The organism is Emticicia fontis (assembly GCF_054779675.1).
Window position 1 is genome coordinate 1 of sequence record NZ_BAAGXU010000011.1, and the last position, 57,671, is coordinate 57,671.

At 36.8% G+C, this 57,671-nt stretch carries 44 protein-coding genes and 1 other RNA gene; 23 read left to right on the plus strand and 22 right to left on the minus strand.

The genetic code is table 11. The features are described 5' to 3' along the window. Positions 1–236 precede the first annotated feature (236 nt). On the plus strand, positions 237–1,523 hold the full coding sequence (locus tag ACYVFA_RS06500) for a C1 family peptidase (RefSeq protein ID WP_460471000.1): 1,287 nt from the start codon (positions 237–239) through the stop codon (positions 1,521–1,523). Positions 1,524–1,582: 59 nt separating this feature from the next. Here the strand turns inward: ACYVFA_RS06500 and ACYVFA_RS06505 are convergent, their stop codons facing one another. After that, the gene (locus tag ACYVFA_RS06505; RefSeq protein ID WP_460471001.1) at positions 1,583–2,539 is read right to left on the minus strand and encodes an NAD(P)-dependent oxidoreductase; all 957 of its coding nucleotides are present in this window, start codon (positions 2,537–2,539) and stop codon (positions 1,583–1,585) included. Between the two features lie 167 nt (positions 2,540–2,706). Between ACYVFA_RS06505 and pdxA the strand changes: the two genes are divergently transcribed. Continuing rightward, entirely contained in the window at positions 2,707–3,783 is a 1,077-nt protein-coding gene (gene pdxA / locus ACYVFA_RS06510) for a PdxA family dehydrogenase (RefSeq protein ID WP_460471002.1), read from the plus strand. Positions 3,784–3,830: 47 nt separating this feature from the next. On the opposite strand, the gene ACYVFA_RS06515 is transcribed toward pdxA, so the two are convergent. Next, on the minus strand, positions 3,831–4,667 hold the full coding sequence (locus ACYVFA_RS06515; protein WP_460471003.1) for a tyrosine-type recombinase/integrase: 837 nt from the start codon (positions 4,665–4,667) through the stop codon (positions 3,831–3,833). Positions 4,668–4,902: 235 nt separating this feature from the next. Between ACYVFA_RS06515 and ACYVFA_RS06520 the strand changes: the two genes are divergently transcribed. Both ACYVFA_RS06520 and ACYVFA_RS06525 read left to right on the plus strand, forming a co-directional pair. Then, positions 4,903–6,294 (plus strand): high affinity choline transporter 1, encoded by a 1,392-nt coding sequence (locus tag ACYVFA_RS06520; protein ID WP_460471004.1) that lies wholly within the window; start codon positions 4,903–4,905, stop codon positions 6,292–6,294. Further along, positions 6,272–6,694, plus strand: a complete 423-nt coding sequence (locus ACYVFA_RS06525; RefSeq protein WP_460471005.1) for a DUF1801 domain-containing protein — start codon at positions 6,272–6,274, stop codon at positions 6,692–6,694. The genes ACYVFA_RS06520 and ACYVFA_RS06525 overlap by 23 nt, the downstream gene beginning before the upstream one ends. Here ACYVFA_RS06525 and ACYVFA_RS06530 read toward each other — a convergent pair. Then, positions 6,689–7,912, minus strand: a complete 1,224-nt coding sequence (locus ACYVFA_RS06530; RefSeq protein WP_460471006.1) for a BaiN/RdsA family NAD(P)/FAD-dependent oxidoreductase — start codon at positions 7,910–7,912, stop codon at positions 6,689–6,691. The two genes, ACYVFA_RS06525 and ACYVFA_RS06530, sit on opposite strands and share 6 nt — an antisense overlap. Positions 7,913–8,075: 163 nt before the next feature. After that, a complete protein-coding gene (locus tag ACYVFA_RS06535; protein WP_460471007.1) occupies positions 8,076–8,576 on the minus strand; it encodes a hypothetical protein in 501 nt (166 codons plus the stop codon). 73 nt (positions 8,577–8,649) lie between these two features. Here ACYVFA_RS06535 and ACYVFA_RS06540 point away from each other — a divergent pair, with 73 nt between their 5' ends. Both ACYVFA_RS06540 and ssrA read left to right on the plus strand, forming a co-directional pair. After that, on the plus strand, positions 8,650–10,761 hold the full coding sequence (locus tag ACYVFA_RS06540) for a Tex family protein (protein ID WP_460471008.1): 2,112 nt from the start codon (positions 8,650–8,652) through the stop codon (positions 10,759–10,761). An 88-nt stretch (positions 10,762–10,849) separates the two neighbouring features. Continuing rightward, positions 10,850–11,224, plus strand: a transfer-messenger RNA (tmRNA) gene (gene ssrA / locus ACYVFA_RS06545). Positions 11,225–11,273: 49 nt separating this feature from the next. Here ssrA and ACYVFA_RS06550 read toward each other — a convergent pair. Continuing rightward, positions 11,274–11,693: an NUDIX hydrolase gene (locus ACYVFA_RS06550; RefSeq protein ID WP_460471009.1), complete on the minus strand. Its 420-nt coding sequence runs from the start codon at positions 11,691–11,693 to the stop codon at positions 11,274–11,276. A gap of 641 nt (positions 11,694–12,334) precedes the next feature. On the opposite strand from ACYVFA_RS06550, the gene ACYVFA_RS06555 reads away from it, so the two are divergent. Continuing rightward, positions 12,335–12,769: a DUF2059 domain-containing protein gene (locus ACYVFA_RS06555; RefSeq protein ID WP_460471010.1), complete on the plus strand. Its 435-nt coding sequence runs from the start codon at positions 12,335–12,337 to the stop codon at positions 12,767–12,769. A gap of 86 nt (positions 12,770–12,855) precedes the next feature. Here the strand turns inward: ACYVFA_RS06555 and ACYVFA_RS06560 are convergent, their stop codons facing one another. Further along, positions 12,856–13,854 (minus strand): amidohydrolase family protein, encoded by a 999-nt coding sequence (locus ACYVFA_RS06560; protein ID WP_460471011.1) that lies wholly within the window; start codon positions 13,852–13,854, stop codon positions 12,856–12,858. A 225-nt stretch (positions 13,855–14,079) separates the two neighbouring features. On the opposite strand from ACYVFA_RS06560, the gene ACYVFA_RS06565 reads away from it, so the two are divergent. The 9 genes from ACYVFA_RS06565 (at position 14,080) to ACYVFA_RS06605 (ending at position 25,600) form a co-directional block, all read left to right on the plus strand. Continuing rightward, positions 14,080–15,408 carry a DEAD/DEAH box helicase gene (locus ACYVFA_RS06565; RefSeq protein ID WP_460471012.1) on the plus strand — a complete coding sequence of 443 codons (1,329 nt, stop codon included), beginning with the start codon at positions 14,080–14,082 and terminating at the stop codon, positions 15,406–15,408. A gap of 114 nt (positions 15,409–15,522) precedes the next feature. Further along, a complete protein-coding gene (locus ACYVFA_RS06570) occupies positions 15,523–16,041 on the plus strand; it encodes a gluconate 2-dehydrogenase subunit 3 family protein (protein ID WP_460471013.1) in 519 nt (172 codons plus the stop codon). Between the two features lie 64 nt (positions 16,042–16,105). Beyond that, the gene (locus tag ACYVFA_RS06575) at positions 16,106–17,824 is read left to right on the plus strand and encodes a GMC family oxidoreductase (protein WP_460471014.1); all 1,719 of its coding nucleotides are present in this window, start codon (positions 16,106–16,108) and stop codon (positions 17,822–17,824) included. 169 nt (positions 17,825–17,993) lie between these two features. Beyond that, positions 17,994–18,383 (plus strand): DUF983 domain-containing protein, encoded by a 390-nt coding sequence (locus tag ACYVFA_RS06580; protein ID WP_460471015.1) that lies wholly within the window; start codon positions 17,994–17,996, stop codon positions 18,381–18,383. Positions 18,384–18,395: 12 nt separating this feature from the next. Next, positions 18,396–19,271 (plus strand): helix-turn-helix domain-containing protein, encoded by an 876-nt coding sequence (locus ACYVFA_RS06585; protein WP_460471016.1) that lies wholly within the window; start codon positions 18,396–18,398, stop codon positions 19,269–19,271. Between the two features lie 179 nt (positions 19,272–19,450). Further along, entirely contained in the window at positions 19,451–19,918 is a 468-nt protein-coding gene (locus ACYVFA_RS06590; protein WP_460471017.1) for a GbsR/MarR family transcriptional regulator, read from the plus strand. Positions 19,919–19,991: 73 nt separating this feature from the next. After that, a complete protein-coding gene (locus tag ACYVFA_RS06595) occupies positions 19,992–21,341 on the plus strand; it encodes a TolC family protein (RefSeq protein WP_460471018.1) in 1,350 nt (449 codons plus the stop codon). Positions 21,342–21,395: 54 nt separating this feature from the next. Continuing rightward, a complete protein-coding gene (locus ACYVFA_RS06600; RefSeq protein ID WP_460471019.1) occupies positions 21,396–22,457 on the plus strand; it encodes an efflux RND transporter periplasmic adaptor subunit in 1,062 nt (353 codons plus the stop codon). An 8-nt stretch (positions 22,458–22,465) separates the two neighbouring features. Next, a complete protein-coding gene (locus tag ACYVFA_RS06605) occupies positions 22,466–25,600 on the plus strand; it encodes an efflux RND transporter permease subunit (protein WP_460471020.1) in 3,135 nt (1,044 codons plus the stop codon). 67 nt (positions 25,601–25,667) lie between these two features. On the opposite strand, the gene ACYVFA_RS06610 is transcribed toward ACYVFA_RS06605, so the two are convergent. The 11 genes from ACYVFA_RS06610 to ACYVFA_RS06660 all read right to left on the minus strand — a co-directional run bounded on the left by ACYVFA_RS06610 (position 25,668) and on the right by ACYVFA_RS06660 (position 41,034). Beyond that, complete coding sequence (locus tag ACYVFA_RS06610) at positions 25,668–26,231, minus strand: hypothetical protein (RefSeq protein ID WP_460471021.1); 564 nt, start codon at positions 26,229–26,231, stop codon at positions 25,668–25,670. 19 nt (positions 26,232–26,250) lie between these two features. Next, the gene (locus ACYVFA_RS06615; protein WP_460471022.1) at positions 26,251–26,673 is read right to left on the minus strand and encodes a hypothetical protein; all 423 of its coding nucleotides are present in this window, start codon (positions 26,671–26,673) and stop codon (positions 26,251–26,253) included. A 28-nt stretch (positions 26,674–26,701) separates the two neighbouring features. Continuing rightward, positions 26,702–28,216, minus strand: a complete 1,515-nt coding sequence (locus ACYVFA_RS06620; protein ID WP_460471023.1) for a DUF1501 domain-containing protein — start codon at positions 28,214–28,216, stop codon at positions 26,702–26,704. Between the two features lies 1 nt (position 28,217). Then, entirely contained in the window at positions 28,218–31,424 is a 3,207-nt protein-coding gene (locus ACYVFA_RS06625; protein ID WP_460471024.1) for a DUF1553 domain-containing protein, read from the minus strand. A 211-nt stretch (positions 31,425–31,635) separates the two neighbouring features. Beyond that, complete coding sequence (locus tag ACYVFA_RS06630; RefSeq protein WP_460471025.1) at positions 31,636–32,073, minus strand: DUF6526 family protein; 438 nt, start codon at positions 32,071–32,073, stop codon at positions 31,636–31,638. A gap of 239 nt (positions 32,074–32,312) precedes the next feature. After that, the gene (locus tag ACYVFA_RS06635) at positions 32,313–33,362 is read right to left on the minus strand and encodes a glycoside hydrolase family 43 protein (protein ID WP_460471026.1); all 1,050 of its coding nucleotides are present in this window, start codon (positions 33,360–33,362) and stop codon (positions 32,313–32,315) included. A 55-nt stretch (positions 33,363–33,417) separates the two neighbouring features. Continuing rightward, complete coding sequence (locus ACYVFA_RS06640) at positions 33,418–34,221, minus strand: SDR family NAD(P)-dependent oxidoreductase (protein WP_460471027.1); 804 nt, start codon at positions 34,219–34,221, stop codon at positions 33,418–33,420. Next, positions 34,218–36,320, minus strand: a complete 2,103-nt coding sequence (locus ACYVFA_RS06645; protein ID WP_460471028.1) for an alpha-glucuronidase family glycosyl hydrolase — start codon at positions 36,318–36,320, stop codon at positions 34,218–34,220. The genes ACYVFA_RS06640 and ACYVFA_RS06645 overlap by 4 nt, the downstream gene beginning before the upstream one ends. Positions 36,321–36,362: 42 nt before the next feature. After that, complete coding sequence (locus tag ACYVFA_RS06650) at positions 36,363–37,922, minus strand: serine hydrolase domain-containing protein (RefSeq protein WP_460471029.1); 1,560 nt, start codon at positions 37,920–37,922, stop codon at positions 36,363–36,365. A gap of 32 nt (positions 37,923–37,954) precedes the next feature. Continuing rightward, the gene (gene uxuA, locus ACYVFA_RS06655) at positions 37,955–39,157 is read right to left on the minus strand and encodes a mannonate dehydratase (RefSeq protein ID WP_460471030.1); all 1,203 of its coding nucleotides are present in this window, start codon (positions 39,155–39,157) and stop codon (positions 37,955–37,957) included. Between the two features lie 35 nt (positions 39,158–39,192). Continuing rightward, positions 39,193–41,034, minus strand: coding sequence for a sialate O-acetylesterase family protein (locus ACYVFA_RS06660; protein ID WP_460471031.1), 1,842 nt, complete (start codon positions 41,032–41,034; stop codon positions 39,193–39,195). A 750-nt stretch (positions 41,035–41,784) separates the two neighbouring features. Between ACYVFA_RS06660 and ACYVFA_RS06665 the strand changes: the two genes are divergently transcribed. Next, positions 41,785–42,954, plus strand: a complete 1,170-nt coding sequence (locus tag ACYVFA_RS06665) for a LacI family DNA-binding transcriptional regulator (protein ID WP_460471032.1) — start codon at positions 41,785–41,787, stop codon at positions 42,952–42,954. Between the two features lie 9 nt (positions 42,955–42,963). Here the strand turns inward: ACYVFA_RS06665 and ACYVFA_RS06670 are convergent, their stop codons facing one another. From ACYVFA_RS06670 to ACYVFA_RS06680, 3 genes are all read right to left on the minus strand, one after another. Further along, positions 42,964–43,836: an AraC family transcriptional regulator gene (locus ACYVFA_RS06670; RefSeq protein ID WP_460471033.1), complete on the minus strand. Its 873-nt coding sequence runs from the start codon at positions 43,834–43,836 to the stop codon at positions 42,964–42,966. A 177-nt stretch (positions 43,837–44,013) separates the two neighbouring features. Beyond that, positions 44,014–44,835 (minus strand): aldo/keto reductase, encoded by an 822-nt coding sequence (locus ACYVFA_RS06675; protein WP_460471034.1) that lies wholly within the window; start codon positions 44,833–44,835, stop codon positions 44,014–44,016. Between the two features lie 2 nt (positions 44,836–44,837). Then, entirely contained in the window at positions 44,838–45,848 is a 1,011-nt protein-coding gene (locus ACYVFA_RS06680) for a phytanoyl-CoA dioxygenase family protein (protein WP_460471035.1), read from the minus strand. 174 nt (positions 45,849–46,022) lie between these two features. On the opposite strand from ACYVFA_RS06680, the gene ACYVFA_RS06685 reads away from it, so the two are divergent. The 6 genes from ACYVFA_RS06685 to ACYVFA_RS06710 all read left to right on the plus strand — a co-directional run bounded on the left by ACYVFA_RS06685 (position 46,023) and on the right by ACYVFA_RS06710 (position 55,827). Beyond that, on the plus strand, positions 46,023–46,877 hold the full coding sequence (locus tag ACYVFA_RS06685) for a helix-turn-helix transcriptional regulator (protein WP_460471036.1): 855 nt from the start codon (positions 46,023–46,025) through the stop codon (positions 46,875–46,877). Positions 46,878–46,945: 68 nt separating this feature from the next. Then, positions 46,946–49,948, plus strand: coding sequence for an ELWxxDGT repeat protein (locus tag ACYVFA_RS06690; RefSeq protein WP_460471037.1), 3,003 nt, complete (start codon positions 46,946–46,948; stop codon positions 49,946–49,948). Positions 49,949–50,026: 78 nt separating this feature from the next. Continuing rightward, positions 50,027–52,009, plus strand: coding sequence for a S9 family peptidase (locus ACYVFA_RS06695; protein WP_460471038.1), 1,983 nt, complete (start codon positions 50,027–50,029; stop codon positions 52,007–52,009). A 154-nt stretch (positions 52,010–52,163) separates the two neighbouring features. Next, on the plus strand, positions 52,164–53,705 hold the full coding sequence (locus ACYVFA_RS06700; RefSeq protein WP_460471039.1) for a sensor histidine kinase: 1,542 nt from the start codon (positions 52,164–52,166) through the stop codon (positions 53,703–53,705). A 1-nt stretch (position 53,706) separates the two neighbouring features. Then, entirely contained in the window at positions 53,707–54,414 is a 708-nt protein-coding gene (locus ACYVFA_RS06705) for a LytR/AlgR family response regulator transcription factor (protein ID WP_460471040.1), read from the plus strand. A gap of 60 nt (positions 54,415–54,474) precedes the next feature. Beyond that, positions 54,475–55,827: a serine hydrolase domain-containing protein gene (locus tag ACYVFA_RS06710; RefSeq protein WP_460471041.1), complete on the plus strand. Its 1,353-nt coding sequence runs from the start codon at positions 54,475–54,477 to the stop codon at positions 55,825–55,827. Between the two features lie 10 nt (positions 55,828–55,837). Here the strand turns inward: ACYVFA_RS06710 and ACYVFA_RS06715 are convergent, their stop codons facing one another. Beyond that, a complete protein-coding gene (locus tag ACYVFA_RS06715) occupies positions 55,838–56,302 on the minus strand; it encodes an SRPBCC family protein (protein WP_460471042.1) in 465 nt (154 codons plus the stop codon). Between the two features lie 134 nt (positions 56,303–56,436). Next, the gene (locus ACYVFA_RS06720; RefSeq protein ID WP_460471043.1) at positions 56,437–57,450 is read right to left on the minus strand and encodes a S1C family serine protease; all 1,014 of its coding nucleotides are present in this window, start codon (positions 57,448–57,450) and stop codon (positions 56,437–56,439) included. Between the last annotated feature and the right edge of the window lie 221 nt (positions 57,451–57,671).

The following is a 57,671-nucleotide window of genomic DNA, read 5'->3' on the forward strand; positions in this document are numbered from 1 at the left end:
TATAAAATTAACTATGAACTATAGAAATTATAAAGCATCATACATTTAGAAACATAACCAGTCTTTTTAGTCTGAAAAACAGATAAAACTTATTTGGGCATTTCCTAATAGTTTTATCTGTTTTTTTTCTTTCACATTTTAATTCTGAAAATATTCGCATTTCACTACAATCTTTTATTTTTGAAGAAGTTTTAACACCTATTATTAAACAGGACTTAACCTCTATTCTAAACAAAATGGAAAACAGAATCGGCGGCTATCGTGCCGGAGCAATCCCCGCGGATGTAAAAAGAAAACAAGCAGGTAAAATTGACAAACTGCCTTCTAAAGTAGATTTAAGAGACCACCTTACAGAAGTTGAAATGCAAGTAGGTAATAGCTGCGTTGCAAATGCTTTTGCCGGAGCTTATGAATACCTTGCCAAAAGAACCTTAGGTGAATCTAGTGATGTGAGTCGATTGTATATCTATTATAATGCCCGCTATATGGATGACTCGCAAGACCAGGATTGTGGCTCAATTATGTACAATGCAATTGAGGGTCTGAAAGAATATGGCGCTTGTGCCGAAGATTTGTGGCCAAATGACCAAACTATGATTTTGTACGAACCAGACCAATCTGCTTATGACCACGGTACCAATTTTAAAATTGTTGACGCAGAGTACATCGAATTGAATCTCGACCTTTGGAAAAACACACTGGCAGAAGGCTATCCGATTGCTTTTTGTTTAAATACATTTCAGTCTTTTGACGATGCTAATAAAAATAAAGGTCGCGTACCAATGCCTCGTAAATCGGATAATGTAAGAGAAACACATGGCTGGCATGCAATGCTTTGTGTAGGCTATTCTGACCCTGACAAGATGTTCATCATCCGTAACTCGTGGGGCAAAAACTGGGGAGATAATGGCTATTGCTATATTCCATACGAATATGTAATTCATAATGAATACAACGGGAATGATTCTTGGATAATTAAATCAGTTGAAAATCTTGATTTTAGTGAAGGCGTATGGGATGAAAGTGATGAATCAAACTTTGCTGTTGATGGCTTGATGTATATCAACGAGTTCTGGATTAATGTAGAAGACACAGAAAAATTCGCTACCAAACTCGAAAAATTATGTCTGAAATATGCAGAAAGTGATGAAGATTTTTATTTCGACTACTATTCAGAATATGATGAAGAAAGCGAGATTGAGTACACTTATATCACCAATTTCGAAATTCTGACAGAAGACCAGGATGGGTTTGTAGAAGAGTTGGATAAGCTTTGCGCTAAAAACGCCATAGACGAAGATTATAGCTTCACTGCTGGTGATGAGCCCGAAGATGAAGACGAAGAGGAGGAAGAAGAAAGCGAAGAGGATGAGGATGAGGATGAAGAAGAGGACGAAGATGAAGAAGAGGACGAGGAAGATGAAGAATATGATGAGGATGAGGACGAAGAGGAATATGACGAAGAAGAGGAGGAAGAAGAAGAGGAGGAAGAAGAAGAAACCCCTAAGAAAAAGAAACGCTGACCATATTCTTTTTATAAAAATAAACACCGGTAGGATTTATCGGTGTTTATTTTTTGAGCTCAACTAAACATCTGTTGAATCTTTTCTATCAAAACCTCATTGATTCGTACATAAGATTCATGCGTCCAGCCAGCTATATGCGGGCTGAAAACCACTTTATCTGATTGTATTAATTGCTCAAATGTTTCTTTCTGAACAGGAGTCAATTGGCTCAGTTTTTCATTTTCTAATACATCAAGACAAACACCTTTGAGTTTACCAGCATTCAGACCATCAACAATAGCCTCTAACATTGCCACTTCTCCACGAGAGGCATTAGCCAGATAGATATTATTAGCAAATGAATTCAGAAACTCTGCATTCACTAATTGAAAAGTTTCTTTGGTAAGCGGAATATGCAGGCTCACAATCTTAGCTTTATCAAAAATATCCTGCATAGTTGCCTCGGTAGCGAACTCATCAGAAAAACCTGCTTTATACTTATCGTAGGCCAATACTTTACATCCAAATGCAGCCAGACGTTTAGCGGTTTCAGAACCGTTATTCCCGTAGCCGATGATGCCTACGGTTTTCCCCATCAATTCGTAGCCCCGGTTTTCTTCTCTTAACCATTTACTTTCTCTTACTTGTCGGTCAGCTATTAACAAGTTATTCATTAACCCCAGAAGCATTCCTATCACATGTTCGGCTACAGCTACTCTATTGCCCTCGTTGGCCGCAAAAACTACAATTCCTTTTGCCTCGGTAACGGTTTCATCTATCAAATCCAGACCTGCCCCTGCCCTACCGATAAACTTCAATTGATGCGCATTTTTTAATAGCTCTGCATCTACCAATGTTTTACTTCTGATAATCATTCCCTCATAATTTCCGAGAATATCTATGATTTCCTGCCTTTTAATTTTTGGCTGATAATCAGGAATATAGCCTATTTTTTCAAGCATAGGTATCAGGCTCAGGTGCATTTCGTCAACTATTAAAACAGAACTTTGATTATTGGGCTTATTTGTATCCACAGTATTTTTTTTCGTATGTTTGTCAGTAAATTGCGGTAAAATTACGTTTACAGGTAAAATTGTCAAACATATTTTTGAGAATAAGCGTTCTGAGCAAAGTGACTGTATCAATCGCGTTTAACCAATATAATTAAAGTAAGAATTGAAATAATTAAATCGATAGAAAAGTGAGCGAACAACATAAACCTGTCATAGGCATTAGTATTGGTGACTTCAACGGCATTGGGCCGGAAGTAATACTAAAAGCAGTTGGCGGAAATCGTCTGAATAAAATCTGTACACCGGTTATTTATGGTTCAGGTAAAATCATTAATCGGTATCGTCAGCAGTTAGACTTAAAAGACTGGCAGTTTTTTACGATTCAGAAAATTGAGCAGGTTAATCATAAACAAGTAAATGTGCTTAACTGTGTGAATGACCAGAATCTGGAAGTACAACCAGGAAAAATTACGCCAGAAGCGGGTAAAGTAGCTTTTGAAGCTTTAAAAAGAGCAGTAACTGACCTGAAAGCCGGAAAGATTGATGCCTTGGTAACAGCCCCTATCAACAAGCATAATATTCAGAGTGAAGAATTCAGTTTTCCAGGGCATACTGAATATTTAGCCAAAGAATTTGAGGTTGAAGATGTATTGATGTTTATGGTAAGTGAGCAACTCAAAGTTGGGGTTGTTACGGGTCATATTCCACTAGAACAAGTGAAAAGAAAAATCAATAAAGAATTGATTATCAAAAAAGTTGAACAGATTCATACCTCACTGAAAAGAGATTTTAACGTTCAGAAACCGCGCATTGCTGTTTTAGGGCTGAATCCTCATGCAGGCGAAAATGGTCTTTTCGGCAACGAAGAAAAGGAAATTATTCATCCGGCTATCATTGAACTTAAAAAGAAGGGCACTTTGGTTTTTGGTCCATACCCTGCGGATGGTTTCTTCGGAACCGCTTCATGGAAACAATATGATGCCGTATTAGCCATGTACCACGATCAGGGATTGATGCCGTTTAAAATGCTGGCCTTTGAAAATGGAGTTAACTATACAGCTGCCCTCCCAAAGGTTCGAACGTCACCAGACCACGGAACTGCCTATGACATTGCTGGCAAAAATCAGGCTGATGAATCTTCAATAATTCACGCCATTTATACAGCCATTGATGTCGCTAAAAATCGGGCAGAATTAGGTGAACTTGAATTGAACTCACTGAAAAAGAAAAATATCGTGCTCAAAGAAGCAAGCATGGAAGATTAAATCAGAAAATGATACCAACAAAATACAATGCTTTTGTTGGTATTTTTTTATGAACAATCCAGGTCTTCGAATGGGCTTCTGATATTCGCTAAATCTATCTGGGCAATCTGGTAATACATAGAGGTTGTTTGCAGGTATTTATGCCCAAGAATCTCTTTTAATAAGTGTATATCCATCCCCCTCTCCAGGCAATGTACTGCATAGCTATGCCTCAGAGTATGGACAGTTGCATTCTTCTCAATTTTAGCTTTTTGCAAAGCCTGTTGAAAAACTAATTGTACACTCCTGGGGCTATAGGGTTTCCCTTTCTCTCCTACAAAAAGTAATTCCTTCGGTTTGTGTTTATCGAAATACGCAATCAGTATGGGAATCAGTTTTTTTGGCAACCTCAACTTTCGTCCCTTATCTGTTTTAGATGGTGGCACCATGACATGTTTGGTTTCCATGTCCATATCCTCCACTTTCATAATCAGAATATCACTCAATTTTAAACCCATCGCATAGATGGTCGCCATCAGGGCTTTATGTTTAGGATTATCCAGCACGCTAATGATACTTTCTACCTCGTTTTCTGTGAGTACTTCGGGCAATGTATCTTCTTTCATCTCTCCTGAAGCCTTAATTCCAAGCTTACGCTTGAAAATCACCTCATAGAAGAGTTTTATCGCCTTGCCTGCCTGCTTTGAAGCATCCGTTGACCCGCCTTTCTTTTCGCTTAATTCTAAAAGGTAATTTGAGACCAGTTCGTCTGTGATTTTACTCTGAGGTAAATCACGAAAATGGTTATAGAAAACAAAAATGGCATTACGGTAAGCAGCAATAGTCTGGGAGTTATATTTCCCTTTTTTTAATATTTCTGTAAATCGCTCAATAAGATGGGTCACAGTTGCGCTTTATTTAAGTAAAAATAGGATTTAACGAATGTTTGGTAATTTGGACTTAAATTAAAAAATAAAGTCACAAATTTTATATTAAAAAACGTATTTACGTTTCGTTTACCAAGGAAATTTATTGGGCACGAGTAAATTCTTTCAAAAAATTCAATTTGAAGAGAATAAAAGCGGAAAAATAACTAATTTCAATTTTCAAATGCGACAATCTAATCACCTAAACCGCTTTATGCTTCTAACGTTTATTTCTTTATATTTAGTAGGGACTGTGCTTGTGGGATGGTTTGCTTCAAAATTTGTTAAAACTGCCAATGACTTTGCTATTGCCGGAAGGAAAATGCCAACTTACGTTGTGGCATCAGGTCTATTTGCCACCTGGTTTGGCTCTGAAACAGTGATGGGTGCTTCTTCTGAGTTTGTGGAAAATGGTTTATTAGGGGTGATTGAAGATCCATTTGGCGCATCTATGTGCTTATTGTTAATTGGTCTTTTCTTTGCACGCCCTTTGTATAAATTGAATATCCTTACTTTTAGTGATTATTTTAGTATTAGATACGGCAAAAGCGTTGAATGGATTTCTGCGCTTTTTTTAATTCCATCCTATTTTAGCTGGATAGCTGCCCAGTTGGTGGCACTAGCAATAATACTTCAGGCAGTTGCAGGAGTGCCTTTCATTTATGGTATTCTGATATGCGCTTCTGTGGTGGTCTTTTATACTTATGTAGGTGGCATGTGGTCTGTTGCTATTACAGATACTGTACAAACAGCGATTATTATTATTGGTATGTTAATACTGATGATAGAATTAATAAGCGAAATCGGTGGCTGGGGACAAATGATAGATAGAACTCCACCAAGTTTTTTCAGATTTATTCCTAAGGAGCATTCAGTAACTAATTGGGTTACTTATTTTGGCGCATGGATTACTATTGGATGGGGTTCTATTCCTCAACAAGATGTATTTCAGAGGGTATTATCAGCTAAATCTGAGAAAGTGGCAGTGAGAGGGGCTTATTGGTCGGCTTTTATGTATTTATCCATTGCTTGTATGCCATTAGTTATAGCTCTTTGTGGCTCCCTGTTATATCCTGATATTAAAGAAGGTGATACGCAAATGACCATTCCTTATCTGGTGCTTCATCATTCTGGATTAGGAATGCAGATATTATTCTTTGGCGCGCTTCTATCAGCCATTTTAAGTACTTGTAGTGGAGCAATCCTCGCTCCTGCAACCGTTGTAGGCGAAAATCTTTTAAGACCTCTGTATGGAGAAAAGATTTCGGATAAGCAATTATTAAAAATTATGCGTTTATCAGTAATCGGTATCACCATTATTAGTGTAGGCTTATCGCTTTATAAGGCTGAAATTTATGAATTAGTCGGAGAATCTTCATCTTTGAGTTTAGTAGCTCTATTTACTCCTTTAGTAGCAGGCTTATACTGGAAAAGAGCAACAGCTTTGGGTGCTATTTTTGCAATGATAGCGGGAACGAGCGTCTGGTTATATTTAGAGTTCTACCCAACCGAAATTCCGGGGATGATATGGGGATTATTGGCTAGTATTACAGGTATGGTTATTGGCTCATTAATCAAAAGAGATGAAAAAGTACTTATCAGCTGATGATTTTATCGACCATCAACTTCCACATATACAGGTTTTAATGGAAAGGCTTAGAGTTCTGATTCTGAATACTCATCCTAAAATCAGAGAACATCTCGAGATTAATACTCCTATGTTTAAAGTAAAACATGATGTTTGTTATTTTGGTAAAATTCATCCTAAAAAAGGATTAGAGGTGTGTTTTCTGAGAGGGTTTCAGCTTTCCAATGAGCAAGGATTATTAGATGCCAAGGGTCGAAAATATATACACGGAGTTACCCTAACTGATATAAATGATTTGACAAATATAGAAACAGCTTTTCTTGAAATACTGAATGAAGCATTGATATTAGATGAAATCAATGAAAAATCGATTTTCACAGAAATGCTTCAAGCTGCACGAAAGAAGAAGCAATCATAGATTCTGAGCGGCAATCCAGCTCCCAGTCCAGGCGGCCTGGAAATTAAATCCACCCGTAATTGCATCAATATTCAAAACCTCTCCCGCCATGTATAGATTGGGGTATTTTTTCAAACTAAATCTCTCAAAATCAACCTCTGACAAATCAACGCCACCTGCGGTTACGAATTCTTCTTTAAATGTGCTTTTGCCATTTACTCTGAACTTACAAGCGGTCAATTGTTCTACCAGTTTGGTTATGTGTTTTTTTCCGGTTTCAGCCCATTTCTGATACTCTCCTACTCCAGATGCTGTGCATAAGTTTTTCCAAAGCCTGATAGATAAGCCAAATTCGGCATTAGCCAAAACATTCTTTTTAGGCTGATTATCTATTTGCTGATGTAAATGTTGTCTTACTTTTCCGGCTTCAGTTTTTCCTAACCAATTCACTATTACGTCAAACTCATAATTGGCATCATTTAACTCTCTGGCTGCCCAGGCAGAGAGTTTCAAAATAGCAGGGCCTGATAATCCCCAATGCGTAATCAACATAGCGCCATTTGAAGAGAAAGTATTCAATGCTTTATTCTTTGAATCACTTAATTGACAAACAGCGTTTTCAACACTTATTCCCATTAAATCCTGAATTCTTTCATCTTTGATATTGAAAGTAAATAACGACGGTACAGGCTGAACAATCTCAACTCCTAAATTCTGCAACAATTTCCAGACGGCAGTATCACTACCTGTAGCAATCATTAATTGTCTGGTTTGGTATTCCCTATTATCAATCGCATTCACCGTCCATAAGTCTCCTTTATTTTCAATGCGCTCAACACGGGTATTTTTAATAATTTCAATTCGGTTTTTATAACAAGCTTCAATAAAGCAATCAATAATACTTTGTGACGAATTACTGACAGGAAACATTCGTCCATCGGCTTCTTTTTTGATTTTTACACCTCTGCTTTCAAACCATTCGACTGTGTGGGTAGGATTGAATTTCTGGAATGGTTTCAGCAATTCCTGGTTTCCTCGTGGATAATAATTAATAAGCATTGCAGGGTCAAAACAAGCGTGGGTAACATTACATCGTCCACCACCGGAAACTTTTACTTTTTGTAAAACATCCCTTCCTCTATCTAAAATAGCTATTCTCAAATTTTTATTTCTTTCAGCCGCGTTAATTGCGGTAAAAAAACCTGCTGCTCCACCGCCTATAATGATGAGGTCGTACATAAGATGCTCGTATTGCTATAATATTCTCAAAAAAAACACCTTAAATAATAAGCCAGGCTATTATCTAAGGTGAAACTGCTTATACAAAGCAAGTGTATCAGCAGCATATTTCAAAATTCAGAGAGCATAATTCAAGAATAATGAATTATATTATTTGAATCTCTTATGGTTTCACATATTTCTCTTCAAAATATTGTCGCTTTTCGCGAAGTAACTTTAAAAGTGGAGCAATTTCTTTCACATCAGAGCCGTATGGAAATGTCACTTTGTATTTTGAATCGCCTTTAGTAATTTCTACCCATTCAGCACCACCATCAGCACAGTCAGGACAACCAATTACTTCGTCTAATTTTTTAAGTGCTTCCAAATCAGCACTATTAAGAATTGCTGTGATATAATCAGCTGTTAATTTCTCTGTATAAGTTTTGGGATCTCCACCAGTCTCAATCCCTCTTCCACCATTCTGAAAAACTGTAAATGCAGCTTCGTCATTTACTAATGCTATTTCTTTCTTACACGGTCCGAGGCACATACCGAAACTTGTGCCATATTTAACAACTGTTCCGTTCAGACTTTGCTGTGTGTCAAGTACTTGTGATTCTTTTTCACAAGCCATAAAAGCGAATGTGGAAATAATGATTGCGGCAATCAATTGAATTTTCATTTTAATAATAGATTTTTGTGTTTGAATATTCATTTTACAATAGGATTCGTTTCAGATTAAAAAGGTTGGAAGTATGGCCACAAAACAAATACAAATTATTGTCCAGTCTGTTAATGCAACAGAAAAGCACGTTACTAATACCATCACTTTATTAGAAGAAGGCGCTACTGTGCCGTTTATTGCCCGTTATAGAAAGGAAATGACAGGGAGTATGGATGAGGTACAGATTGCCTTGGTAAAAGACTTATACAGTAAGTTTTTAGAAGCAGATAAGCGTAGAGAAACCATCATCAAATCAATTGAAGAACAAGGCAAAATGACGCCTGAATTGCTGAATAAGCTACAAAGTGCCTTGTATCTGAATGAGTTAGAAGATTTGTATCTGCCCTATAAGCAAAAGCGTAAGACACGTGCAAGTATAGCTATTGAAAAAGGGCTTGAACCATTGGCAAAAATTATTTTTGCGCAGAAAGACAGAAATCTTGAAGCCATTGCCGAAAAGTACCTCAATGATAAAGTGGGAAGTGTGGAAGATGCTCTACAAGGGGCAAGAGATATTATGGCCGAATGGATCAATGAGGATATTCAGGCGAGAAATGCAGTGAGAAAGATTTTTGAAAGAGAATCAATTGTCACTTCTAAAGTAAAGAAAGGTAAGAAAGAAGATGGTGCCAAATATCAGGATTATTTTGAATTCTCAGAGCCTTTATCAAGAATACCATCACATCGCTTATTAGCCATCAGACGTGGAGAAGAAGAAGGAATTCTTTCAGTGGATATTTCGATTGAGGCTGAAAGAGGAACTGATGCTTTAGACCGAATCTATCTGAAAGGTTTACCAGAAGCAAAAGATCAGGTTGCTGATGCCATTACAGATTCTTATAATCGTTTATTAAAACCGAGTATAGAGAATGAATTCTCGAATCTCTCTAAGCAAAAGGCAGATGCAGAAGCTATTAAAATCTTTGCTGCCAATCTACGCCAATTATTGCTTGCGTCTCCATTAGGGCAAAAAAGAGTATTAGCCATTGATCCGGGATTCAGAACTGGTTGTAAAACCGTTTGTTTGAATGAACAAGGAGATTTACTATATGATACAGTGATTTATCCGATGGATAGAAAGATGGAAGCTGAAGGAGTAGTAAAGAAATTGATTTATGACTATCAAATACAAGCGATTGCGATTGGGAATGGTACGGCTAGCCGTGAAACGGAAAGCTTTATAAAATCTTTAAAATTAGACAAAATTCAGGTTCATGTAGTTTCAGAACAAGGCGCTTCTATTTATTCAGCTTCTGAAATTGCCAGAGATGAGTTTCCGAAGAAAGATGTGACTGTTCGTGGTGCCATTTCGATTGGGCGCAGGTTAATGGATCCTTTAGCTGAGTTGGTAAAAATTGACCCTAAGTCTATTGGTGTAGGTCAATATCAACACGATGTAGAACAGAAGATGTTGAAGGAAAGCCTAGATTCAGTTGTAGAAAGTTGTGTAAACCTTGTTGGTGTTGAATTAAACACTGCTAGTAAACACTTATTAAGTTATGTTTCTGGCTTGGGACCATCGTTGGCGCAGAATATTGTAGATTATAGGGCGAAGAATGGTGCATTTAGTTCAAGAGATGAGTTGAAGAAAGTGCCACGTTTAGGAGCAAAAGCCTTTGAGCAAAGTGCAGGTTTCTTACGTATTAATGGTGCCAAGAATCCACTGGATAATTCAGCTGTTCATCCAGAAACATATGCAATTGTGGAAAAGATGGCGAAAGACATAGGCTTAAAAGTGACAGATTTAATGAATAATGCACAGATTAAATCAAAAATCAATCTGAATAATTATGTGACGGCTTCTGTTGGTTTACCAACCTTAAACGATATTCTTTCAGAATTACAAAAGCCAGGTCGTGACCCACGAGAAGCATTAGAGGAGTTTGAATTTGCATCAGATGTGCATAAAATAGAAGATTTACGCGAAGGGATGTTGTTGCCTGGCATTGTGACTAATATAACTGCGTTTGGTTGCTTTGTAGATGTTGGAGTGCATCAGGATGGATTAGTGCACGTATCACAAATGGCGAATCGGTTCATCAAAGACCCGAATGAAGTTGTAAAAGTTCATCAGAAGGTACAAGTAAAAGTTACTGAAGTAGATATTCCAAGGAAACGTATTGCTTTGAGCATGAAGCTTTAACGATTGAATGTTTAAAAGTATTCTATAAATTTCCTCTAAGCATGAACTTTTCATAAATGATTTTTGTCATATCATGACAAACAATCATGGGGACGACCGGTTTTGACGGCGTGAGTGGTTGCGAGTAAAAGCATGTCGGGAGCTGGTAGAACCTCCTGTTAAAAATTCTTCCGAAAAATAACTGGCAATACTTCGTATGCCATGGCTGCTTAATTCCGGAGTGAATTAACCTTTTAGCCACATTCCGCCCTGATTAACCTCTGCTGTTGGGGAGTTCGGAGTGTCGACCCGGAGAGGCGATTAAGTGTGGGGGACTTATACTTAATTAGTATTTAGGTTTCTAAGGAGAAGTCTCGGTATGTCGGACACCTAGCTTTTCTCGAAAATTAAGACCGAATAAACATGTAGAAGGCTTGACAGGTGCCATGTTCGGACCAGAGTTCGACTCTCTGCGTCTCCACAAAAGCGTAACATTCTGATAAAGGTGTTACGCTTTTTTATTTTACTAACAGTCAAAATGTATAATTAATGTAGAAATCAGAATTAGCAAAATCATCAATGATTGTTCCAAGAATATTTGCAAACCTATAATTGAATCTATCGCTTAAATCTATACTTGTTAATCTTTGACCTTCATATAACGTTAATTCTTCAGGCAGATAATCAATCTTTGCATAAAAAACATATTTCCTATTTGGCTTACTTTCATTAGTGCCAAGATATTCTTTAAATTTTGAATAAATTATTAGATCTACTCCTAGTTCTTCTTTTACTTCTCTTACTAGTGCCTGCTCAGGAGTTTCACCATCTTCCACTATACCTCCAAAAAGATCCCAATGATTGGGAAATGAAATTGTGGGCTTATCGTCTCTCAGATAAATCAAGAGTTTATTGTTACGGTCGAATAACAAACAGGTGGCTACAAAAAACATCTTTTTGAATTAGATTATTACATATGTAAAGGGACTGTACTTAATAATTTCAATTTACCACTTGATAATTTTAATCACATTTTAATAGATATTAAAAAACACTTAAATTAGAAAGATTTAGACCTAATTTCTTGAAATATGATATAATTTTACCCTAAATTGTAATGTTGATCCTATTATTTACTTAATTTTTAAAATTGTGCTAGCATTTGTTTTCTTCTGCTTTTTATCGTTCAGTTTAGGTGTAATAGTGGGTATATCTATTATGGTATACTATAGAGAAACGCCTAGTAAAATTACACAAAATCCTCCTCAAATTAATCTTTTTGAGTTTATGAGTCCGAATTAAGTTTTGCTGTAGTTTCCGCCTGAAAATATCAATTAAACCTAGTCATGACATTTAATATAAATAATGAATTTAATCCGTTGCTTCAATACTGATTACAGTGTCGGAGCAACGGTTAATCACACACATCTATTCAATATTAGAAATCGAAGGGTATGGCTTCTAATCATTATTTTTGACAAATCAATAATAAGACCCACCAAATAAAATCTAATTAGCTATACTAGTTATTGACGAAAAACAACTATTATTGTATAAATGTAAAAAAACGTGTCTAATTAAGTAATCAAAAAACATGAAAAAAGTATTTTTCTTCTCATTCATGCTCATATCTTTTATGAGCTTTAGTCAAACAAACGACCAGAAAATCAACGACATTAAGCGATTGTTAATAGCCAGTGGTTCTACTAGCACCGCTAAGGCAAGTCTTGAAGCAATGGCCAAAACCATGAAAAATAACGGTGACAAAAATGGTTTGCCAGAAGGTTTCTGGGATGAATTTATAAAAGAGGTTAATTATGATGAACTTACCGCTCTCTACATCCCAATATATGATAAGAACTATTCTCACCAGGAAATTCTTGATATGCTTAATTTTTTTGAGGGCCCCACAGGCAAAAAGATGGTAGAAAAAATGCCATTAATTATAGAAGAGTCAATGAATATGGGAAGACAATATGGAGAGAAACTTGGAGTAAAAGTTTACGAAAAAATGACAAAGAAAAATTAAACTATTTAGCATCTTTGATACACATCCGAATAAAACAAAAAACCCACTAGAAGGTGGGTTTTTCTACTTTAACGTATTCTTCAAAATCACTTAAATTTACTTTCATCCAAATTAAAGAATCTAACAGCATTGTTAAAAAATATATCTCTCTTCTGGTCTTCTGACAAGTAATTAGCACTTTCGATCACATTAATAGAGGTTTCAAGCAATTTAGGCCAAACCATTAAGTCAGTGCCATACATGATACGTTTACCGAAACCTGCCTGGATTAAACGTTGTAAATAGGCATGAATTTCTTCTAAAGGATAGCTCCAGATAAATCCTGCTAAATCAACGTATACATAAGCATTAGCCCCCATCAGCGCAATCATTTCATCAATCATCGGGTATCCGGCATGCATTACCCAGATTTTAATTTTTGGGTGGCGCGCCAACATATCTTCTAATAAAAACGGACGACCCAAAGAAGCACGGTATTTGGGCGAAGTAATATTTGCCATTCCGTTGCCACCAGTTCCCATATGTATCCCTACTGGAACGCCTAGTTTCTCAGCTACTCCAAAATATTCGTCCAGACTCATATCACTTGGCGACATTCCCTGATATTGTGGAGCCACCTCTCCCATTACTTTATAGAATCCTTTTGATAATGAATCTTCAAAAGCTTTGACAGTCATTTCCTTCGGATTGCTGATACCAATAGATGGAATAATACGATTGGGTGCAGCTTTATGCCAGTTATGAAGAATAGAAGCATCTCCACTTGCTACCATAATCACATTCAATCGCTCGGCAGTAGCTAAAAGTGCCTCCTGCATTTCTTTGTCTGACTTGGCAGCCTTTAACGGATCAGCACAACCGTTACTTAAAAATGAAGGAGCAGGCCCTTTAGGATCACTACCTGGCATATTTTTCAAAAACCAAGGACATAAGTCATTGGCAAATCCAGGATTCACTTTCATGGCATGTACATGTACATCAATAATGGGCAGGTGTTTTTTAGTCTCTTGGGCAGAAGCAATTAAAGTTACGAAAGCAGTTAGAAACGCTATTAAAAGCGGTTGAATGTTTAATTTTTGTTTCATGTAGTTTTTATTAGTTAAGGTGCTAAAAATACTCAATAAAAGGTCTATCCCCAAACACAGTCGACCAAACTGCTTATATTATCTATTATTTAGACAATATAGACTTATTAACCCTCAACTAATGTAATATTATAGTTTTTGAAACTTCTTAGAGTCAAAGCGCGTTAGCATATTTTAATGGCCTGAACAGCATATTGGCTAGAACAAGGATAATTTTACAAACAAATGACTTTCGAAGAATTAAATCTGAATAAACCATTATTGAATGCCTTACAAGATTTAGGCTATACAACGCCTACTACTATCCAGAAAAAAGCCTTTTCAGTAGTTATGTCGGGGCAGGATGTATGCGGTATAGCCCAAACAGGTACTGGTAAAACCTTTGCTTACCTCCTACCCAGTTTAAGACAATATCAATTCTCGAAAGAAAAAAATCCACAACTGCTGGTTATTGTACCAACCCGAGAATTGGTAGCGCAGGTGGTAGAATCTGTTCAACAATTAAGTAAATATATAAATCTGCAAGTTGTTGGCGTATATGGCGGTGTAAACATTAAGCAACAGGTGGCAGAATTAGCCAATGGTTGTGATGTTCTGGTGGGGACACCTGGCCGATTGATAGATTTATTAGCAACTAATGTGGTTAAGACAAAATCTATAAAGAAGCTTGTTATTGATGAAGTAGATGAAATGCTAAATTTAGGTTTTCGTCCTCAATTGATTAATATTCTGGATTTATTGCCACCAAAGAGACAAAACCTATTGTTTTCGGCAACTCTGACAGAAGACGTTGAGGAAATTATTGATACTTATTTTAATCAGCCTATAAAAATAGAGGCCGCTCCTGCCGGAACGCCTTTAGATAATATTACGCAAGAAGCTTATTTATTACCTAATTTTTATACAAAAGTCAACCTTTTAGGGCTCTTATTAGCAAAACCTATTGAAACAAGCAAGGTATTAGTTTTTGTAGCTACCAAGCAATTGGCCGACCAATTATATGAGGAACTGGAAATGGAGTTTTCTTCTCAGCTTGGAGTTATTCACTCTAATAAATCGCAGAATAATCGTTTTGATACCATCAAGAATTTTCAGAATGGGACATATCGGATTCTGATAGCCACTGATATTGTTGCCAGAGGACTGGATATTTCTGAGGTTTCGCACGTGATTAATTTTGATATACCCGAGGTAGCTGAGAATTATATCCATCGTATCGGTAGAACCGGTCGGCAGGATAAGAAAGGTAATGCCATCAGTTTTTTTACCGAAAAAGATAATGAAGCTAGAGAAGCCATTGAGCAATTGATGAATTACCGGATACCCCAGCTGACGCTTCCTGAACAGCTTGAAATCTCTGATGAATTGACTGAGGATGAAATGCCGAAGGTTATCATGAAAGAACCAATTTTAAAAAGACCTAAGAAAGAAGAAGTAGGCCCGGCTTTTCATGAAAAATCAGAGAAAAATAAAAAGGTAAACGTAAGACGTGATTACGAAGCCGAAAAGAAAAAGAAGTACGGAAAATCTTACGAAAAGCGTTCGAGAAAATAAGTATTTTTAACTAAGTACTCTACTTTTTAAATTTTATCATACTAAAGCATCGGCATTTTAAGTTTTAATATCTAAGTTTGTATAGTTTTACGACAATTAAATATTAAAATAATTATGCAAAGGCGCAATGCAATTAAAAATTTATCCTTAGCATTTGGGAGTTTGGTGGCATTACCTTCATGGGCGGCAAACTGGACACCTGAATCTATCGGTAAAATCTCCACCCTATCTTATAATGATGAAGAGCTATTAGGCGAAATCGTCGAAACCATCATTCCTGAAAACGCTACACCTGGAGCAAAATCTTTGAAAGTCCATCAATTTGCTATGCGAATGATTAATGATTGCTATGGCGAAGCTCAGCAAAAGATTTTTAAAGATGGTCTTAAAAAGACCGAAGAATTAGCTCAGCAGACCTACCAGAAGTCTTTTGTAGCTTGCGATGCCACACAAAAGAAAGATTTGATAAACAAGATGCTAGATTCTTCTGATAATACATCGAAGCAGTTTTCTAACATGATTAAACGCCTGACAATTCAGGGATACACTAACTCTGAATTTTACATGACTAATGTCTTGAAGTTTAACATGGCTCCCGGCTTTTATCATGGTTGCGTACCTGTAAAAGCTTAATTCTGATTCCGGAAATACCCATCTATTTACGTTATTACTATTCAATACTCTATTTAAAGCTATTATGTCATTCTTAAATATAGATTCTGTCAAAGACCGTACCTTTGACGCAATCGTGATTGGTTCTGGTATCAGCGGAGGCTGGGCAGCCAAAGAATTAACCGAAAAAGGTCTTCGGACATTAGTACTGGAACGCGGCCGCGATGTGCGCCATGTGACTGACTATCCAACTACAATGATGCAGCCCTGGGAATTTGAACATCTAGGACAGATACCAAAAGAGCTAAGAGACGCTAACCCAATTGCAAGCCGCTGTTATGCTTTCAACGAAGATGCTGCACATTTTTTTGTAAAAGATAACGAACATCCTTATATACAAGATAAACCATTCGACTGGATACGTGGATATCAGGTAGGTGGCAAATCATTAATGTGGGCCAGAGGAACACAACGCTGGTCAGACTATGATTTTACAGGCCCTGCACGCGATGGCTTTGCCATTGACTGGCCAATCCGTTATGCAGATATTGCCCCGTGGTATAGCCATGTAGAAAAATTTGCCGGAATTTCAGGAAATAAAGATGGTTTAGCGCAGTTGCCTGATGGAGAGTTTTTACCTCCACATGAGCAATCATGTGTTGAAAAACACTTTACCGGCGAAATGGCCAAGCATTATAAAGGCGCGCGTCCGGTTATTATTGGCCGTTGTGCGCATTTAACCAAGCCGCAACCAATCCATTTAAAACAAGGACGTGGACAATGCCAGAACCGCTCGCTTTGCCAGAGAGGTTGCCCATATGGTGGATATTTCAGCAGTAACTCTTCTACCCTACCCTGGGCTGCCAGAACGGGAAAATTGACCCTGAAACCGGATTCAGTTGTACATTCTATCATCTTTGATGAAAAGAAAAATAAGGCAAGCGGTGTCAGAGTGATTGATGCACACACCAAACAAATGACGGAGTACTATGCAAGAGTCATTTTTGTGAATGCAGCCACTATCAATACTAACCTGATTTTATTGAACTCCATTTCAAGTCGTTTCCCGAATGGATTAGGAAATGATAATGGATTATTAGGTAAGTACATTGCCTTCCATAATTTCCGTACTACTATTTCTGCAGAGTACGAAGGCTTGCTTGATAGTACAACCGAAGGTATCCGTCCGAATGGAAGTTATATTCCTCGTTTCCGTAATTTAGCTAAACAAGAAACGGATTTCTTGCGTGGCTATGCAGCCGGATTCAGCGGTAGTCGTATGAATTATACAGATAATAACGGCATTGGAGAAGAATTGAAAAACAATCTGTTTAACAGAAAATATGGTAACTGGCGGGTAGGGTCTCATATGATGGGAGAAACGATTCCCAAAGAGAGTAACTTTGTTACGCTAGATAAAGACCAGAAAGATGCCTGGGGTATCCCGTTAATCAGAACATCGGTTGGGTATGATGATAATGATGAGAAAATGATTAAGGACTTCCATGAGCAAATGACTGAAATGCTAACATTGTCAGGTTTCAAGAATATTCAGACACACGATAATCCTAAAAAGGCTCCTGGTTTAGATATTCATGAAATGGGTGGTGTTCGTATGGGAAATGATGCAAAAACATCGTTGCTTAATAAATGGAATGCCATGCACCACTGCAAAAACGTATTTGTTACTGATGGCGCTTGCATGACTTCAAACTCAACACAAAATCCGTCTCTTACTTTTATGGCTATTACAGCTCGCGCAGCAGATTATGCAGTAAAAGAATTTAAGAAAGGGAATTTATAAGAGGTATAAATAAAATAAGAATCCCGTTGGAGACAATATAATTGTATTGTATCTAACGGGATTTTTCTTGAAAATATCCAAATCGGTAATTAGTACCATAGATTCTATATTTTCTACCAGAGTTAAAATAAAGTTGGCCATATCTTTGTACCATTAAACAAACACAATCATGAACAAAGTTGAAGCCGCTATAAAAATGAAATGCCCCCGTTGTCAGGAGGGTGATATATTTGAAACCAAAAACCCTTTTGTATTTGGTAAAATGACAGCCATGCACAAACATTGCCCTGAATGTCATTTGAAATATGAAAAAGAAGTTGGTTTTTTCTATGGCTCTATGTTTATTAGCTATGCATTCAATGTAGCACTTTTTGCCATAGCTACTGTAACTTTCTATCTTTATTTCGAAAATCTGATTGATTGGAGAATATATTTAGGGGGCTATTTATTATTGACAGTTATTCTGTTTCCCGTATTTTATCGTTTATCCCGCTCTTTATGGTTGCAGTTTTTTAATGACTACAAGCCTGAATATAAACATGGACACGCCGTTCATTAATAATAAATGTCTATGAGTCCAGCAAATCATATTCCTATAGTAGATATAAGTAATCTGACAGATTTCAGAGAGGATGATGTCTTGGTGAGTCGTTTTGCTGAATATCTGAAAGTGCATCATAATCTGCGAAAGGCTCATAGGCATACTTTTTATCATTTGCTATTATTTACGAAAGGAGGTGGAAGCCATACCATCGATTTCAGCAGTTTTCCGGTGCAACCTTACCAAATCTATTTTATGGTTCCCGGACAGGTACATAGCTGGGATTTTGCAGGAGAGGTTGATGGTTTTGTAGTGAATTTCTCCGCCTCATTTTTTCAATCTTTCTTATTAAGATCCGATTATCTGGAGTCTTTCTCTTTCTTCAATGGCATCGCCGAAGATGGTGTAGTAAATCTACCAGAAGAATTACAAGGCCAAATTGTAAGAATTTTTGAAGAGATTATCAAACATGCTACCCAAAACAATACTTTCCGCTGGGATATTGTGCGAGTATTACTACTTCAAGCTTTTTTAGAAATAGATAAGCACACCCATACTAACAAACTGCCAAGTATCCCCTCTTTCAATTATACACTACTCAAAAACTTCCAGAAACTGGTAGAGAAACATTATATCAGTCTGAAAAGGCCTATGGATTATGCAGAATTGCTGTATATTACTCCTAATCACCTTAATGCTTTATGCAAAGAGCACTTGGGTATTACAGCTGGTGAAGTGATCCGTAACCGGGTTTTACTAGAGGCAAAAAGAATGCTTGTGAATCAGAATCTCAGTATTTCTGAGATTTGTTATGATTTAAATTTCAGTGATAATTCTTATTTTACCAAGTTTTTCAAGAAATATGAAGGCATCACTCCTGAAGAGTTTCGCAAAAAGAGTGTTTAAAGACACTGATGTTCATCAATTTTAATTACCTCTTATCCTCTCCTGCATCCTCTTATTCTAATAAATTGTACTATTACCAGAAATTCTCTGATAAAATAAACTATTTTCAAAAATATTTAGTTCTCTTATTGCAGAACCAAAAAAACTATTTACATTTGCATCGTTATTAAATGACAACAATGGACAGTATAAAATTAAGCGATAAACAATTAGCCCTGATTGAGAAACTCGGTTTGATATTCGAAAATGGTTTACAACCTGCTTCGGCTAGAATTGCGGCTTTATTGTTAGTATCAGATAAGTTAGAATTGACTTTCGACGAAATCCGAGAGCTATTGAATTTAAGCAAAAGTGCAACCAGCAATGCCTTGAATTTATTGCTATCAATGGAAAGAATCGAGTATATTACTAAGCCAGGCGATAGAAAACGCTATTTTAAAAGTAATTTATCAGACTGGAAAGAAAACATGAAAACTAAATTTCTGGAATTTGACAAAGTACACAAAACCATGCGTGAAGTGCTAGACCAAAGACCCCATTCGACCAAGGATTTCAATCAAGGGCTTGAGGAGTTTGTTAACTTTATGGAATTTATGCACAGAGAAATTCCGGTTCTTTTCAAGAAATGGGAATTATCTAAAAAGTAATTTTTTTGCATCGATTAGTTCTTTTAATTCAGAACTAAAAAAATTAAATTAAATCTTAATATAGTACAAAATAATGAATAAAGTTAAAACCTTACCGATAGCTATACTCCTGATAATGGTATCGGTTATCACACAAGCGCAAGAATCAAAACCTGTTTTATTTAGCCTGAAAGAGAGTATCGCTTATAGCTTAAAGAATAACCCGACCAGTACTATCTATAAGAATGAGGTATTGATTGCCAAAGAGAAAAAAACTGAAGCGCTGGCTGGTTATTTACCCCAAGTAAACGGTACAGCCACTTTTGATGACAACCTGAAACGTCAGGTTTCAGTAATTCCGGCAGGTGCTTTTAGTCCAGAAGAAATCAGAGTTCAGTTTGGTAATCAATACAACACCAATTTGGTAGCACAGGTAGACCAGGTACTATTTGACAGAACTGTATCTGTAGCAAAAGAAGCAAATAAGGTCAATACTTTGATAGCTGACCTGAAGCTGTTGCAGAACAATGAAACCATAGTCTATAACACGATTATGGCTTATTATCAGATTCTTACTTATAACGAACAAGAGAAATTATTGGTAGAGAATGAAAAGAAGTATGATGAGTTGTTAAGAATCTTACAATTGCAATACGAAAAAGGTGTAGCCAAAAAGATTGATTACGACCGCATGAAAGTAAGCCAGAATAATATCAAATCCCAATTATCATTGCTAAAGACCAATAGAGAATTGGCCTTGAATAAATTGAAATTTGCTATGGGTATGGAATTGTCACAAAACATTGCCATAAATGATTCTCTGGATTATTCGATGCAGGTAAGTATGCCTGTTGGCAATCAGTTAGACACTAAGAATCTGCTTGATTTCAAGATTCAATCTAATAATATTGCTTTGCAACAATTAGATGTAGAACGCAAGAAATTTGCCTTCTATCCTACCTTGGGAGCATACGCACGCTATGGAGGTCAATCATTCGGTAATGAATTTGCAAAATCATTTGGCAACTGGTTTGATTATTCTTCAATTGGTTTAAAACTGAACATCCCGATTTTTGACGGTAATAAAAAGAAAAGCCAGTTATCACAAAGCAAGTTAAGTTTATTGAATGCTCAGGAAAACTTAAAGATAAGCGAGAGAAACTACCAACTGCAATTCCAGAATGCGAATACCGCTTTATTCCGTTCCTTCACAAGCATGAACGACAATAAGCAAAACCTTGATCTGGCGGCAGATATATTGAAAAACACTGGTTTACAATATCAGAAAGGAACCGCTTCATTAACCGATTTCCTTAACTCAGATTATTCATATAAAGAAGCACAAAGCAATTACATTTCATCATTATTAAATTTCTTAACCGCACGAGTTGACCTCGAAAAATCTCAGGGAAATTTGTCAACTTATGTTAATCAGTTAAAATAATCAGTACATCATTTAAATCAATCTAAAGCTGCGAGGCTTTTAATATACAAAAAAATGAAAACAAGAATCATCACAATAGCTATTATTATCGGCGTAATCGGTGCTATATCGTTTAAACTGGTAGCCAATAAAAAGAAAATTGACGAGAGTAAAAAAGTGGTTGATCGTAGCCAGGTGGCTATTTATGTAACGACCACTAAAGTAGCTTTACTTCCAATCAGTGGTAATTTAAGTCTGCCAGCGGTACTTGAACCAAAAGAAAAAGCAACGATTTCAACAGGTACACAAGGTAAAATTGAGACATTGAATATTGAATTGGGCACAAGAGTTGCCAAAGGCCAGACGATTGGTACGATTGACACGAAAGTAAAACAAATCAATCTACAATCAACTGAGTTGACGATTAACAAAGCCAAGACTGACTACGATCGTAACAAAGATCTATTGGCAGGTAATGCGATTAATGAAACTGCAGTAACTGACGCCAAATATAATTATGAGAATAATAAAATTCAGGCGGAACAATTGAAACAACAAATTGCAGATGCAAAAATCATTTCTCCGATTGGTGGTGTAGTAACGGATAAAAAACTAACTGCCGGTGAGTATGCCAATATCGGTACAGTTATCGCTTCGATTGTGGATGTAAGCCAATTGAAAACAGTGGTTTATGTGAATGAAAAAGATGTATATGAGTTGAAATTAGGTCAATCGGCAGTTATTACGACTGATGTGTATCCGACTAAAACTTTCAGCGGACGTATCATTTATATCAGCCCACAAGGTGATGATAACCACAATTATAAAGTAGATATTTTATTAGCTAACGGCAATTCGGCTTTGAAAGCAGGCACTTATGTGAAAGTTGAGTTTAACTTAGGTAAAAACTCTAATGCACTACAAATTCCTAAAAAAGCTTTGGGAGACGGTATGAAAAACCCTTATGTTTTTGTAGCAGAAGGAAACAAAGCCGTGCTTCGTAAAATTGTATTAGGCAGAGAAATCGGCGAAAATATAGAAGTACTAAGCGGCCTGAACGAAGGAGAGCAAATCATTACAGAGGGTATCATCAATATTGTAGATGGTAGTAGCATTCAAATCGCACCTAATAAATAATCAGAGCCATGTCAATAACAGAATTATCAATCAAACGACCATTACTGATTACAGTAATTTTCGTTACCCTTATACTCTTCGGTTTCATCAGTTATAAAACATTGAACTATAACTTATTACCGAAATTTGAAACGAACGTGATTATGGTGCAGACTACTTATAGAGGTGCCGCCTCTGACGAAGTAGAAAGTAGCGTAACCAAGCCGTTGGAAGAAGCCGTATCGTCTATTGAAGGTGTTGATATGATTTCATCTTCTTCACAAGAAGGTCTTTCATTGATTACAGTTACCTTAAAATCCGGTTTTAATGTAATCAATGCGCAACAAGATGCAGAACGTAAAGTTAATCAGATAAAATCAAGACTTCCGGATGATATTGACGACCCGGTAGTATCAAGATTAAGCCTTGACGACTTACCGATTCTGAAAGTAAGTGCGACGTCTAAGATACCTCAAACAGAGTTATATGACTTCATAGATTTGCAGGTAAAACCTTTATTGACAAACGTAGCAGGTGTAGCGCAGGTAAATATTATCGGTGGTAACGAGCGCGAGATTGAGGTGTATCTAGATAATGATAAACTGCAAACCTATAATATTTCGTCAGCAATGGTTAATCAGGTCATTGCGAGTAGCGGGGTTTCGTATCCGGCAGGTAATATTAAAACAGACCAATCGCGTTTCTCTTTACGTCTGGATGCGAAATTGAAAAAGGTAGAAGATATCAGAAATCTGGTTATTCGTGAGAATGTTAATGGAAGTCGTATTTTGTTGAAAGACATCGCTTCTGTAACTGATTCGCAAACGGAGCCTAGCACTTTGAACCGTATCAATGGAAAACCAGCGATTGGTATCCAGATCATGAAACAAACGGATGCCAATGCCGTAGAAGTAAGTGCAGGTGCGAAAGCAGCTTTAGCGAAAATTAAAACGAGCTATCCATCAAAAGATTTCAATTATGAAATTGCATCTGACCAATCAGTGTATACTTTAGCGTCAGCTGATGCTGTAATGCATGACTTGTATCTGGCAATTATCATTGTAGGTGCGGTAATGGTACTTTTCTTACATAGTATTAGAAGTTCATTGTTTGTCCTGGTAGCCATTCCATCGGCCATGATTCCTACTTTCATTCTGATGTGGGTGTTTGGTTTCTCGCTGAATCTGATGACATTAATGGCCTTATCATTGGTTGTGGGTATTCTTGTGGATGATAGTATTGTGGTATTGGAGAATATTTACCGACACTTAGAGATGGGTAAAGACAAGCGTGAAGCGGCGCTGGAAGGTAGAAATGAGATTGGATTTACAGCGATGGCGATTACGCTGGTTGACGTTGTGGTATTCTTACCTTTAGCATTGGCAGGTGGTTTGATTGGTAATATTCTGAAAGAATTCTCACTGGTAATTGTATTCTCAACTTTGATGAGTTTATTCGTTTCGTTTACCTTAACACCTCTATTAGCGTCAAGATGGGGTAAGTTAGAGATTTTGAAGAAAAACACGCTTTGGGGGAAACTTAATTTAGGTTTTGAGAGTATTATAGATAATATTAGAGATACTTATATCAGTGCATTGAACTGGTCTTTGGGTCATAAACGTTATGTCTTTATCGGTATCATTCTTTTGTTCGTGGCAACTTTCACATTGCTTTCTAAAGGTTTTGTTGGAGCGTCGTTCATCGGTAATGCAGATCGTGGCGAGTTATCAATTCAATTAGACTTAGCACCTGAAACACCATTGGTACAAACCAATCAGGCAGTAGCGAAAGTTGAAAAGATGCTGATGGAAAGACCAGAAGTAACTAATGTGTTTTCAAATGTAGGAACTCAGGCATCGGTTATCGGTAACTCATCGAATAGTAACCTTGCCGAGATTACAGTTACCTTGGTTGATAAACATGACCGTAAGATTTCGACTGATGAGTTTGGACAAATCATGCGGGACACGATTTCAAGAATCCCTGGTTTGAGTGTGAATATCCAGCCTATTTCGGCCACTGGTAATGCACAGGCTCCGATTCAGATTGCGGTAAAAGGTACAGTTTCAGAAGATGTAGTGAAAGCGGCAACTATTGTGAAACAGATAGTATCGAAAGTTCCGGGAACTGACTATGTAAAATTCAGTACAAAGAGCCCAAAAACAGAGGTTGCCATTAATATTGACAGAGATAAAATGTCAAAACTAGGCTTGAGTATTCCTGATGTGGGTTCGGCTGTGCAGATAGCTTTCCAGGGGAATAATAATACGAAGTATAAGGATAAAGGTGAGGAATATGGTATCAATCTCATTTTCGATAAATCGGATAAACAGAATATTGAAAGTGTAAGAAATCTGACGCTTCGCAATAGCCGTGGTGCAATTGTAAAACTGACCGACTTTGCGAATATCACAGAAATTGTAGGGCAGTCGATTCTGGAAAGAACAGACCGTTTGAGTTCAGTTAAAATCAACTCTGCAGCAGTTGGTCGTCCATCAGGTACTATAGTAGAAGATATTAAGAAAGAACTGGCAAAAACTAAATTACCTGAGGGTGTAATTGTTGACTACCTGGGTGATGCCAAAAATCAGGGAGATGCCTTTGGAAGTTTAGGTTTGGCAATGGGTATCGGTATCTTATTAGTATATCTGATTATGATTGCCTTGTATGAAAGTGTGGTTTATCCTTTTGTGGTACTTTTCTCGATACCTGTGGCAATGATTGGAGCCATATTAGCTTTAGCTTTGACGATGAACTCATTGACTATCTTTGCTATCCTGGGTTTGATTATGCTCTTAGGTTTAGTGTGTAAGAATGCAATCTTGATTGTAGACTTTACCAATCACCTAAAAGGTGAAGGTCTATCGACAAAAGAGGCTTTGATAGAAGCGGGTAAAGAACGTCTTCGTCCAATCCTGATGACTACATTGGCCATGATATTCGGTATGTTGCCTATTGCCTTGGCATCTGGCGCTGGTGCTGAAACTAAAAATGGAATGGCCTGGGTAATTATTGGTGGCTTGACAAGTTCAATGATATTAACCTTAATTCTTGTTCCTGCCGTATATATGGTGATTGAAGGATGGAGAGTAAAAGTGAACAAATTATTCAATATAGGTGGAAAGAAAAAAGCTAAAGCCAAAATTGAGGTTGAAACGGTTTAAATGATGTCAAATAATAGTTGAATGAATAAAGCGTGTGATTTTCACACGCTTTTATTTTTTATATGAACTATGCACCAGTTGACCATTTAATGAAGACCCATTTATCTTTACACTCAATAAAAATTTTAATTGCGTTCCAATAATTCTCAAATGCTATTGAATGAATCATTTCACTTGGAGTTAAATTATTCTTAACCTCTTCTCTATTAATGGCGACATCATTAAAAAAGAATTCTGCCTTATTATAATTATTAATTTCCATGGGTCCATTAAATAAGACATTATACCAATGATATGCATACTCGTTGGTAATTGGCTTGGCTTCTTCAAATCTAAGATCATATTTAATATACTTTTCCAAGTGAATTGTATTAAACTCGTCTGAAGAAGAAGAATGCCAACCTTCTCCGTATTCACTCGACTCATACATAATTTTTATGAGTAAATATCTTAGTGCTTCCCGGTCATCATTTGTATATTTTTTATCAAGAGTTGCTATATAAATGGCATTATAATATTCATCGCCACCACTTAAAAGGAGCAAATCGCACATTCGCCATTTACCATCATTTATATTAAGCTTCCTTTTCTCTTCATCCTGTTCAAAGATTTCATCTATATTTTTAATCATAGCAATTTATATTTAAAATTTACTCCTCCACCCTCTTCATTCTTGAAAACGGAAACCCATTACAACCTTTTCTTGGATTTGCTCTATCCGCAATTTTTACAGCTTCTGCCTCAGCTTCTGTTTTTGCATTATAAGCACTTAAACAGAAACCCCATAAAAATGGCTGCATATTCTCAAAAGTCATATAATCAATACGAGTATATAATCCGCCGTCTGCCGGATTATTTTTATCATTTCTGGCAATGAGGTATTGTTCTTTTTCATTCCATTTAATGATATGATATTTTGCATTTGGTTTTTGTATCCAAAGAGTATCGTTGATGGTATAGGTAATTTTATAATCATCCATAAAATTGCCTTTCAGCATTTCAGGAGCTTTGGTTTGGGCTTGAAGGTTTATGAATGATAACAGTAGAATTACAAATAGCAGTAGTTTTTTCATATCATGTTTTTTAGTAATCAAAGTTTCATCAGGCTAAAATATCTCTCACAATTTTTCCATGAACATCAGTCAAACGGAATCTTCTTCCTTGAAATTTATAAGTTAATCTTTCATGGTCTACACCCATCAGGTGCATGAGAGTAGCCTGAAAGTCATGTACATGAACCGGGTCTTTAATAATATTATAGCTAAAATCATCTGTCTCTCCATAATTAAATCCTGCTTTTACCCCTGCTCCTGCCATCCACATCGTAAAACATCTCGGATGGTGGTCTCTTCCATAATCATCTTTTGTCAATTTACCCTGTGAATAAACTGTGCGCCCGAACTCTCCACCCCATATAACTAATGTTTCATCCAAAAGACCTCTTCTTTTTAAATCCAATATTAATGCCGCCGTTGCCTGATCCACCTGTTTGCATTGATTGGCAATACTTTTGGGTAAACCTCCATGCTGGTCCCATCCCTGATGATACAATTGAACAAATTTCACATCTTTTTCAATCAATTTACGAGCTAAAAGGCAATTGGCTGCGTAAGTTCCTGTATCTCTGCTATCAGGCCCGTATAAATCAAAAACTTCATCAGTCTCATTCGAAATGTCCATCACCTCAGGCACTGAGGTCTGCATTCGGTAAGCCATTTCATATTGAGCAATCCGATTATCAACTTCTGGGTCACCATAGGCTTCGTTCTGTAACTGATTCAGTTTGGTCAGATAATCAAGCATTTCTTTTCTGTCATTTCCATCATATCCTTCAGGATTATTCAGAAACAAAACAGGGTCTTTACCGGAGCGGAATTGTACTCCCTGATGCTTGGACGGCAAAAATCCATTACCCCATAGTCTGGCATACAAGGGCTGATCTTTCGGTGCATTTTTGGAAACTAATACAATAAATGTTGGTAGATTATTATTATCAGAACCTAAACCATAACTTACCCATGAACCAATGGATGGTCGTCCAGGCAACTGATTGCCGGTTTGAAGGAAAGTGATGGCCGGATCATGGTTGATAGCTTCTGAATAAATAGATTTAATGACACAGAGCTCGTCAACAACGCTAGCAGTATGCGGCAATAAATCACTTACCCATGTGCGGCTTTTACCGTATTGATTGAATTTAAATATAGAGGGCACCATTGGTAAAGCACTCTGGCTGCCACTCATGCCTGTTAAGCGTTGCCCTTTCCGAACAGAATCAGGCAGGTTTTGTCCTGCGAACTCCACTAATTTAGGCTTATAATCAAAGGTCTCAAACTGTGAAGGGCCACCACTCATAAAGAGATAAATTACACGCTTGGCCTTGGGTGCAAAATGCGGTAATGCTTTAAATATTTCTTCCTCAAGATGCTGAGGGTTCTCAATCAACGGTTTGCCACTTTGACCAAAGATTGCCTTAGAGCCCAACAACGAACCCATAGCCAAAGCACCTAAGCCTAATGAAGTTTTGGTCAGAAAAGTGCGTCTGTCTAATTGTTTATTGAGTTGATTAAATTCGGGTGTATTTAATCTGAACTCTTCATCATGATGCTCTGACATGCTATCGTTTGGTTAAAGTTGCATCAGAATTTAATATGGTACTTGCTACTACTGCATTTGCCGCGACTAAAGACTGGTCTAAATCTTTTGAAACAGGATATTGCCCGGCACTTAACCAACCTTTGGATTTATTAGGTGAATTTCTGAACTTATTCTGTTCTGTCTGTTGCAATTGCAATAGTAGATTTATTTCTTTTGATGAAGGCTTTCTTCCTGTGAGTTTTCTATATGCCTGAGTGATTGCCTCTTGTTTAGATTTAGATTTACACATCTGTTCTCCTATTACTTTGGCTGCTTCTGTAAAAGTAGGATCATTCAGCGTAACTAAAGCTTGCAAAGGTGTATTGGTTTTCTGACGGCGAACCACACAAAAACTACGGGAAGTAGCATCGAAAGTAGCCAATGTTGGGTTAGGAACTGCTCTTTTAGCAACAATATAGAGGCTTCTTCTATAAACAGTCTCCCCTGAATCGGCCACGTAGTTATCACTATTAATTTGCCATAGCCCCTCTGGCTGGTAAGGTTTGATACTTGGGCCGCCAATCTTATTATTGATTAATCCACTAGCCACTAAAGCATTATCCCGAATCATTTCCGCAGTCATTCTAAAAACTGGGCCATGTGCTAATAAGCGGTTTTCAGGGTCTTTTTCTTTTTGTTCTTTAGTTGATTTTGAATCCTGTCTATAAGTGGCTGACATTACAATTAACTTATTGAGCTTCTTTATGTCCCATCCTGACTCCCGGAAGTTGACTGCCAGCCAATCTAATAATTGCGGATGGCTCGGCATCTCCCCCTGATTCCCGAAATCTTCTGTCGTTTTTACAAATCCTACTCCAAAGAAATTTTGCCATAGGCGATTAACCGCTACTCTGGCTGTTAAAGGGTTATCTTCATGGGTCAACCATTGTGCTAATCCATAGCGATTTTTAGGAAGATTATCAGGAAATTTCAGAATGAATTCCGGCGTATTTGGAAATACTTCTTCACCTAAAGCATCATAATTACCTCTTTTCAAAACATAGGCTTTTTTGCGTTTCGGCATTTCCTGCATCACCATGAGCTCCTTTATCTTTGCCATCGAATCAGATAAAGTAGTTCTGGTGTGTTTCAAATCATTCTGAGCCTTAACTACATTCGGGGCAATAGCCGATAGATAGTATTCTCTTAACTCTTTTCCATTAGTTGTAACCAAAACATTCTCCCATTTAGCTTTATTAGCCAATAGTTTTAATTCAAATGAAGTAAGTACTCTATTATAAACAACAATTTCATCAACCTTTCCATACTTAAAACCAAAGCCACGCCACCATGCGCCAATCTGCAAACCCGGCTGAGTTGAAGAATTTAGCAGAATATCCTTTGTGAGCTGATCCATCGTTGTTTCCATCAATAGTTCTCTTCCGTTTTCATACAAACGAAAACCATTAGCTTTTGATGAGCCATCATAAGTCATGGTCAGTTGAACCCAGTTCTCTCGGAGAACTGGTTGTTTTGAGACACGTGTAATGGCATTTGATGGAGATGTATGCGCCATATTGATCTCGAACCTATCGTTTTTGAGATATAGGTGAAATCCTCTGAAATTATATAATCGTTCTGCCTGACTTTTATGGATAATTACGCCTTCTTTCAAATCTTTTGGGATATAAACCCAAAGACCCACGGTAAACGGCTCTGATTTTCTGAATACACCTACCCCATTCAAATCCAGGTAATTATCTCCATCCATCAGCATAGATTTGCCTTTCTCTCTCTTTTCAAAAACAGGTTTATCGCCTTCTGCACCTGATTCTCTTTTCATGCTACCTGTCTGCTTTCGGTTCAGGGTATTTTTGAGCGTGCCATCATCAAAACTGTATTCTGCTAATAAGCCAGTCTGTGGTATTTTCTCTTTCGAAAGTTTCTTGTAAGCTCCTGTTTTAATCCAGTTTTCAAAATCATTATTGCTGGAAGCTCTGGCTTTTTCCACCATATCCTCCTGTTGTTTGATCTGATTATTGATAAAACTAATAACTTTCTCCTGCTCATTAGTAGGTAATAATAAAGTCGGTGTAGGCAAAGCACCATCCCATGAAATTTGCCCTGCTTCTTTCACATTATTGAAAAAGCTAAATAATTCATAATAATTTTTCTGAGAAATCGGATCATACTTGTGGTCATGACATTTAGCACACCCTACTGAAAGTCCTAAGAAAGCATCACCAAAAGTATTGGTTCTATCTACTACATATTCAGTCTGAAATTCTTCTTCTATAATGCCACCCTCCAGATTCTGCTGATGATTACGATTAAATGCTGTGGCAATAATCATATCTCGGGTAGGTTTGGGCATTAAATCACCAGCCAATTGTTGATGGATAAACTGCTCATAAGACATATTTTTGTTGAACGCATTTATCACCCAGTCACGATAAGGCGACATATCTCTTAACCTATCAACTGTATAACCATGAGAATCAGCAAACCTTGCTAAATCTAACCAGTCAACAGCCATTTTTTCACCATAATGCTGAGAAGCCAGTAATCGGTCAACCTGTTTTTCATAGGCATTGGGACTATTATCTTTCAGAAAGGCATCAATCTCTTGTAAGGTTGGAGGCAAGCCAGTCAAATCTAGTGAGACCCTACGTAATAGTAATTCCTTATCGGCTTCTTTGGAAGGTTGCAGATTTTCTTCTTCCAGTTTTGCTAATACAAAATTATCAATCGGATTTTTCACCCAATCTTTATTCTTAACTTCTGGTAAATCAGTTTTCTCAGGTTTAATAAATGCCCAGTGTTTTTGATAAACTGCACCGTCTTTTATCCATTTCACTAAAGTAGCTTTTTCTTTCGCATTCAATTTCAGATGTGAATCTGGTGTAGGCATTATATAATCCGCATCCTTCGACAAGATTCTGTGAAAAACCTCACTATTATCTAAACTCCCGGGGTCAATCGCCACTTTATCAGGATTCTCAGAAAGGTTCGCATAAGCAAATTCAGCAAAATCAAGTCTTAATCCAGCTTTTTGCTTGGCTTTATCGGGTCCATGACAGACAAAGCATTTATCTGAAAGTATCGGTTTTACATGGAGGTTATAGTCCAGCTTATCTGGCAGTTCTTCATAGGCCATAGCCACTTCTTCGGGCAAATCAGGCTTGCAGGAAAATAATAGCAGATTTGCCGAAAATACCAATATCAAAGATATGTAGGGTATCTTCATCAGAATGTTAGGGTTCAACTCTACAAATATAAAATTTAGCTCACACAATCACTATTGAAAACTGAGAAAGGATTGGAAAGCTCAGCTAAAATTTATTAATCGGCTGAAAATATAATTTTGATTTAAGAGATAGAATATTTGTGTACTCATAGCAAATGAGACAAATAAAAAGGAAATATCCTCGAATATTGTTTAATTTTTCACAAATCATTTAGACTCTCATATAGTCAGGAGTCCATTTTTTAATGGATTGTTTTATTTCTTTTGCTGATAAATTAATTGCAGCAGTTTCTTCAATTAATTCTGCTAGTTCTTCATCAGAAGCAAATCTTAAGGCTAACAGCTGTGTTAAAGAAAGCCTCGGCTCAATGTGTTCCAATCTTTTATTGGTTAAGAGATAGTATCGAAATCTTAATTCTAATCTAACAATTCTATCCTGATTCATTAAAGCATAGTGTTGTCTGAGCATATATGATAACCATGCTATCAGGAGAAGAATAATTGCCAATACAACCCAGATAGGTTGTTGGTCTTCATATTTAGTACTGAAATAGATGCATACTCCTATCAGTATGAGTACAACAGGATAGAAAATAAAATGATGTGGAATATAGTATCTGACGTGATTTTTATAATTCTGCTCTGCCATGACTCAATAGATAATTACAAGTAAAAGATTTATGAACTTTGCTTCAAAGGTAAAAAAAAGAGTATTTACTCAAATGGATTTAAGTAAATACTCTTATAATCTGTTGAAATACTATCAGAATTTAATTACCTCCCCATAAATAGTCTTTCAAACCTTTCTTCTGTGCTTACAGAAGCGGGTTAGAAAGTAAAACAGTCAGAATAAAGAAATATCTTTTTCTCATAGTTGTGCAGTTAGTTTTATTTATAGGCATTGATAGGAACGATAGTTCCATCAGGATTATATTGTAATTCTGCTACCTTAATATTCCTTAAATGTGTTTGACCTGATAGTTGAACATCATGGTAAAACAAATACCATTTACCCTTAAACTCTACAATAGAGTGATGGTTTGTCCAACCTTCTACTGGATTTAAAACTACGCCCTTATAAGTAAATGGGCCATAAGGATTATCGCCTATGCCGTAGCAAATAAAATGTGTGTCTCCGGTAGAATAAGAAAAGTAATATTTACCATTATATTTATGCATCCACGCAGCTTCGAAGAAACGTTTATCATTATTGCTTTCTAAAAAGACCTTACCATTTTCATCAACAATTTTCACATCTTTCGGCGATTCAGCAAAACTTAGCATGTTATTACTTAGTTTGGCGATTTTAGGCAAAAATGCTTCTTCCTGGGCAGTTTTTAATTTACCATTACTATCGTAAGAGCTGCTTGCCCATCTTTGTAATTGCCCTCCCCAGATACCTCCAAAATACATATAATAACTTCCATCAGTATCTTTAAAAACACATGGGTCGATGCTAAAACTGTTTTCAATGGGTGCTTTTTCAGCCTTGAAAGGCCCTTCCGGCTTTTTACTTGTAGCTACGCCTATTCTGAAAATATCCTGTTTGTCTTTTACAGGGAAATAGAGATAATAAGTACCATTTTTATAGGCAGCATCAGGTGCCCATAATTGTCTGCCTGCCCAGGGAATATCTTTAATATCTAAGGCTACTCCATGATCTATGATTTTTCCGTTGGGACTATCCATTGAAAAGATATGGTAATCTTTCATATCGAAATGACTGCCATTATCATCTTGCTTTATGCCTGATTCAATGTCATGTGATGGATAAATATAAATTTTACCATTGAAAACATGAGCTGAAGGATCAGCTGTATAAATATGGCTGACCAATGGCTGCGAAACAGGTTTTTTCTGGGGTTGCGCAAAAGCTAGTATCGCCCCCAATAAAGACAAAGTAGTGATTAGAAGCTTTTTTTGAGTAAAGCAGATCATGTATTTAGTGATTTATTGATTAATGAATGAGTGATTTATAATCTTAATTGAACCTTTAAAATCCAACTGAATTTCCCCCGTCTACTGGCAATGATGCTCCCGTGATATAACTGGCGGCCTCAGAAGCCAGAAAGACAGCTGCCCAACCAATATCATCCGGTTTGCCAAATTTACCCATAGGTGTACGGTTAAGGGCTCTATGCATTCGGTCAGGGTCGCTGCTTAAGGCAGTTTTCATCATGGCAGTTTCTATGAATCCGGGAGCAATGGCATTGACTCTGACGTTAAATTTTGAAAATTCAGAAGCTAGTACTTTCACCATACCCTCCACACCTGATTTGGAAGCAGCGTAAGCAATTACTCTGTCAATTCCATAATAGGCTGCCATTGAAGAAATCATCAATATAGAACCACTCTGGCGGGCGATCATGCGTTTCGCACAAGCACGAGTCAAGGCAAATACAGCATTCAGGTTAGTATGTACAATTCTCTGAAAATCTTCATCCGTTACTTCCAATGCGGGTTTTTTCATATTAATTCCGGCATTGTTTACCAGAATATCAATCGGTCCTATATTGGTTTCAATATATTCTACTAAGTTTTCCAGCGCGTTTAGTTCAGTTACATCATTTACTACATATTGGGCTGATTCGCCCAACGTTTGAATTGACTCTTTGAGTGCATGCTCCCGACGACCTGTAATAACAACCCTTGCCCCTGCCGAAATCATACATTGAGCTATATCAAAGCCGATACCACTTCCTCCTCCGGTAATAAGCGCCAGTTTGCCTTCTAATGAAAACACATTTTTTTTCAGATGAGCGGACTCCGTGCCGTTCAATTTTTGTTCTGCAATCATCTTAAATGGTATATTTCTACTAATTTTTTAACTTCGTCTAAAGTTCTTGTAGGTGGTACTAGTGGTGCTGGAATGGGTTTATTAGTATACGTAATAAAATATAATACACAGGCATCCCTCCACCACAAAGCTTCTTTTTCCTGAATTTTCAACCGACCTTTTACATTTTCGAAGGTTTCCTTATCAATTTCTGGTTTCAGGCTTTCCCAGGTAGATTGTAATTTTCGCACCTCTTCTACCCCATTGTAATACCTGAAACATAGTTCATCCCAAAGTGTTCGGCCTGTGCTTAGTTTCTTTGTCCATGAAACATGATGAAACCAAAGCAAATAATCTAGTGAACAATTATCAGGGTTAGCCCATGTTTTTTGTACTTCCGGATTATACAAACTCAAGGCATTGCTTACTGCCCCTGTTCTGTCAAAACCCAAACCAATGGAATCGGCCCGATGATAATAGATTGACGTCCAATCTGGGCGTCCACTTTTTGCTAACCAAGGTTCAGGGCCATAATGGTGGCCTTCTCCCATCATGTGTGCAGTGCCTAAAGGATAAGTATAGCCTATGTAAATTGGCAATGACTGAATCATCATCGTTTTAATTTTGTCCTGAGCAGGTTTGTCGTTTGTCAAAGTCATGGCTATCCATTCGGAGGCAATTTGCTCGGAAGAAAGATTATGATCCCAGGCTAATCTTCCAAAAGCATACCAATTGGCCTGATTAAATGGATGAGCCGTCCAGTTTACATCTGAGCCTGTATTGGCGACTCCAGCCATTAATGAATTTTCGTGAGCATCTAAACTACCATCTATCACTTTAGCAACGGTAGAGCCTTTCCCCTTTGCATAGGTATCACTATCAAGGCATTCTTTGAACATTGGTGCTAGATATGTGAGATGCGTTGATTGCCCTAAGTATTCTTGTGTAATTTGAAACTCCATACCCAAAGTAGTTTTAGGAAAAGCACCAAACATTGGGTGAAAAGGTTCGCGAGGCATAAAGTCAATAGGGCCATTTTTTACCTGCACAATTACTTTAGGGTCGAATGTACCGTCCAGTGGTTTAAATTGCTCGTAGGCTTCTTTGAAGCGGTCGCCTTTAGGGTCAGCATTATATACAAAAGCCCTCCAGATAACGATTCCTTTATAAGGACGCATCGCTTCTGCCAGCATATTAGCTCCATCTGCATGTGTTCGACCATAATCCTGTGGCCCCGGCTCACCTTCTGAATTGGCTTTCACTAAAAATCCACCGAAATCAGGAATGTATTCATGAATCTCTTTAGTTTTATCGTTCCACCATTTTCTTACCTCAGGGTCGAGCGGATCAGAAGTCTTTAAACCACCTAAAGTTCGAGGAGACCTGAAATTGACTGAAATAAAAACTCTGATTCCATAAGGACGCAGAATATCAGCTACTGCTTTAATTTTTTCGAGGTATTCGGGTGTTAAAAATCTTGAACTGGCATTAACGTTATTAATAGAGGCCGCATTAATACCAATTGAGGCATTAGCTCTTGCATATTGAATATATCTTGGGTCAATTCTGAAAGGCAATTCAGTCCATTTCCACATTGACGAGCCAGCATAGCCACGCTCTACTGTTCCGTTGGCATTGTCCCAATGATTCAACATTCTGATTTTTACTTTCGGATTGCTTATGATAGTCAGGTTATTCAGACTTTTACCTGTTTGAATATTTCTCAACAAGTCAAATGCACCATACAGAACGCCTGAAGGTGTTTTGGCTTTAATAATAATATTTCCCTTTTGGGAAGTAATTGAAAAACCATCTTCAATCAGATTTTCGACATTATTAGTGCTTACTTCTAAAATTATTCCACCTGTTTTGCTTATTGGATTTTTAGAGATACTTACTTTTTTTCCTAAAAGTCCTTCAAAACCCATTTGTAATTCTTTGGCGGCTGTCATTACAATGGGAGAATCGTCGTTAACTGAAATGTATCTGGTTAGTGCCGAATAGGTTGCTCTTTGTTGCGCGTCCTTTAATAAATCGTATTTAAGCCATAAACGAGAACCATCGTCAGCCAAGGAATTGAAGGCCAAGAATTGCAAGAATATGATGATTTTTTTTAACATATTTCTGTTTTTGAAATTATTTTCACGAAGATTTCCTCTTTATCAGGCCTTTTTGATTACCCCTATTAATTTCTCTCTTTTCTCCGGACTCGTCTTTGTGTTTTCAGATACACTATTGAGGAAAGAAATAGTTACTTTGTTTCCATCGAAGGCACAACTCAATTTATCTCCATGAATCGCCTCTACAAATTTTTCATTGAGTTGGAGGGTATTATCGTTTACCCAAGTGGCTGTACCTGCCATTTTAGATGGCATATGCGTGCGATTCGGCACTGGAAATAGATTTCTGGTAGCTCCTTCATTAACTAGCCAGTGCTGCCATCCGAATTTGATTTTATCTATTCCTGAATTTGAAGTTAGTTTTAATATACAGTAATCTTTATCAAAATAGAAACTCACTTCTTTGATTCCGTAAGGATTAGTTTCTGCCTGAAAAACCTTATTCATATATTGTATGGCTGAAGGCGAAGTGTTTGAACTTTTAGGCGCTGCCAACGAAAGATTTTTCAAATCATTTTTTAAAGCAGTTAAATCCGTTGGGTTTTCAGGTAGCGCACCATTGTTCATTGCTGGTAATAAGGTTTGATAAGCCACGTTCATGGTTTTCTGTAAATCCCAGCTTTCAGAAGTCATAATAAGTACTGCATCTTGCTCTGGCATGACCATACAAAATTGTCCAAAAGCGCCATCACCCCTATAGAATCCGGGCTTGCATCGCCAGAACTGATAGCCATAACCTTGCGACCAGTCACTATCTCCTGTATTAGAAGTTGTTTGTTTTTTAGTGGCTTCCTGAATCCAGGATTCGTTTAATAACTGTTTCCCATTCCATTTGCCTTTTTGCAAATAGAATTGCCCAAATTTCGCAATGTCTTCTGTTTTTACACGTAAACCGAATCCTGCGGTATTTAAGCCCTGTGGTGACGTTTCCCAATCATATCCTTCAATACCCAATGGTTCGAAGAGCCTTGGAGCTAAGTATTTGTCTAAGTTCTGTCCTGTAACCTTATGTACAATTGCGCCAAGCATATAGGTCGCTCCGGTATTATATAGGAAGTGGGTGCTCGGCTCATGCACTACTGGCTGCTCTAAAAATGTCTTCACCCACGACTGATTTGTCATTTCTCTCAGTTTCGGCATTGTATCTGTATCATGACCTGTATTCATGGTTAACAGATGCTTGATTTTCATTGCCTTAAGGTTTTCACTAAGCGAAGCAGGTATTTCATCAGGAAAAAAGGAGATAACTTTGTCATCGACCGTAATTTTCCCTTCCTGCACCAAGAAGCCAATGGCTGTACTTGTAAAACTTTTTGATAACGAATATAAGGTATGCTTATAGTTGGCATCAAAAGGCTTCCACCATCCCTCAGCCACCACATTTCCGTGCCTAACCAACATAAAGCTATGCCATTCCAACCCTGATTCTTTAATTGCCCCCAGAAAATCACTGATACCTTTAGAAGAAACTCCTTGTGATTCAGGCGTTTTGCGAGGAAGTGAACTCGCCATTGCAGAAGCATATGCCCAAGGTTGCGGGATTGAAACCAGGAGTGAAACTGCTCCGGCTTGCTTGATAAAGGTTCTTCTTGAATGGTTCATAGTGCTTAGTGTTGGTTGAATATATGAATCTATTATGCGAATGCTTCTGCTTTTTCAATGGCCATTTCCAGTCCTCTTAACTCTGCTAATCCTTTTAGACGGCCTATTGCTGAATAGCCGGGATATGTTTTTTTATGCAAATCGTCTAATATCTGATGACCATGGTCTGGGCGCATGGGGATATTCCAATCTGCTCTGCCTTCTGCTTGTCTTTTATGGGTCTCGGCAACAATGGCTTTTATAACGGCATACATATCAACATCACCAGTTAAGTGAGCTGCTTCATGAAAATTGAGCGGATTTTCTTCCCTTTTAGTGGTTCTCAAATGCAGAAAATGAATTCGGTCTCCAAATCTCTCAATCATTCCTGCTAAATCATTATCTGTTCTGATACCCAAAGAACCGGTACAAAAAGTAACACCGTTATTGCTGACATCGTAGGCAGCCATCAACTGTTTCAAATCATATTCTGTACTTACCACACGTGGTAATCCTAACAAAGGTTTGGGAGGATCGTCCGGGTGTATACAGAGGTTAATTCCATGCTCCTGCGCCACAGGCGCTATTTGCTGAATAAAATAATAGAGATTTTCTCTTAACTCTTTTTCACCGATATTTTTATAATTATCCAGTAAGCCCTGAAAAGTATTCAAATCAAATGCTTCTTCTGAACCGGGCAAACCTAATAAAACGGTATTTGTCAGATAAGCAATTTCTTCTTCCGACATCTGCTTCATTTTATGAAGCGCATTTACCTGTACTTCTTCGGAGTAATCTTTAGCTGCACCCGGACGTTTCAGAATATATAAATCAAATATAGCGAAATCTTCCCAGACAAATCTTAAGGCTTTACCACCATCCGGCATTTCATAACTGAGGTTCGTTCTTGACCAATCAAGTACAGGCATGAAATTATAGCAAATAGTGTGAATACCGCATAATGCCAGATTTTTCAGAGAAGTTTTATAATTCTCAATCAATAATTCTCTATTTAGCAATCCTTTCTTAATGTCTTCATGTACAGGTAAACTCTCAACCACTAACCACTGTAAGGGAATATATTTGTCGTTATCTGCTTCAATAAGTCTTTTTCTTTCCTCTATGGCTTCAACTGACCAAATTTCTCCTACCGGTATCTGATGCAAGGCAGTAACAATACCTGTGCAACCTGCCTGACGAATATCCATTAATGAAACCGGGTCTTTTGGCCCAAACCAACGCATTGTATGAATCATAATTTGCCGTAATAAATCTCTTAACTATTCTATTCTCATTTACTTTTATCTGTTCTGAAAGGAGATGCCGGTAAACCTTCTTTATTATATAAATTAGCACCGTCGGGATTATCAGCCCAAGCATAGCGAACAACTACCGGATTAGTAATCGTTTCACTCCAGACTTCCACTTTATTTCCTTTTATTTCGGCCTTTGCCCAGACAAATTTCTTATCTGCACCTGCAATGGCAAAATGCTTTAATTCGCCTCCTCGTTTTGCTATTAATCCACTTCCGATATTTGAAAAACTCAGAACAATTTTATTATTCTTTATTTTCATAGATTGGTAAATCGGCCCAGAAAATACGACATTTTTATCGTGATAAGCTACTTTTTCTGCTACTAATGCGAGCCTTTTGCCTACATCTTCTTTGTTTAATGGATGGATATCATTCCACTCGCCAATATCAGTAATGACAGCCATGCCTGTCTGTGCGACAGCTAATGTTTGCAATTGTGCCTCCCTTAGCTCCGCCCATTGGCTTTCAGAAGGTTCGGCTTTGGGTTCCATAAAATTGGCTAACTGGACATAGAGAAAGGGGAAGTTGCCTTGGTTCCATTTCTGGCGCCAGTTCTGTATCATCGTTGAAAAGAGTTGATGATAGTCGCCAGGATTATTGGCATTAGCCTCTCCCTGATACCAGATTACACCTTTAATTCCATAATTAATTAAAGGAGCAATCATCCCATTATAAAGACCAACAGGTTTATACTGAAAGAATGTTGAAGCAGATAGCGGCTCGGAAACTGTCCCTAGTTTATATTGCCACTCTCCTTTTAAATCTATCACTTCGTTTCCTACTCTGATTTCGTAAGTCTTATCTTTAATAAAGCCACCTTTGCCGCTGGTATTAATTACCCGTACAACGAGTACATTTTTTCCGGGTTTTAAAATATCGTTCGCTATTTGATATCTTCGCGGAGGATACTGATAGCCAATTGTCCCGACAAATTGGCCATTGACATAGGCTGAATCACTATCGACAATACGACCCAGAAAGAATTTTGCTGGTTTTCCGGTCATTGATTCAGGTACATTTATTTCTTTTCTGAACCAAACTACGCCGTTGGTATTTTTAAGCCCTTGGTCTTCCCAGAAATTAGGTAGAGTCATAGTTGACCAGGACGAAGCATCATACTCATTTTCAAACCATTTTTTAGCTCCATTCATGCCTGCATCATTCTTTCTTAGATTTGCATACCATTGGCTTGTAATGGCATTTTCTTTTTTTCGGATCTGATTAACGTAGGCACTGTCTTTTACCTGCTCTGCTAAAGCCAGTTTAGTTGGAAATTGTTTTAAACCATCTTCACTAATCCAGGCCTCTACTGGTGTGCCTCCCACGCTTGCGTTAATTAAACCAATTGGTATATGGTATTTTTCAAAAAGATTTTTGGCAAAAAAATATGCTGTTGCTGAGAATCTTAGAATATTTTCAGGTATGGCTGGTTCCCATTTTCCTACTGAGAGGTCTTCCAAAGGTTTGTTAAAATCGTATCTGGTTGGAATAAAAAAATGACGTATGAGTGGATTATTTATCTGGGCAATCATATCCGCGTACTTCTCTTTCACCCTTTCCATCGGTAAAACCATATTTGATTGACCCGAGCAAAGCCAAACCTCTCCTATCAGAATATCCTTTACTTTAAGTTGGTTTTCGCCTGAAACCAACATTTCATAAGGCCCTCCGGCTTTAGGTGTTTGAATAGTAATGAGCCATTTACCTGCTTCATCTACACTTGTGTTATAAACTTGATTATTAAATTGAACCTTGACCAATTCTTCTTTTTTCCCCCAACCCCATACTTTTACCTTAGCATTCTGCTGTAAGACCATGCCATCGCTAATTAATCTGGGCAGTCTTATTTCACCAAAGGATTGGTGAAATAAAAGGACTAGAGTTAAGTAGATAAATCTTATAATAATTCTCATTTTAAATACAAATCGGGTCTATCTTAAAGAAATGAGGGTGGTTAATAATACCACCCGACATTCAATTGAAAACAAAATGTATGAAAGTAAATAAATAAAAAATTAGGTTAATATTTTATAAATACCAAGGTTTAATTTGAGTCAATACCCCGTATTTGCTTTTTTTTTCATACTTTTGAATGTTTTGTTTGAATTGGTTTTCTGAGCAAAACATTGCTTGTCAGTCTAGATAAGTAGTAGTCAGTTGTGTTGCAGCACAACTGACTTTTTTCTTTATCAGGGAATTGTTTCATCATAATGGTTCCTTGATTTTTATACTAGCTAAAAGTCATTTTCTCCAGGCACCAGTTCTGCAAAAAGTACAATTTTATAGATAGATACTTAGATTAATAATTCCATTGACTCTTATAAAATTTACAGACCATGGATGAATATTATCTTATTTTCTTGTATTAAAAAAAGATTCTTCTGTCTATTTTTAATAAACAATCATCAAAACCTATCGGTTTCGTTTTCGGTAACGTTTTCGATAGTTAAATTATGATTATACTATCCCCGAGTTTTTTTGCTATATTGTTTTAAATTTCAATATTGAAGAAATTAACGTTAAGTAATCGGGCTTTTTCTTTCATATTTAAAAAGTATAATTCTTTCATGACCCCATGTATCAAGTGCGGTAGTGTAGAAAGCATAGTGAGATCTGGCTTTCTGAGAGGGAAGCAACGGTTGTATTGTAAATCGTGTAATTTGTATTTTACTGTTACTCCTACTAATAATCCGGTAAATAAAAAACCACATCAGACCACTATTATTGACATAGCCAAGGTTTTAGGTATTTCTCCTTCTACTGTTTCTAGGGCATTAAATAATAGTTCTGAAATCAATGAAAATACCCGTGAGGAGATTCTTAGGGTGGCCAATGAACTGGATTATCGTCCGAATTTTCTGGCTCAAAGTCTGAATCGAGGTGAAACACATACAATCGGAGTAATTATTCCGGATATACAGCGGCCATTTTTTGCGGGAGTTGTAGCAGGCATTCAGAAAGTAGCTACCGAGGCTGGTTATCGGGTTATGATTTGTCAATCGAATGAATCTCATCATACTGAAACTTTAAATGTCCAGGCTTTAGTTACAAGCCGCGTTGATGGGCTGCTTATCAGCCATTCAAAAGAAACAAATTCTTTTGAGCATGTAAAACTTCAATTGAAAAAAGGCTTACCGATTGTCCATTTTGACAGGGTTTGCAATGAAGTGGATACAGCTAAGGTGATACAAGAAGATTTTCTTGGAGGCTATACGCTTACAGAGCATCTGATTTTACAGGGCTATAAGCGTATTGCTGTTTTTGCTGGGCCTACTGATTTATTGATTAGCAAAGTACGCCTGGATGGATACAAAGCGGCGCATGAAAAATATGGAATAGCCATAGATGAAAATTTGATTTATCATGGCAATTTTAGCCGAGCGGAAACATTAAAGGCCTTAGACTATTGGCTTAATTTACCAAAGAAACCAGATGGTATTTTCACGATTCATTATGCCAATGGGATTGAGATGATTATGGCATTGAAAGAAAGAGGTATTGGTATTCCGGAGGAAATCGGGATTGTGGCATTTGGTGATGAATTAATAGCCTCATTAATTGAGCCTTCGCTTACAGTCTTCCATCAGTTTCCTTTTATTATTGGTGAGACGGCCGCAGGTATGCTGATTGAAAATATAATTAATCAGGATTCTTTTTTACCGTATACGAAAACAATAAAAGGAGAGTTGATTATCCGGAAATCATCAATGAAAAATAAAGATTTACAGGAAAATTGATAATATTCTTTAGACGTAAGTCTTGGTTCCGATATAGTTCTCTCGGAATTCTTTGGGAGTACAGGCGTGTTTCTTCTTGAAGATTCGGTTAAAGTAGGATAAATTATTAAAACCGCATTTGAAAGAGACTTCAGCTATAGTATAAGTAGTATCAATTAAGAAACGAGAGGCGTGGCCCAAACGAATATCATTCAAGCTATCTACAAAGGTTTTTCCAGTACGTTTTTTAATAAATCGGCTGAAACTTACTTCTGCCATATTCACAGTTTTGGCAATGTCGGCCAATGAAATGTCTTTGTCATAATTGGCACGCATATACTCAAATGCTTTTTCAATTCTGCGACTATTAAAATTTACGTTATCATTCACAAAAGTACTGCTTGTGAGTAAGCGCATATTTTTGGAAACGGACAAATCGTGCAGAATAGAAATTAATTCGATAACAGAGTCGAAACCACTTTTTTGGCTCAATGAAATGAGACGCGGACGAATTTGCAGAATAGTTTCAGTGGAAAATAAAATTGCTCTTGAAGAATGCTCGAGTAAATTCCGAATGAAACTCAGTTGATTTCTTTGCAGGAATTTATCATCAAATAAATCTTTATGAAACTGAATGGTAATTTCGTGAATATCTTTCCGCTCAGACTCATACCCTAACCAACCATGTGGAACATTAGAACCAACCAGTACTAATTCTAATTCATCAATCATTTCGATATTGTCTCCCACAATCCGCTTGGCTCCTTTGGCATTTTCTATGAAATTCAGTTCAAACTCTTCATGAAAATGAATCGGGAAATCGAAATTACTTTTATGTCTATCAAAAACCATGAAACAATCATTCGGTGTCAATGGAGTTATCTCATGATAAATATTACTCATTTCTACTTTTCAGACAAGGTTAAGGTTTTGGCGGGTACAAATGTATCCTTTTGTGAGAAATATCGAAACAAATCATTTCAATTTTAATATTTATTATGACTATTCATTGAAAGACAAACAAGATTTAATCCGATTTCTTTTAAGAATGTTTTCCCATAATTGCGATTAGTGGGCGCTTCAGTATAATTCCATAGGGTCTTCAACAATTCTCAGGTTTTCGTTGAAACTATTCATATAGGCCATATCTTGCTCATTGATTGTAAAATCAAACACGTCAAAGTTTTCTTTCAACCTTTCTAAATTTGATGATTTAGGGATAGTGGAAACACCCAATTGTAGTGCCCATCGCAAAATAATCTGTGCTGGAGTTTTCTGGTATTTTCCTGCCATACTCACCAGTTTGGGGTCAGACATACGCTGTCCTCTTACCAGTGGAGAATAAGCTTGCAACTGGATTTTTCTCTCCCTGCAATAATTCAGTAAATCTTCCAGATAAAGATATGGGCTGAACTCTACCTGATTGACCATAGGTATTTCGGTGGCTTCTTTATTTAGTTCTTCCAGAAATGGAATCAGGTAATTGGCTACTCCGATAGCTTTTACCCTACCCTCATGATAAAGTCTTTCAAGGGCTTTCCAAGTAAATTTTCTGGTGAATTTAATTGGCCAATGTACCAGATATAAGTCAACATAATCCAGTTTTAATTTTTGCAGACTCAGGTCAAAGGCCTTAAGGGTTTTCTCATAGCCCTGATCGTCATTATTTACTTTTGTGGTAATGAAAAGGTCTTTTCTGTCGATAGCGGATTGATTGACAGCATTACCAATTTCGGTTTCGTTACGATACATACTGGCTGTATCAATCAATCGATAACCTGTTTCCAAGGCCCATAAAACTGCTTGTTCGGCCTCTTTTTTGTACATATCATATACGCCAAGTCCCAGCAATGGCATTTGTATGCCGTTGCTGAGACTTGTCATTAACTGTTGATTTTGCATATTTACCAGTTTTTCAATCCTAAAAGTTTTTCGCCTAATTCGTTTAACTCTGCTACATCATATTTTGTTTGTTCCCAATTACGAGGATCACCGGGGAAAGCGTATCCCTCTGGAGCAATGCGGTTTTTCCATGAATTAATTCGCCATTGGCGCAACCCTTCATTTTCTTCTTCGGCTGGCATCATCGAAATATATTGGGCAATCCGTACTTTGTCTTTCGAGCGATTGGGTCTGATACCGTGTGGCTGACTACTATTAAAAATCATCAAATCGCCTGCCTCTAATTTTACTTTTACAAATTTATCTTCAAACCCGGTCGTATCTGGTTTGAAACGGTTTCTATCAGTTGGTTGAGTGAGTTTCCATGTATCGTAAGTACGGAATAATTCTGGAATACATTGGAAGCCACCCATATTTTCGTCGGTCTGGTCGGCTAATGCTAATACACCTTGCACATTCTGCGGTTTGGTTTCAGGATCATAATCCCAATGAATGAATCCTTTGAACTCATCCTGTGGACGTAACGGGAAATTCAGATTTGCTCTGTCTATGGTTACCCAGAGTTTTTCAGTACCCCAGATATCAACAAAGGCATCATATACGCGTTGCATCTGGCGGTTATTCCATAAATGTTGATTATTATATACTTCTACCATGCCGCTACCAATCAATTCTTTCATCTGCATATCAGCGCGTGGGGCAGTGTACCAGGTTTCAGGGTTTTCGGCTTCTTTTTCTTCAAACTCCCAAATGAAATCGGCAGTTGCTAAAGCTTGTTCTCTCGGAACAGCGTTTTTGATAATGATATAACCGTTCTGAATCCAGAAATTCCAGTCTTCTTCGCTAAGCACTCTTAAGGGTTTGCCATTCGAGCGGTCACTTAATTTAATGGCACTGCTTGTTGCAGTAGATGGATTACCCGGAATATCTTTATGTGCGTCGTTTTGTTTCGGAGAATTTACTGCCATGGTTGGAGCCATGGTAGGAATCATGGTTTGTTGTTCAAGTTCCATATTTAATTACATTTTGAATTGAAATAATGATACAAATTTACAAGAACAAGCCGCCCTTATTCTACTCCAATAATTACCTTTTTTTGAACAATATTGATATTTTATTCTTATATTGAATGGCTTATTGAAAATAATAGACAAATGCGAAGCGAAACAAACCTTCTCAACGTAACTATGAAACTCAGATTTGAAGAATTTACACCAGATTCGGACAGTTCGTTCAGATTAATTATTAATCCAAGGCTGAATGATGTATTTTACTGGCACTTTCATCCTGAATTCGAACTGGTATATATTGAAGGAGCCAATGGTACACGTCATGTGGGTGACCATATTTCCAGATATGACGGAAGTGATCTGGTTTTTATAGGTTCATATATCCCACACCTTAATTTTGATTATGGCGTAAAGACGGAATGCGAAAAGGTAGTAGTACAAATAAGGCAGGATTTTTTAGGCAATGCTTTTGGCGATATACCTGAATTAGCTGCTGTTTATCAACTATTTGAAAAATCAAAACACGGGATTGCTTTTGGGAAAGAGACAAAAATCTTGCTTAGAGAAAGACTAAAGAATTTAAAGAATTTAGGACATTTTGAGCAGTTTCTGGAAATTCTAAGCATTTTTCAGGTTTTAGCACAGAGTCATGAAATGGTGCTGCTGCATCCAAAACCAGTTGAAAACCAACATAATAAGAAAGAGCAAGAACGACTTAAACGCATATATCGTTTTATTGACCTACATTATCAGCAAAAGATTGAAGTAGACCAGGTAGCTAATCTTACTAATCTTAGTAAATCCGCTTTTTGCAGATACTTCAAAAAAATTACGAGATTGACTTTCGTTGAATTTCTGAATCATTACCGAATCAATCAGGCACAGAAGCTTTTGCTTTTAGATAAAAATGTAACTGAAGTTTGTTTTGAGTGTGGTTTTGAGAGTTTGTCATATTTTAACCGGACATTTAAAAAGGTTACAGGGGAGAATCCTTTGAGTTTTAAGAAGAAGTTTTTGAATCATGGAAAATAAAATCCCAATCAATATCTATACGTAAATAGCAATTATTTATCTTTGCCTCCGATGACTAAAATATATATATGAATAAAACTTTACTGCTACTCTTTTTAAGTATTGCTGTTGTACTTCCTGCTTTTTCTCAACGAGTTTTGAAAGATATTGCCCAAGGGACTGGCAATGCCTACGTTTTTCAGCAAGGTGCTTTTTCTTCAGGAGATACTCTCTTTTTCAGAGCTAATCCTAACAGAGATGAAAAATATTACTTTTACTTAACTAATGGAACAAGTATTTCTACTAAGAGGATGCCAGGTGATTATTATCAGTTTGGATACGTCTCTAATCCGTTGACGGTCAACCAATTTAAATTCAAAGGCAAATTATTTGTGTTTTTTGAGAATGGTTTATATTTAGTAAAAAATGACTCCCTTAAGATTGTAAAATATCTTCCATCACATAGATATGCTTATTTTTTTCTGAACTCATTTGAATTAAATAATCAAATTCATTTTCTCGTATATAATGAAGAAGATAAGAATTTTGACTTCTATAAAACAGACGGAACTGACAATGGAACAATTCTTTATAAATCAATACAATCTGAAACACCGGTTATGTACTGGGGAGATGGATTTGTTTTAAACGGTAAGTATTTTCAGTCTTTTAATAACGGCACTACAATAGTTATGAGTACTGATGGAACTGAGGCAAATACTACTTCTATAAAAAATCATAAATTAGGTTTAGGTGGAAACACAGTTGTAGGAAGCAATACGTACTTTTCTGTGGCAGATAATGTCGGACCATTATACAAGCCAAAACTTTGGAAATCAAAAGGAGATAGTTTAAGTACACAAAAGGTGTTAGCACAAGTAAATGGAGATAGTGCTTACGCTATATATAATTTATTTAAGTTTAAGGATGACCTATACTTTTCTGTTTATGCTAATAACGAATTAAGATTCAGTAGATTTGATACTAATTCAAAGGCTATTACATCTATTTCAAGTGTAATTCACCATGAAATTCCGGCTTTAATTACGAATCAAAAAATTTATTATTCCAATGTATCCTATGATGTTATAAGTTTTTATGAAAATACAGGGAGTTTGGCATCTGAAAAACTCATCTTTTGTTTACCTTATAAAAGCTCCACTGCCTACACTTTATATGTCGGAACTAACAATTACTACGTTTCCGAGCAATTAATTCAGAATGGAGGGTTATACGATGATGTTGTTTATTGGGTTTATAATGGCTCTGGTGTAAAAAAAATAACAGATTTAATACCTACGCTCAATTTAGGAATATTTTATAATATCATAGGAGTAGTTGGCGATACTTTTTATTTCAGCGCCTCAGACTCCCAGCATGGATATGAATTATGGCGCACCGATGGCACAACAGCAGGCACTTATATGCTTAAGGATATAAATAAGGAGATTGCCTCTTCGAACCCTAAAATTCTTTTTAGTATGAAAGATTATTTGTATTTCATGGCTGATGATATAACTCATGGCCAGGAATTATGGAGAACCAACGGTACAACTACTTCTCTTCATGCTGATTTAAATCAAAACGGGTCATTAAGACACGTTCCCAGTTCTCATTATGTTTCTCACGCAAAATTCAAATCATCTTATATTCTTAATTTGGCTTATAACCAATTTCAGGTTGCTTCTGATGGGAATATTAACTATTTCAATTTCTTACCTGTGAATCCTAATAGTAATTTATATGAATTGAATGATTCATTATACTTTATGGGTTCTGATAATAACTTATGGAAAAGTAACGGTACAGCCATAGGAACTAAGAAAGCAATCCATCTTGATTCGACCAATAATGGTACCGAAAATATAGGAAGCCAAATTTTAGGGCATGTAAAAAAGAATCTATTTTTTACTTCCAACTTGGGGTCAACTCTATGGAAAACTGATGGAAAAAAAAGTGGCACTTTAAAACTTCATACATTTGGTGATTTCGAACTTCCAAGCATAAGTAAGTATAATTTTTATTCCTCTTGGTTAAATAATGAATTAATCTTTTTTGAAAGGCAAAATTGGAATAGTGGCAAAATGGAACTCTGGAGAAGCGATGGAACAGTAGCAGGTACTTTTCAATTACCTGTTAGTGATTACACCAAAGCATTAGGTGTATTTAACAATAAATTATACTTTACAAATAACTGGCAATTGTGGGTAAGCGATGGAACAGAGGCAGGTACCATCAAAATGGATGACCGTAATTTCTTTGCTGCAAATACATTAAAAGATAAATTTTATTTGCTTAGAGAAGCGAACGGATTCGAATATTATGAGATTGATAAAAATAATGTACTTACCTATCTTAATAATGTGAATGACTTCAGTTCAGATATTTATGAATATAGTGGTCTTTATCCTATCGACGATAGATATTTATTACACATTGTTTCTACTCCTGATTTACATCATTTTTACCTGACTGATGGTAACAAAGAAAATATTAAGAAAGCATTTTTTATAAAGAATTTGGGCAATGGCGCAAATCTAAATCCAATTTCTTTAACTAATCTAAACAAAAAAATTTACTTCACCGCAACCGATAGCCTGAAAGGCAATGAACTATGGATTTGGGATTTTGAGTGCCCGGATGGGTACACTATCAGAGACAATATCACAAAAGATTCTACTGTTGTCTACGGCAAAAATATCTGGGGACAAAATACTATTAGCAATAATAAAACTGTTACCTATGACGCAAAAAATGGAATTACTCTCCAACCTGGTTTTGAGGCGCAAAAAGGGACAGTTTTTAAGACCAGGCTGATTGGTTGTGCGAATACTTCCACTAATACTATTGAAGAAAATAAGGATTCTAAAAACGAACCATTAGTCAAGATAAATACTTCTGTTACATACCCTCAGCTTATTGATTTCCTTTATTATCTACCTAATAAATCTCTTAAAGAGATTTATGAACAAGCTGAACGGAATAAATTAGCTCCTATTACCTGGGATATTGTTACCGAAAAAGATATTTATCGGTTAGATTTAAAAATCGGTTCAAGTATACTCAAAGGTTGGTTGCCTAAAAAAAATTAGGGTTTGAAGATTTAGTGAGTTGAAAAGATTGTATTTTTATCGCTTTACTTTACAACTCACTAAATATCACCTCGTTTCATGAAAAAACTCATGCCTTTTCTGGCAGTCTTTCTTTTTTTGTCTGCGCTTGGTTACGCTCAATCTACTACTAAAAGAGGATTAAAACCCTCTGACGTTTATCGTCTACAAAACTTAAGTGACCCACAGATTTCGCCAGACGGCAATTGGGTATCCTATACGCTTTCTTCGGTTGATTCGGTTAAAAATAAACGTAATGCTGATATCTGGATGGTTTCGTGGGATGGAAAAGAATCTATTCAGTTGACACATACGCCTGATGGAGAATCGCAAGGAAGATGGAGCCCTGATGGGAAATTCTTTACATTTATTTCTTCAAGAAATGGCTTAACGAGCAGCCAGATATGGATAATGGATAGACGTGGAGGGGAAGCCAAACAACTGACCGATTTGAAGAAGGGAGATTTGACAGATTATGCCTGGTCGCCGGATAGTAAAAAAATTGCTTTGGTCATTAAAAGTCCTGCCGATACTTCAAAAAATAAATCACCAAAGCCAATAGTATTAGACCGTTTTCAATTTAAACAGGATGTAGAGGGTTATCTGACAAAAAAGCCGGTACACCTTTACTTATATGATATTGCCACTAAAAAAGTGGATACCCTGACTAAAGGCAATTATGATGAAACCAATCCTAAATGGTCACCGGATGGAAGTCAGATAGCATTTTCCAGCAATAGAACCGAAGACCCTGATAGAAATTCTAACTCTGATATCTGGGTAATTGATGCGAAAGCAAATGCCACCATGAAGCAATTAACAACCTGGGCTGGCAGAGATTTCTCAATGGACTGGAGCCCTGATGGTAAACAAATTGCTTACCTGAGAAGTACCTCTTCAGAAAACTATATTATGTACGACCAATCTATCTTATGCATTATTTCAAAAGATGGTGGTGAACCAAAATTGTTGAGCAAAGCATTAGACAGACCAGTCACTTCTCCCAAATGGTCGAAAGATGGGAATAGCATTTACGGATTGGTAGCTGATGATAGAACAAGATATATTGCGCAATTTGGAGCAGCGGATGGTAAAATGACTAAACTCATGACAGGTAATAAGGCTTTTAGTGCTTTAGAAAGACACCCGTCAGGCAGCTTTTTAACTTCCATGAGTGATCCTCAAACGCCATTAGAATTATATGCATTAGAGAATAACGCTACCAGAAGATTAACCAAGCATCAGGAAGACTTTGTTTCAAAATTATCTTTGGCTACTGTTGAAGGCTTTACCTCTAAAAGCAAAGATGGCACTATGGTTTCTAATATCCTGTATCGTCCGGCCAATACTAGCAAAACTGAGAAATTACCTACTATTTTTATGATACATGGCGGGCCGGTAGCACAGGATGAATTTAGTTTTGATTTAACCCGCCAGATGCTCTCAGCTGCGGGATATGCAGTGGTGGCTGTGAATTATAGAGGCTCAACCGGCAGAGGCTTGGATTTTTGTAAGGCTATCTGGGCAGATTGGGGTAATAAAGAAGTAATAGATATTTTGGGAGCTGCGGATTATGTCGTACAAAACGGTATAGCAGACCCTGAGAAACTGGGTATTGGAGGCTGGAGTTACGGAGGTATTCTAACAGATTATACGATTGCTACCGATACCCGCTTTAAAGCTGCATCGAGCGGCGCAGGTGTGGCTATGATTTCTTCTTTATATGGTGTTGACCAATATATTTTGCAATATGAAAATGAATTGGGTTCTCCGTGGAAAAATTTTGATAAATATGTAGCGCTCTCCTACCCTTTCTTAAAAGCTGATAAAATCAAAACTCCAACGCAATTTATGGTAGGTGAAAGCGATTTCAATGTACCATCGGTTGGTAGTGAACAGATGTATCAGGCTTTCAGGTCGTTGGGTATTCCGACAGAATTGATTATTTATCCGGGACAGTTTCATGGAATTAGTAATCCAAGCTTCCAGAAAGACCGCTTTGAACGCTACATTGCCTGGTTCAACAAATACCTGAAAAAATAATTTATTTAACTATAAGGTGATAAGGGTTTCAGGATAAGCTTGAAACCCTTATTTTTTTCTATTTTCGTATTTCTATCCCAGCTTTTTAAGGTCTGTCACATTTTCAGAAATCTAAGATTTAAACGCCGTAATGTTGTCAGAAAAAAACAAGATTATGAAAATCAGAATCAGAAATTATGAATTAGTATTCGTTTCGCTCCTTGTAGGTATCACCCTTATCAGGTATTTAGCGGAGAGTTTTATTATTAGCAATGAGGAAATTCAGGAAAGATTTGCCCATACTTTTTCTCAGAATGGACTTACTTTCAATTATTTTACTAATGTATTATCGCCAAGATTAGGTTCGCTAATTTTTATTTACTTGCTTTATTTATCAACCTATCTCCTTAATATCCCACAAATCATTATCAGTAAAAAGACTCAAAAAAGTCAATATATCTGGATTGCTGTTTATATTCTTATTATCACATTTCTATTGGCTTTAAGCATCAATGCCGCCACCTATTTTGCAAGACCTGCCTTTTTTAGTTATGGTGGTTATAAAATACTGGCGATGTTTGGCTATAATGACAAGCCTCTGGAAGACCTGTTTTTTGGTTTTAGCCGTGCATTTATGATAGTCAGTATTTATCTGGTTTATACTTGCCTGAGAGAATATATGATTGCTCGCATTCAAAAATCTACCCGAAGAAATTATCTGAGTTTAATTGCCAATCAGGTAAGTTTGATTTTTATTATTTATATAATCGTACCTTTCTTTTCCGCTACTTTTGAATTAATCAATGATGATTTTTTTTATACTGTTTATGTATTATTCCTTACTCCTACGCTATTGGTTTACCTCACGAATACCTATTGGATTTTCCCAGATACAGATTCAAAACCCTGGCTTAACATACGTACATTGAGCATCCTTGTTTTATCTACTTTTATCTATACTTTTTTCTTTAGCTGGCTTCCGCATAATGCTTTTTCATTGCCCTTGTGGCTGAGTATCTGGGCAATCCAACTATTTATCGTAAGCCCGATTACATGGTTATTCTATCAGCAAAGAAAAGACAAAATACTACAATTAAGAGGAACCGAGAAAGCGCTAACAAAGTCAAAGGCCGATTTGCAATTCCTACGCTCTCAGATTAATCCGCATTTTCTGTTTAATGCCTTGAATACTTTATATGGTACCGCTTTAATTGATGGTTCACAACGAACAGCCGAAGGAATTCAGAAATTAGGAGACATGATGCGTTTTATGTTATATGATAATCATCAGGATTTTATTCCGATGAACAGTGAGATTAATTACCTGAAAAACTACATTTCGTTACAAAAGTTGAGGATCCAACAATCTCCCAATATCATGATTGAGGAATTGATTAATGACCAGAATTGCAACCATGTGATAATGCCAATGTTGCTAATACCTTTTGTTGAGAATGCCTTTAAACATGGCATTCATTCTAACCAAAAGTCATGGATAAAGGTTAATCTTAATTGTGATAAAAGCACGATCAGATTTGAGGTTCGAAATAGTGTTCATCCTACTCAAATGAATGACCCGGAGCGGGAACATACGGGGATAGGTCTTGAAAATGTGAAAGAAAGATTACATTTGTTTTATCCTGACAGACACCAACTCCAGTACGGGTCAGACGGAAAAGAGTTCATCGCTACTTTAGTACTTCAAACTGGTGAATAAAATGCTACAAGCCATTGCCATAGACGACGAGCCGATTGCCTTAGAAATCATTAAAAGCATGGCCGCACAAGTAAGTTTCATTGATTTGTCGGCCTGCTTTACGAATGCAATTGAGGCATTGAGTTTCATTCAATCACAAAAGGTTGATGTAATTTTTCTGGACATTAAAATGCCCGGTATTTCCGGGCTTGAATTAGTAAAAACTTTGCCACAGGCTCCAATCATTATTTTTACGACTGCTTATAGTGAACACGCTGTACAAAGTTTTGAACTCAATGCCATTGATTATTTATTGAAACCTTTTTCGTTTACCCGCTTTCTGCAAGCCTGCAATAAGGCGCATGAGCAAGTTACGCTTAAGAAGAATCATCAAAATACCAGTTTAAATTTACCTTCTATCTTTATTAAAAGCGGGTATGAGCAAATCAAGATTGATCTGGAAGATTTATTATATACCGAAAGCACAGGTAACTATGTAAAGTTTGTGTCTGAAAACCAAACGATTGTTTCTCGACTTACCATGGGTGAGGTTGAGTCTTTATTACCACAATCTGCATTTATTCGAATTCATCGCTCTTTTATGGTAGCTAAAAACAAGATTACCAAAATAGATAAAAGAAGTGTTTGGGTGCATGAAAAAGAATTACCGATTGGTGCATTTTACAGCAATGATTTAGAAAGATTTATTGCTCAAAATTCAAAAGCTTAATCAATTAGTTTCTACAAATTCAATTAGAATCAATCATTTATCAACAAAAATTTTAATCTTATGAAAAAGATTATGGCAGCGCTTTGCCTTATGGCGGGGTTATTATCAAAAGTTTCAGCGCAAAATGTTTCTCAAAAATTAGACGAATTGATGAGTGCATACGCGAAAAATAAAGAATTTAACGGCACTGTATTAGTAGCACAACAGGGCAAGATATTGCTAGAAAAGGGCTATGGTTTTCAGAATTTAGAAAAGCAATTAAATAATACTCCTTTTACCCTCTACCCTATTGCTTCTATTACCAAGACATTTACTGCTACTTTAATTCTAAAACTGGCAGAACGAAAGCAATTATCCGTACAAGATAAATTGAGTAAATACTTTCCTGATTACCCTAAAGGTGATAGTATTACGATTGAGAATTTATTAACTCATACATCAGGAATATTTAACTATACTGTAGATAATGACTTTATGTATAATGAGTCAGGTAAACATGCTACTGAACAAAGAATTTTATCTCTATTTAAAGACAAACCTCTTGATTTCTCTCCTGGCACTGGCTGGAATTATAGTAATTCGGGTTATGGTCTTCTGGGATATATTATTGAGAAAGTGACTCAAATGTCTTATTATTCAGCCGTCAGAAAATACCTGTTTGAACCAGCTGGTATGGTTAATAGTGGGTTTGATTTTGTTGGTCTACCGACCGGAAGAAAAGCAACGGGTTATTATTCAGATTCAGGAAAAGATTATAATAAACAAGCTCCTTTAGAAGATTCGTCTGTGGTCTATGCCGCGGGGGCCATTTACTCTTCTGTTGGAGATTTGTATAAATGGCATCAAGCGCTTCAAAACAACCAGATTATTAATAAAAGCACATCAGATAAAGCCTATACTCCCTTTATGAAAAGCTATGGTTATGGCTGGATTATTGATTCCCTCTATCATAAGCACATCGTTTCACATAGTGGAGGTTTGCCCGGATACCGTAGTAATTTTGCCAGAGTAATAGAAGATGATATTTGTATTGTTTTATTGAATAATACGGAAATTCCCGGCTTGGGCGTTATTACCAATAATTTGCTCGCGATTTTATATAATCAACCCTATAAAATACCATCACAGAAAAAATCAGTAGCTTTAGATAAGGCAGTACTTGAGCACTACGTCGGTACTTATGAAGTAGCTCAGCAACAATTAAAAATTGAGTTTAAAATAGAAAATAATCAATTGGTGGCCTATCCTTTCAGAGGGCCGAGATCAGTTTTGGCCGCCTCAGACGAAACTCACTTTTTTGATATTGAACAAGAGGAAATTGTGCTTTACTTTGAAAAAGATGAAACGGGCAATTTCAATAAATTAATACTTGATTTTGGTGGCATGAAAAGAACAGCTCTACGTACTCTTTAAAATCCAGAATTTAAGGCACGTACTCACCATAAAGCTCTATCAGTTTCTTTCTTCTGAATTCGAAGATTTCTTCGAGCTGGCGTTGAACCATAATCGTATTAACTATTCGACCTAAAAATCCTAAGGGAAGTTTATAATGTACAATGTCTTCCATCAATACGCCATTGCTGATTTTACTTAATTTATGTTGATGATGCCAGAAGGCATAAGGGCCGAATCGTTGTTCATCAACAAAATAATCAGGTTCCTGAACATGGGTGATTTCTGTACACCAACTCAGAGGAATCCCTAAAACAGGTTTAACAATATAGGTAATGATTTGACCTGCATACATTTTATCGCCATGATATTTTGAGGTCATTTCAAATCCCATATAATCAGGAGTAATGGTTTTAAGATTGGCAGGGGTGGATATAAAATCCCAGGCTTGCGATAGTGTTATAGGTAGTTTTTGAGTACGATAAAACGAGTGCATAATAGGTTTTTTATTTTTTTAACTACAATACCTGATAGATTGTTTTGGGAATGTACTTGTTGAGCTTTTATTGCGACAATTTAAACAAAATGTAGAATAAAAACTCAACAAGTCAATTTATATCAATCAATTGCCTACTTCAATTCCCCGGCCAGAACTTTTACATCTTTCTTAATACCACCTCGCAAGAGATTGACTGTTACCTGTTGATTAATCAATTCATCGTTGAGTATTTTATGCAGGTCGTCTACCGAAGAAATGGGTTTCTCATTCAAGCCTACAATAATATCTCCTCTTCTCAATTCATTATTATTGGCATTAGCGTCTGCAATTACTTCACTGATATACACTCCGGTTTTAGTGTTTAGTTTATTATAGCCAATCATTCTTTCAGTCAGGTTTACTACTTGCCCTGCAATACCTAGTTGGGCTCTTTTTACTTTGCCCTCTAAAATCAGTTTTCCGGCCACATATTTGGTCAGGTTGGCAGAAACAGCAAAACAGATGCCTTGCGCTGCCGCAATTACTGCTGTATTTACACCGATGATTTCTCCGCGAGAATTAACCAATGGGCCACCAGAATTGCCTGGATTCAAGGAAGCATCAGTCTGTATCACATCATCAATCATTCTTCCGGTTTCACTTCTTAGAGTTCTGCCTAAGGCACTCACCACTCCTGCCGTAACTGTATACTGAAACCCCAAAGGATTACCAATCGCAATTGCTATTTGTCCGACTTTTAGCTTATCTGAATCACTGAATTTCAGAGGCTTTAAAGAATCGGCATAGATTTTCAATACTGCAATATCAGTGTAAGGGTCGGTGCCAATCACGGTTGCATCAAAAAGCCTTCCATCCATCAATCCTACTTCTACCCTTTCTGAATTACTAACTACGTGGTTATTGGTAATCACAAATCCATCACTTGAAATAATAAAACCCGACCCTCCGGCTTCCTGAGATTGACGAACGCGCTGGTTAGGGTTTTGAACAGGCTTTTTCCATACTTTAATCTGCACAACCGAATTACTAGCCTTTTCTACTACCTGAGTAATGGTGTGAGAATAGGCGTCCAGGATTTCGTCATCCTGAGAGGATTGTTGCATAGAATTGTCTTCAGTAACAAAAGACGATAAAAACGATAACATTTTTTTTCCTTTTTTATAGTTGAAGCAGGTAGTTCAAGAAGTTTGCCAAGACATTTTTACTGACAAAATGACTGATTTAGTTAAAATTGATAAGTTGCCTATCTAATTTATGTAAAATACAATAGATAAGTGTACTGAGACAATCAATCAGTTTGAAATAGCTAAAGTGGTTTTGAATTTGCTGTAAACTAAATAGTTAACTACAATTCTAAGACAGTAAA

What these genes read in the sequence shown, in the direction of transcription:
- ACYVFA_RS06525 (WP_460471005.1), top strand. Translation starts at nt 6,272, where the DNA reads ATGAAAAAGTACTTATCAGCTGATGATTTTATCGACCATCAACTTCCA.
- ACYVFA_RS06675 (WP_460471034.1), bottom strand. Translation starts at nt 44,835, where the DNA reads ATGCAAAATCAACAGTTAATGACAAGTCTCAGCAACGGCATACAAATG.
- ACYVFA_RS06540 (WP_460471008.1), top strand. Translation starts at nt 8,650, where the DNA reads ATGGCCACAAAACAAATACAAATTATTGTCCAGTCTGTTAATGCAACA.
- ACYVFA_RS06560 (WP_460471011.1), bottom strand. Translation starts at nt 13,854, where the DNA reads ATGAAACAAAAATTAAACATTCAACCGCTTTTAATAGCGTTTCTAACT.
- ACYVFA_RS06670 (WP_460471033.1), bottom strand. Translation starts at nt 43,836, where the DNA reads ATGAGTAATATTTATCATGAGATAACTCCATTGACACCGAATGATTGT.
- ACYVFA_RS06710 (WP_460471041.1), top strand. Translation starts at nt 54,475, where the DNA reads ATGAAAAAGATTATGGCAGCGCTTTGCCTTATGGCGGGGTTATTATCA.
- ACYVFA_RS06635 (WP_460471026.1), bottom strand. Translation starts at nt 33,362, where the DNA reads ATGATCTGCTTTACTCAAAAAAAGCTTCTAATCACTACTTTGTCTTTA.
- ACYVFA_RS06720 (WP_460471043.1), bottom strand. Translation starts at nt 57,450, where the DNA reads ATGTTATCGTTTTTATCGTCTTTTGTTACTGAAGACAATTCTATGCAA.
- ACYVFA_RS06580 (WP_460471015.1), top strand. Translation starts at nt 17,994, where the DNA reads ATGAACAAAGTTGAAGCCGCTATAAAAATGAAATGCCCCCGTTGTCAG.
- ACYVFA_RS06595 (WP_460471018.1), top strand. Translation starts at nt 19,992, where the DNA reads ATGAATAAAGTTAAAACCTTACCGATAGCTATACTCCTGATAATGGTA.
- ACYVFA_RS06530 (WP_460471006.1), bottom strand. Translation starts at nt 7,912, where the DNA reads ATGTACGACCTCATCATTATAGGCGGTGGAGCAGCAGGTTTTTTTACC.
- ACYVFA_RS06645 (WP_460471028.1), bottom strand. Translation starts at nt 36,320, where the DNA reads ATGTTAAAAAAAATCATCATATTCTTGCAATTCTTGGCCTTCAATTCC.
- ACYVFA_RS06610 (WP_460471021.1), bottom strand. Translation starts at nt 26,231, where the DNA reads ATGATTAAAAATATAGATGAAATCTTTGAACAGGATGAAGAGAAAAGG.
- ACYVFA_RS06680 (WP_460471035.1), bottom strand. Translation starts at nt 45,848, where the DNA reads ATGGAACTTGAACAACAAACCATGATTCCTACCATGGCTCCAACCATG.
- ACYVFA_RS06585 (WP_460471016.1), top strand. Translation starts at nt 18,396, where the DNA reads ATGAGTCCAGCAAATCATATTCCTATAGTAGATATAAGTAATCTGACA.
- ACYVFA_RS06685 (WP_460471036.1), top strand. Translation starts at nt 46,023, where the DNA reads ATGAAACTCAGATTTGAAGAATTTACACCAGATTCGGACAGTTCGTTC.
- ACYVFA_RS06600 (WP_460471019.1), top strand. Translation starts at nt 21,396, where the DNA reads ATGAAAACAAGAATCATCACAATAGCTATTATTATCGGCGTAATCGGT.
- ACYVFA_RS06620 (WP_460471023.1), bottom strand. Translation starts at nt 28,216, where the DNA reads ATGTCAGAGCATCATGATGAAGAGTTCAGATTAAATACACCCGAATTT.
- uxuA (WP_460471030.1), bottom strand. Translation starts at nt 39,157, where the DNA reads ATGATTCATACAATGCGTTGGTTTGGGCCAAAAGACCCGGTTTCATTA.
- ACYVFA_RS06660 (WP_460471031.1), bottom strand. Translation starts at nt 41,034, where the DNA reads ATGGTCTTACAGCAGAATGCTAAGGTAAAAGTATGGGGTTGGGGGAAA.
- ACYVFA_RS06705 (WP_460471040.1), top strand. Translation starts at nt 53,707, where the DNA reads ATGCTACAAGCCATTGCCATAGACGACGAGCCGATTGCCTTAGAAATC.
- ACYVFA_RS06520 (WP_460471004.1), top strand. Translation starts at nt 4,903, where the DNA reads ATGCTTCTAACGTTTATTTCTTTATATTTAGTAGGGACTGTGCTTGTG.
- ACYVFA_RS06690 (WP_460471037.1), top strand. Translation starts at nt 46,946, where the DNA reads ATGAATAAAACTTTACTGCTACTCTTTTTAAGTATTGCTGTTGTACTT.
- ACYVFA_RS06570 (WP_460471013.1), top strand. Translation starts at nt 15,523, where the DNA reads ATGCAAAGGCGCAATGCAATTAAAAATTTATCCTTAGCATTTGGGAGT.
- ACYVFA_RS06550 (WP_460471009.1), bottom strand. Translation starts at nt 11,693, where the DNA reads ATGTTTTTTGTAGCCACCTGTTTGTTATTCGACCGTAACAATAAACTC.
- ACYVFA_RS06650 (WP_460471029.1), bottom strand. Translation starts at nt 37,922, where the DNA reads ATGAACCATTCAAGAAGAACCTTTATCAAGCAAGCCGGAGCAGTTTCA.
- ACYVFA_RS06715 (WP_460471042.1), bottom strand. Translation starts at nt 56,302, where the DNA reads ATGCACTCGTTTTATCGTACTCAAAAACTACCTATAACACTATCGCAA.
- ACYVFA_RS06630 (WP_460471025.1), bottom strand. Translation starts at nt 32,073, where the DNA reads ATGGCAGAGCAGAATTATAAAAATCACGTCAGATACTATATTCCACAT.
- ACYVFA_RS06695 (WP_460471038.1), top strand. Translation starts at nt 50,027, where the DNA reads ATGAAAAAACTCATGCCTTTTCTGGCAGTCTTTCTTTTTTTGTCTGCG.
- ACYVFA_RS06555 (WP_460471010.1), top strand. Translation starts at nt 12,335, where the DNA reads ATGAAAAAAGTATTTTTCTTCTCATTCATGCTCATATCTTTTATGAGC.
- ACYVFA_RS06665 (WP_460471032.1), top strand. Translation starts at nt 41,785, where the DNA reads ATGACCCCATGTATCAAGTGCGGTAGTGTAGAAAGCATAGTGAGATCT.
- ACYVFA_RS06590 (WP_460471017.1), top strand. Translation starts at nt 19,451, where the DNA reads ATGGACAGTATAAAATTAAGCGATAAACAATTAGCCCTGATTGAGAAA.
- ACYVFA_RS06500 (WP_460471000.1), top strand. Translation starts at nt 237, where the DNA reads ATGGAAAACAGAATCGGCGGCTATCGTGCCGGAGCAATCCCCGCGGAT.
- ACYVFA_RS06605 (WP_460471020.1), top strand. Translation starts at nt 22,466, where the DNA reads ATGTCAATAACAGAATTATCAATCAAACGACCATTACTGATTACAGTA.
- ACYVFA_RS06700 (WP_460471039.1), top strand. Translation starts at nt 52,164, where the DNA reads ATGAAAATCAGAATCAGAAATTATGAATTAGTATTCGTTTCGCTCCTT.
- ACYVFA_RS06615 (WP_460471022.1), bottom strand. Translation starts at nt 26,673, where the DNA reads ATGAAAAAACTACTGCTATTTGTAATTCTACTGTTATCATTCATAAAC.
- ACYVFA_RS06535 (WP_460471007.1), bottom strand. Translation starts at nt 8,576, where the DNA reads ATGAAAATTCAATTGATTGCCGCAATCATTATTTCCACATTCGCTTTT.
- ACYVFA_RS06565 (WP_460471012.1), top strand. Translation starts at nt 14,080, where the DNA reads ATGACTTTCGAAGAATTAAATCTGAATAAACCATTATTGAATGCCTTA.
- ACYVFA_RS06575 (WP_460471014.1), top strand. Translation starts at nt 16,106, where the DNA reads ATGTCATTCTTAAATATAGATTCTGTCAAAGACCGTACCTTTGACGCA.
- ACYVFA_RS06625 (WP_460471024.1), bottom strand. Translation starts at nt 31,424, where the DNA reads ATGAAGATACCCTACATATCTTTGATATTGGTATTTTCGGCAAATCTG.
- ACYVFA_RS06640 (WP_460471027.1), bottom strand. Translation starts at nt 34,221, where the DNA reads ATGATTGCAGAACAAAAATTGAACGGCACGGAGTCCGCTCATCTGAAA.